The organism is Roseibium sp. LAB1 (genome assembly GCF_054658235.1).
The window spans coordinates 1439385-1497055 of sequence record NZ_BAAGIB010000001.1 but is presented as its reverse complement, the minus strand read 5'-3'; the positions used below and the strand labels follow the sequence as shown (position 1 = coordinate 1497055).

Genomic DNA, 57671 nt, shown 5'->3' with positions numbered 1-57671 from the left:
TGGTCGTCAGGCCCAGCTTTCTCTGAAGGGACAACAGTTCCCTGCGCATCTGGGTGCGCAGGCTGGCGTCGAGGTTTGACAGCGGTTCGTCGAGCAGGAGGACATCCGGCTCGATGACGACGGTGCGGGCAAGTGCAACACGCTGCTGCTGGCCGCCGGAAAGCTGCGAGGGCATACGGTCTGCAAGATGCAGGAGGCCGACGAGTTCCAGAGCGCCTTCCACCCGGGTTTCGATTTCCTTGCGCGGGACTTTGCGTTCCTCAAGGCCAAAGGCGACATTGGCGCGAACCGACATGTGGGGCCACAGGGCATAGGACTGGAACACCATGCCGACATTGCGTTTCCAGGGTGGCAGCTTGGCAATGTCGCGGCCACCGATGAGAATGCGGCCTCTTGGCGTCGGACCGAAGCCCGCGATGGCACGCAGCAAGGTGGACTTTCCGGAGCCCGACGGGCCGAGGAAGGCGTAGAATTCACCCGGTTCGATGGTCATGTTGACGCCGCGCAGGACTTCGGTGGTGCCGAAGGAGAGATGCAGGTCCTCGATCCGTATTTCGACTGCTTTTCTGGTCATTGGAAGTGTTTCCTCGAAATTGAACGCTCAGTGGGATGCGCGGACTTCAGCCTTGCGGGCCCGGTCCTTCTCGATGATGCGGTTCGACAGGTATGTCCCCAGGCCGACGATCACGACGGCGAGGATGCCGAGTGCTGCGCCGGCACCCCGGCCGGACGGACTTTGCATGTAGAGGTAGATCCCGTAGGAGAGGGGAGCATCGTCGCTGGTGGAGACCAGCATGATGGTTGCCGACAGTTCGACCGCCGCCGTTGCGAAGCTGGTGACGAATCCGGCGAGGATCCCCCCGGCCATCAGCGGAACGACGATCCTGCGGATGGAACGTCCCTTGGAAGCGCCAAGGTTTTCCGCGGCTTCTTCAAGCGACAGGCTGACCTGCTGAAGCGCGGCCATGCAGGCCCGCAGCGCATAGGGCAGACGGCGCACGGTCAGGGCAATCACGATGATAACCCACCAGGATGCCAAAGGCTTGCCGATGACCGGAACCTCGAAGCTGTGGAACAGGCGGAGGTAGCCGATGCCGAGCACGACGCCGGGAACCGCAAGCGCTGCGGTTGCCATGTAGTCGAGCATTTTGCGCCCCTTGATGCCGGTCCGCAGCACGATATAGGCGATTGCCGTTCCCAGGATGATGTCGAAGCCGGCGGCAAGGCCTGCGTAGATCAGGGTGTTGATCACATATTGCAGGGACTGCTCGAACACGGTTGCGAAGTTGGCCAGCGTGTAGCCGTCCGGCAGCGGGCTGAACGACCAGATCGTACCGAACGCAAGCAGTGTCAGACCGAAATGCGGCGACAGGACCAGAAGCAGGATGAAGACGACGACGCCATAGGCAACGATCTTCTCGCCGCGTGACAGGTCGCGCCGGGCAAGACCGCCACCGCCCTTTTGAACCGTGGCGTAGTCCTTGCCCCGCATGAACAGGAAAGATGCCCAGAGCGAAAAGACTGAGAACGCGACAAGGATGAAGGAGATGACATAGCCCATCGGATCACTGATGCCGACGGAGGAAATCCGCAGATACGCCTGGGGCGCCAGCATGTTGTTGACGTTGAGCAGCAACGGGGTGCCAAGGTCGTCAAAGACCTTGATGAACACCAGCGCGGCACCGGCAATGTAGCCGGGCATGGCGAGCGGGAAGACGATCCTCCGGAACAGGCGCAGGCCCGTGCAGCCGAGGTTCTGGGCCGATTCCTCCATCGCCTTGTCAATGTTGCGCAGTGACGCCGACAGGTTGATCAGGATGAACGGGAAATAGTGCAGGGACTGGACGAAGATGACGCCGTTCAGGCCTTCCATGAACGGTATCTTGAAGCCCAGATATTGCGACAGCAAAAGGTTGACCGTGCCGTTGCGGCCGAACAGGAGCTGCATCGCGATGGCGCCGACGAAGGGCGGCATGATCAGCGGGATGACGCCGATGCTCTGGATCAGCGCGCTTCCACCGAAGTTGAACCGGGTGGTGATATAGGCCAGCGGCAGGGCGATAATCGTTGCCACGACCACGGACATCGCCGAGACGTAGAAGGAGTTCACAAAGGAACTGCGGAACAGCGACGAGCGGAAGAAGTCGCCGAAATTCTGGAGCGTCAGGGCTCCGGTATGGGGATCCTGAAAGGCGACGTAGGTTACCTTCAAAACGGGAAGGATGAGAAACGCCAGCAGGAAGATGGCGATCGCGACGCCCGCAATTGCGGTGCCGGACAGCTCGGGGAATATGCGCCACTGCCTTGCAGGCGCAGTCGCTGCATTGCTCGTAGTCATCGGCTATGGACTCCGGGGAAGAGGCCGCACCTTCCCTGTTCCGGGAGGTGCGGCAAGTTCGACGTGATGTTGTTTTTGGTTTTCCGTCAGAGGTTGGCGGCTTGTTCCGCCAAAGCCTTTGCCTTTGCGTAGTTCTCGACCACGAAGGCATCCCACTGCTGCTCGATTTCCGCCTGGCGGCCCTCGACGACGTCGGTTTCCTTCTTGCGTTTCTGCTGGAAGACGGCGGCAAAGGAGGGATCGAGACTTTCTTCCTCGGTGATGGGCGTTGCGTCGATGAGGGCGCGTGCTTCGGCGATCAGTGCCTTGGCTTCCGCATTGTCCTTGTCGGCAAGCGCGATCTCGGCAAGCTGCACGGCCCTGACTGCTTCACGCAGTTCGGTCAGGCGGTAGGTGACCATAACGTCGAACAGGGAATTGACGACGTTGTAGCGCTTTTCCGAGCGGTCGGCGTCGAAGTTGACCGATGCCTTCACGTCGTCGCCTTCGAACGGGTTCGGAATGCCGTCCGGTGCGGTCGCATATGCGGCCGGGTTGACGGGCAGACGCATGATGGCCGGATCGAACAGGACCTGCTGTCCTTCCGGCGACAGGACGAATTCGATGAACGCCTTGGCGCCTTCCGGGTTCGGAGCGTTTTTCACGACACCGATGTTGGCAGGCACGACCGCGGTCACGGACGGATAGGCGAAGTCGACCGGGAAGCCGGAGGCACGCGACGAGAAGCCGAAGAAGTCGATGACAACGCCGAGGCCGAAATTGCCCGAGTTGACGCCATCCGGCACGCCGAAGCTGCGCTCGGTCACCGTGCTCATGTTACCGGAAATCCATTTCCAGTCGGACCAGCCCTTTTCCCAGCCGGCGCCCTGCAGAAGCGTTTCGACTGTCAGGTGGGTGGTGCCGGAACGGGACGGAGCGGACATGCCGACATGACCGAAGTATTCAGGCTTGGCCAGGTCTTCCCATTCCTTTGCCGGTGCCAGCTCATTGGCCTGCAGGTAGCGGGTGTTCCACATGATGCCGTAACCGGATGCGGCAAAACCGTAATAGAAGCCGTCGGGATCGTTGATCGGATAGGTGCCGATCGTTTCCGGAATGCCTTCGGCGTTGATGTCCACCTTGGCCAGCAGGTCGTTGCCCTTGAGCACTTCAAAGGCATCGGGAGCGGACGCCCACATCAGGTCGGACGTGTTGTTTCCGGCGGTTTCCTGAATGTATTTGACCGCGGCCGAGGTGCCCTTGCTCAGGATTTCCAGCTCGTAGTCCAGGTTGGATGCAGCGAATGCGGCTTCAAACGCGTCGGTCAGTTCCTTCGGAAAGGAAGTCACGACGACCACCTTGTCGGCAGCGTTTGCCACGCCGGCAGACACCAGCAGTCCCAGTGCCGTAAGGCCCAGTAATTTCCTCATTGGATTATGTCTCCTCCATTCTGACGCAAGGGGGTGATCCAGCCCCTTGTTCTATCAGCGAGGAAACGCTATCACTGGCGAAATTTTCGAGTCAAATTATTGAATTTATTGACATTTTTGTGTCAAAACTGACACGTCGAACGTGTCGATCATGACCCGTCCTCCTCGGCAAGGCCGCAGCTTTTCAGGCGCAGGTAGAGCCTCTTGCGCGGGATTCCGAGCAGTTCTGCGGCTTCCGCCTTGCGGCCGCCGGTCTGGAGCAGCGCGTTTTGCAGAAGCTCGGTCTCGAAGGCGGTCATCGCCGCGTCATAACCTGCAGCGGCTTCAACGGGCTGGCCGGTGCCGATCTGCAGGTCAGCCTCCAGACCGATGACGAGGCGGGCGGCGATGTTGCGGATTTCGCGAACATTGCCGGGCCAGTCGTAGGTAAGGAACTGCTTTTTCTGGCGCGCCGACAGTTTGGGGCGCGGCAGGCCGTGGTTTTCGGCGGCCAGCTCCAGAAAATGATCCATCAACTCGATGACGTCCTCGCCGCGGTCACGCACCGGTGGAAGGGCAAGGGTCGCTACATTCATGCGGTGATAGAGATCCCCCCGCAGGCGGCCGTCGTGGACAAGGGCAGCAGGGTTGGTCTTCACACCGGCGATGACGCGAATGTCGACCGGGATGGCATCGCTGCCTCCCAGTCTGGTGATCTTGCGTTCTTCCAGGACACGCAGAAAACGTGTCTGCAAGGCATTGGGCATGGAATCGAGTTCGTCCAGATAGAGCGTTCCCCCCTGTGCCCGTTCGATCCGGCCGGGGAAGGTGCCGTTTTCGGTCTCTAAACCGAACAGCTCGCGGTCGATGTCCATTTCCGTGACTGCACCGCAATTGATGGTGACCAGCGGCCCCGGTGCGCGTGGGGACAATTGATGCAGGCAGCGTGCGGTCAGGTCCTTGCCGGTGCCGGTTTCACCGTGCAGAAGCGCATCGACATTCAGCGGTCCGATGCGCGTGATCGTGGAGCGCAATTCGGCCATCACCTGCGAGCTGCCGATGAGCTGACCCTGTGGGTCCCGGATACGCTGAACCTTGCGCCGCAGTGCGAGGTTTTCAAGCTGAAGCCTGCGTTTTTCAAGCGCCCGGCGGGCCGTGTCGATCAGGTGTTGCGGTTCGGTGGATTTCTCGATGAAGTCATAGGCGTTGTGCTTCATCGCCTGGATCGCGGTCTTGACGTCACCGTGGGCTGTAATGACGATGAAGGGGACCTGGGGGGCGTTTTCCTGGATCAGGCGCAGAAACTCCATGCCGGTTCTGCCGGGCATGCGAATGTCGCTGATGACGATCCCGTTCCAGTTGGGCTGGATCTGTTCGGCAATCACATTCGCATTGGCATAACTGCGCACGCTGAAACCGGCGAGCTCGAGCGTTTCCTGCATCGCATCCAGCAGATCCGCATCATCGTCGACCAGAACGATTTCGCCCGTTTCAAACCGAGTGCTCAAGCTGCCCCACCTTGTTCTGTGCCGCGCATGGCAGCCTCAGCTGAACGGTTACGCCACCCTGGTCGTTTTCCGCAAGTTCAAGATGGCCGTTCATGTCCTGCATGATGTTGAAGGAGATCGTCAGTCCGAGGCCAAGGCCCTTGCCGACGTCCTTGGTGGTCACGAACGGGTCCGTCAACTGTGTTGCGGCCTGTCCCTGCAGGCCGACGCCATTGTCGATGATCAGGATGGTCGCGTCATTGCCGGCTACCTCTGCCTCGATGCGGATTTCCCCGCCACCAACCGCTTTCATGTCAATGGCATCGACAGCGTTGCCGATGACGTTGATCAGCACCTGTTCCAGCAACACGGGGTCCGCCCGGACTGCAAGCTTGCCGGCGGTGTCGGATACCGCGAGCGCGACGTTGCTTTCCTCCAACCGGCGCTCAAACAGCGAGGCCACCGGTTCCAGGGCCTGATCCAGCGTCAGGTCCTTGACGGCATAGTCCGACCGGCGGGCAATTCCGTTCAGGTGTTTGATGACACGCGACATCCGTTCGGCAAGGTTTTCGACCACATCGACCTTTGCCTCGACAGCCTCGCTTTTGCCCTTGGCAAGCAGCAGTCGAAGATTGTGCAAATGATGCTTCATGGCCGCGAGCGGCTGGTTCAGTTCGTGGCTGATGCCCGCAGACATCTGGCCGAGGGCCGCAAGCTTGCCGGCCTGAACAAGTTCGCGCTGGGTCTGCTTGAGCTGGTCGAACGCCCGTTTGCGCTCGACGATTTCGGTCTGCAGGTCTTCATGGGTTCTGTTCAGTTCGACCACCGAGGACCTGAAGATCTCCGTCGCGGCTCCCATGCGGGCGATCTCGTCGTTGCCGCGCGTGGGGATGGGCGTCGTCAGGTTGCCCTGGGCAATCTCGATCAGGGCGTCTGCCAGCCTATGCAGTCGGGCAACAATCTGGTTGCGCACGTAAAAAAGCAGGATCCCGGCACAGATAATGCCGCAGATAACCGTGGCGACGGCCAGAAGCAGGGAAGCAATGCGCAGTCGTTCAGCCGCCTGGTTGGCAAAGGTGAGGGCCGCAAGACGCCGTTCTCTGCCCAGTTCGACCAGGGCTGCCTGAAGATCGGCGACGGCGGCCTGCGCGGTGCTCAGGTCGGCAAGCGCTTGCTGCTGGAGCTCGATCCGGTCCCGCGATCCGGCGAAAACGCCCGTGTCGTCATAGGCGAAGGCCTGCAGCCTTTCCAGGGAGGACACCAGGGTTTCGGTGTCCGCTTTCTGCGGAACTTCCGCGAGCATTCCCTGAAGGTTTTCAAGCGCGTCGAAGTTCAGGTCTTCAAGCTGTGCAAGTTTTTCGGCGGTGTCGACGTAAAGCGCCTGCAGCAGAAAGGTGATTGCCGTGGCGGTGCTGGACCCGATTGTCTGCATCTGTTCGCGAAGCAGGGTCTCCTGCCGGATGATCGTGGCGGCGGCGACCCGGTCCGTGCGCGATTGCGAGCGGACCATTTCCGACGACAGGCTGTCGATGTTGAAGGACAGATCCTGGATGCGGGCGGCGACTTCGGTCTGGATATCGATCTGCAGCCAGCGCAGTTCCACCTGATAGTGTTCAAGAGCCCTGTTGATTGCCTGAAGATCCCGGGACACCTGCAGGAATGACTGGAGCTTGTCGCTCAGGGTCTCCTTCGCCTCGATAATCTTCGCAGTGTTCCGGGTATCGTCCAGGATGTTGGTTTTCAGAAGATCCGATATGCCCCGACTGGCGGCCTCCACGTCTTCGCGCATGCTTTCCTGGTCGCGTTCCTGGGTCTGGGCAACGATCTCGGTCGCTATGACTGCCAAGCGTGTCGCGTATTCGGAAAGTTCCGACGCAAGGGCGATTTCCGGAATGCTCTTTTCGGTAATCTCACCGAAATCGCTGCGGGCCTGTGTGAAGAAGACCACGCCGATGGCCAGAATGATCCAGGTGATCGCAGCGATCGTCAAGATGGAGAGCAGCAATCGGAACCATATCGTGCCGCGTCCGCGGTTCGCCGTGTCAGTCATTCACACCCAAACCGTTTCGCACGTTAGTTTCGAGCCGGGTCAGCATGGCATCGACATCCGCCAGTTGATCCTTCGCGGCAACACGCCAGGTCGCAAGGCTCCATTCCTCACCGGTTCCGGCAAGCGAATTCACGCCTTCCTCCTGTGCGTCCCGGTAGCGTTCCGAGCGGACGGCGTCTATCTCCGAGACGGGCAACTGGTTGAGCCGCTTCTTTATCTTGATCAACGAGGGAACGAGTTCGGGAGACGCCTGCCGGCTCAATGTCTCCAGACGGCGCAGCAGGTTTCTGCGCTGGACCAGATTTCTGGTGATGAAGATATCGAACAGATCGTTGATGGCCTGGTATCTGGTTTCTGCAAGCTCCGGGTCATAGGTGGACCAGCTGAATTTCAGGGCAGCCTGCACTTCTTTGGGAAACTGGTTCAGCGATTGTTCGCGAACCGATGTGTCAACCGGAATTCTGCGGATATCGGATCGCGTCAGCAGTTCCTGCGCAGGTTTGCTGAGCATGAAATCAACGAACAGCCCGGCCTCTTCCGGTGCCGAGCCGTGATTGAGAATGGAGATCCGGGCAGGGGCCATCATCACGGGTTGGCCATATTGGAAGCGGACACCGTCATCGGTTTCGGTCAGTGCCAGAAAGTCGATGGACAGGCCTACATCAAAGCGACCGCGCTTGAGCCCTTCGATTACGCTGAAGCTGCGGGCGGTAATGGTTTTGAGGTTCTGCGACAGGCCGAAGATATATTGCCAGCCACGGTCCCAGCCGCGATCCTGAAGGATGACTTCAAGCAACATGTGCGTGGACCCCGACCGGGCGGGGTGGGACATTGCCAATCTGTCCTGAAAACGCGGATCCAGCAAGTCGTTCCAGGTGACCGGTGGCCGGCCTTCAAACCCTTCCATCCAGCACCAGCCGACGCCGGAATAGGCGAAATCGACGAATGTCTGACCGCCGTCCTGCGAGCGGTCCCGGAGGCGTCCGAATTTCTCCAGCAGCGAAAAGGCCTCCGGCGAGGAGGACCAGAACAGGTCGAAGCGGCGAGGGTTGTCCATCAGGATTTCCTCGACGGAGGCAACCGTGTTCTTGTTCAGGACAGTGACGTTGATCGCCGGATATTTTTTCGAGAACTCGTCGACGAACGGCTTCGTGAAATAGTCGGGCAAGGACGTCAGGACGCGCAGATCCCGCGCGTTTGCCGCAGTCAACAGCACGAGTGTTGTCAGGCAGTACATCGCGACAACCGCCAGAAAGGCCGGTATTTTCTGAAACCTGATTGCGCCTGACATCCCGGATTGCCTCATTTGGGCGCACCTTATATCAGAATTTGAAAGGTCGACGGAAATATCCCGAAGCAATCGCCGGGAGCAACGAACACGCCCGGGCTCTTGTACAGGGTCTGGTCCGGCGAGATTGTTCTGCCCAGTTTTGCGGGAAAGCCTCCTGAAAATCACCTCGCCGCCTAGACGCAAGGTCGATCGCGACAGGCAGGGCTAACTGTCCATCTTGCAGGTCGCACTGAATGAATATCCGACGCCATAGACAGACTTGATGGGCGGTTCCACGCCAGTATGGTCCTGGATCTTGCGACGCAGCCGGCTGACGACGGCATCGAGATGCCGGTTGTCGAACTGTGTCTGACGATTGGAGAGGAGCCGGGAGAGATCGTCCCGGGCACAGGGGGCCCCGGAATTCGCGACCAGAGCCTCCAGAAAGATTCTTTCCGTAGCGGTCAGCTTGATGGCGTCACCATCCGGCGGTAGCAGTTTCCAGGACACGTTGTCCAGCACCCATTCCACCGCATTGCCGCCTTCTCCCGAGGCACCCGACAATCTTCGTATCAGGCTTTGAACGGCGGCCAGAATTTCCCTGAGGCTGGTGTGCTTGACGAGATAGATGTCCGCCCCGCTGTCGAACCCGCGCACACGGCTTTCGCTGTCTCCGTGGGCGGTCAGCATTATGATGCCGCAATTGATTTTCTCTCGCAGATCCTTTGCCAGGTCGAAACCGTTTCCGTCGGGCAGGGAGACGTCCAGTATGACGACATCAGGCTGTTCGGCATTGCCAAGCGCTTCCCACATCTCGGCCGCGCTACCCGCGCCGCTGACCTGGTAGCCGTTGAGACGCATATAGTCCAACAGGTCGGTGCGAAGAACGCTTTCATCCTCCACAATCAGGATCCTGTTCATGCGGGTTCCTCCTCCTGCATCGTTTTCGTTTTTGCGGGCTCAAGTCCAGGCAGTGGCAGATGAACGCTGGCGAGCGTGCCCCCACCTTGTCTTGCTCTCAGGTCCAGTCGCCCCTTGTGATGGCCGACCAGTTGCCCGCAGGAATGCAGCCCCAGCCCGCTGCCTCCGGTTCCACCGGTATTCGAGGCCCTGAAAAAGCGGTTGCCGATTTGCTCCAGGTCGCGGTCCGGAATACCGATGCCGCGGTCCCTCACATCAATGACGATATTGCCCGTTTGGGTACTGATCGCGAATTCGACCTCCGCGTCCTGAGGCGAGTATTTGAGTGCGTTGTCGACCAGATTGACGATCACCGTGCGCAGCATTTCGGTGTCACCCCGGTAATCCGGCAATGGCCTGATCGGGTGGAGCCTGAGACGTTCGCCGAGGCCGGCGTGGTCGAAATGCCGCTGGACCTCTTTGGCAAGCGCTGCGAAATCCACCTGTTCGATCTTGAGCATCCCTTCATCCTGCCGCTCGCTCGCCAGAAAGCGGTCGATAAGCATCGTCATGCGCGACACGGCCTCGTCGATGCCTTTCAGCCGTTGTGCAACCGCTTCTTGCGGCCGGTCCAGCATCAGCGTCAGCATGTCGCTTGCATAGCGGATGGCTGCCAGCGGAGTGCGGAACTCGTGGCTGACCATGCGCATCAACTGGCGCTGGTCCTGCCGGGCGGTCTTTTCCCCCTCCAGGCTGGCCGACAGCTCTCCTTCCAGCTGCCGCCGCAAGGTCACCTCCCGCGCAAGTGCCGCGTTGCGGTCGCGCAGATCCATCGACAGGCGCAGGCCCACCATGAAAATGAGACAGAAGAAGAAGCCGACAATGAAGATGTGCCCCTGAAAGAAGTACCAGGTGTTGATGTTGGCCATCACCGGGTTGGCGACAGTTGAGGGCTGAAGGTAGACAAGTGCGCTCTGGAACAGACTTGCGGCGGAATATTCGCCAAGCAGGAAGATCATGATCCAGCGCAGGAATCGGGGTTGTGACCGGTCCCGGTAGAGCGTTCGGATCATCAGTCCCATGATCACCACCGTAAAGGTGGTCGAGCCATGAATGCGCAGGCCAAGGTCCGTCGGGTCGTAGAGAACGGCGAAGATCCAGAAGGCAAGCTGAGCCACGAGACACAAGACACTGAAACCGACAAAGCGGGGCTGGCCGAGGAAGCGTGCCAGACCATCGGCCCACAGAACCAGGCCGATCTTGAGCACCATGTTGTCCGTCACGATGCGCACGAGCGACGGGTCCGGGCCCCGCTGCAGATAGAGAAACAGTCCAAGCGCAATGGCAATGAACCCGGCCGCAATGACCTTCAGTTCATAGAGCTGCCGCCAGACAAACCAGACGAGAAGCCAGGCCACGGCCATGAAGGCCGTTGACGAAAATTCCAGCAGCAACATCGTCTTGAGATCGAGCATGAGATTGTGATGACGGAAGCGACGCGCCGGTTCAAGTAACAGTTTCGAAGGCCTGTCCGCACCGCCTCGTTTTTAGGCCGGTGTCACCGAAAGGAAGCAAGTATCGTCAGAATCTGTCAGAATTGATTAGTATTGGTAGGTGGAATTCGGGCTCTGACCCTCTGTATTTACACCAATGTTGACCGTCGTGGGCAATAGGCGATTCAACAGCGGGAGTAATAGTACAAATGGCGTCCAGGACCCGAGCTTCCGGTGTTTCCAGCGCACCGGTTGAGCATGACATTCTGTCCGGACGGAAACGGACCGCCTCCCTGGCTGCATTTCTTCTGTTGACGACAGCCCTGGTGCCCACCACGACCTTTGCCGGTGACGCCCTGCCGCAAGGAGGAAGTTTCACGCATGGCAACGGAACCATTACGCAAGGTGGTTCCCGGGTGGACGTGAAGCAGACGAGCGACGCCGGTATCGTGAACTGGGGCAGCTTTTCCATCGGCTCCGGCAATCAGGTTCATTTCGACAACGGCGCTGGTGCCACGCTCAATCGGGTCACGGGCAATGTGCCGAGCCGTATCGATGGCAGTCTCAGCGCGACGGGCAGCGTGTTTCTCGTCAATCCCGCCGGAGTTGCCGTTGGCAGTGGCGGGCTTGTGTCGACAGGTGGTTCGTTTGTCGCTTCGACGCAGGACGTTACCGACAGCGATTTTCTGAATGGCGGCGGTCTGACCTTTTCCGGCACGAGCGGCGCCGAAGTCGTAAATGCGGGCACTATCCGGTCTGCGCAGGGTGACATTGCACTGATTGCGCGCCGCGTTGAAAACAGTGGCACGCTTGAAGCGCCCAACGGCACCGCAGCCCTTGCTGCCGGCTACGAAGTCCTGATGAAAGACGTCGCCGATGCAGACGGCCTGTTGTCGGTCAAGCTTGGCGGAGCCGATACCGAAGCACTCAATTCAGGAACCATCGCGGCGGCCAACGCGGAAATCCGCGCGAATGGCGGCAATGTCTTTGCGCTGGCCGGAAACACGGATGGTGTCGTCAAGGCAACCGGTGTCAGCACTTCCGGTGGCCGGATCTTCCTGACGGCGGGCAATACGGGCAAGGTCCAGGTCAGTGGCAAGCTCAAGTCGCGCGAACCGGCGGAGAACGTTCCGGTGCCGGGTGCAAAGCCGGCGACCGAGGGTGGCACCATCACGGTGACGGGCGGAGAAATCACGATCACCGGTACGCTCGACGCCTCGGCGGACGAAAGCGGCGTCAAGGGTGGTGAAATCGTGGTGTTTGCCGAGGACACGGCAAGTGTTTCCGGATCGTTGAGCGCAAGGGGTGGCGTGGGCGGTGAAGGCGGCTTTGTCGAAACGTCTGCCCGAAACACGATCGATTTTACCGGCATCACGGTCGATACCTCGGCTGAGGGTGGTCAGACCGGTCTCTGGCTGATCGATCCGGTTGACCTGACGGTTGATGCGGCAGCGGCTGCAACGATCTCTTCCAACCTCGCCAGCAACAACGTCAGCCTTCAGACCACCAACTCGTCTGCAAGCGGTCCGGGCAACCAGAGTGCGGGCGATGGCAACATCACCATCAATTCCGGCATCAGCTGGACGAGCACAAATACTCTGACGCTCAACGCCTATAACGACATCGCGATCAATGCGGCCATTGACGGTCAGAACGGTGGGCTGACCCTGCTGGCTTACGGTAACAGCAAGACAGATTACGTCGGCACGATCTCGACGGGTGCGAGCGGCGCCATAGATGTTGGCTCGTTCAACCTCTCCAGGGGTGTCTGGGACCAGGTAGGTGGCAGCCTGCCTTCGTTTTCGGCAGGGTCCATGGCTATCACCGGACCCTCCACCTTCATTCGGGCGAAGGGCGGGGATGGCACCTACCTCAACCCCTACCAGCTTTTCGACGTTTATGGCCTTCAAGGGATCACGACCAATGACAGGCGTGGTGGCGGGTCCGGCGATATCAGCCTTTACTATGAGCTTGCGAACGATATCGACGCGTCGACGACATCATCTTGGAATAACGGTGCTGGCTTTGACCCTGTTTCCTTTTCCGGAAGTCTGGATGGCAAGGGACATACGATAGACGGCCTCTATATCAACCGGCCTTCCGAAAGCAATGTCGCACTCATAAGCTATTGGCAAGACAACTATTTCACTTCCGGACGTGACCTGGAGATAAAGGACCTTACACTCACGAACGCGTCTGTTACCGGCGACAACCAGACGGCAATTCTGGTCGGCGACACAGGTGGTGGGAACTATCACGGTCACAACATGTCGAATGTGACTGTCAGTGGTACCGTTCAGTCAAACTCCTGGGGCGCAGGCGTCGTGGCCAGGTATTACGGCAACATCGACCAGTCGATCATGACCAATGTTCATGCCGATGTTTCCGTCACGACGACGGATGGAGGCAGTGCTACCGGCGGTCTCGTCGCGATCATGGGTGAAGGGCTGACAATCTCGAATTCCAGCTCGACAGGATCGATAACCGGAGGGCAGGTCGGTGGTCTTGTCGGCACCGCAGACGACAACGACAACAGGATCGAAAATTCCTATTCGACGGCGACAGTCACCTCGTCAGGGAGCTTTCGGGAGGCTGGTGGACTGGTTGGGTACGCAGAAGATCTTACGATCTCGAACTCGTATTTTGCCGGCCAGGTGCTCGGCACAAACGGCGCCGCGGCGGGAGGGCTCATCGGTACGGCCGACAGGAACACGGTCATTGAAAACTCCTTTGTTACGGGTCTTGTAGAGGCTGAAGGGTATGCAGCCGCATTGGTCGCTGAAGTCTCCGACTCAAGCGTTTCAATAACCGACACGACCTGGGATACTGAAACGACCGGACAAACCGAGGTGATTGGTTACTCGAATTCCTATACCCCCACCGTGACCAACACGAGTGGCCTGACCACTTCCCAGATGCAGGGATCGCTGACGCTGGGCAGCTTTACCCTGGACAGCAGCATCTGGGGCACTGGCAGCGGACTTTTCCCTTATTTCAAGTGGGAGTATGCCGCCACACCCGAGGCGGTCTCAGGCATCGTCTACAGTGATGCGGGCACGACGGCCCAATCCGGGGCAAATGTCAGCGCGCTTTCCGGCGGCAATCTTGTCGGCAGTGCTGTGAGCGGGGCAAACGGGTATTATTACATCCTGACTACGGCCGGATCGCTCAATTCCGCCGGGGCACTGTCCTATCTGGACGGTGAAAGCACCAAAGCGGCGACTTTCGCCGACACAGTAACGTCGACCGGCGTCTCCGGAGCCGATATCTGGGGCAATGCCTTCAACGTCAATACCGGTGCGGCAGCCACGACGGACGTGGTCACCGCTCTGGACACGACCATCGGCGCGTTCAGCGACACCGATCTCGACTTCCTGTTGAACACGTCGGCGGTTGTGCGAACCGACCAGAATGGCAACAGTCTCGACTTCAATTTGAATGCGACATCCAACTTCAATCTCGACAACAATCTTTACGCCGGTGGCAACCTGACTGTTGCAACGAATGGCACATTTTCGGTCGGCGACAGCAACGCCATCCTGTGGGCCCATGACGGTGACCTGACAGTGAACGGCGATGTCGCGTGGTCTAACAGCAACCAGCTTTCTCTCTACGCCGACGCCAGCAACGCCTCCATCAAGATCAACGGCTCCGTCACCGCGGCGAATGGCAAGCTGCGTGTGGACCGGACGAGCAGCGCAACGAATGTCACTTCAACGGCGACGGGTGATATCCATGTCGACGATTTCCAGTCCGATACCGCCTGGCTGCAGGTCGGCAGCAGTTTGCCGGACTTTTATGCTCGGGATTTCGATATCCAGGGCGGTCATTTTGTGCGTGCGCTTGGTGGTGATGGATCGCAGGCCAACCCGTACCAGATCTTCGATGTCTACAGTCTTCAGGGCATACAGTCGGGTTCCGGAACCACACCGGTAAACTATGTGCTGACCCGGGATATCGACGCTTCGGGAACAGCGGCATGGAACGGTGGTTCCGGCTTTGCGTCGACAAGCCTTCGCGGCAATTTCGACGGTGGCGGCTATACGATCGACGGCCTGACCTCGACAGGTAACTTCAACACGATCGGGTTGTTTGGCGTCGTTAGAGCCGATGGTCAGGATGTCTCCATTCATGATCTCAAACTGACGAACGTCAACATCGCGGGAGGGGTCGGTGTTGGCGGGCTGATCGGCAATGCCGTTGGTGGCAAGGTCTCGGTATCGGATGTTTCGGTTGGCGGCACGGTGACAGGTGCAGGTAATGTCGGCGGCGTTGCCGGACGAATGGCGTCGGAGTATTCCGTTACCGACACACATTCCTCGGCGGATGTCACCACCACGGCCTATGCTGCGGGTGGCCTTATCGGTGACGGCCAGACTTCTGATGCATCGCAGGTTACCCGTTCGTCCGCTTCCGGCAACGTCAGTGGCCGTTATGACATCGGTGGACTGATAGGCCGGGCGTCGAATGTTGACGTTTCCAGATCTCATGCCAGCGGAACTGTCACGCTCCTTGCCGATAACACGGGTGGTACCACCACACCATATGGCGCAGGCGGCCTCATCGGCTACATTGGTTCGGGTTCGGTCGATCTCTCCTATGCGACCGGAACGGTGCAGAGTTCCGACAGCATCGCGACGCGTCTCGGTGGGCTGGTTGCCCACTCCCTCGGAGCGCCAATCACAAGGTCCTTTGCGACTGGCGAGGTGATCCACACCGGCAGCATGGCCGGCGGACTCGTTGGCCTGACGGCCAGCAGCATTTCCGACAGCTACGCCACCGGGGACGTGTCTGGTGCCAATGAGATCGGCGGCCTTGTCGGGCGGATGCTTGACGGGTCGTCCGTTACCCGTTCCTACGCAACCGGTGCCGTCTCCGCGAGTTTGAATGGCGGCGGCCTGGTCGGCGCAATGGACGCAGGTACGATCACGCTCACCAACAGTGTCTGGGATACACAGACTGCCGGGCTGAACAATGCAGTCGGCAATCAGCTCGGCGGTTCGGTCACCAATGTTTCCGGGGTGACCAGCAGTGCCATGCAGCAGCTCGACACGTTCGTTTCAGCCGGTTTTGGAATTGACGACCAGGGCGGCACGGCGAACACCTGGCGCATTTACGAGGGGCAGACAACCCCGCTCCTGCGAGGCTTCCTGACCGCGATCACGGTGACGGGTGACGACAAGTCAAAAGTATATGACGGAACGGTCTATTCCGGCGGGTTCACCTACGTTCTGTCGTCTGCGGGGGCAAGCCTCCTCGGAAGTTTCGATGGCGGTGCCGCTGCCACAGCGACCGCGGCCGGAAGTTATGCCATTGGTAACAGCTTCTATTCGCATCAGTTCGGCTACGACATTGTCAGCGTCGATGGCACGTTGACGATCACAAGTCCCGCCGAAACGTCTGGTTCTTCCGGCAGCGGGCAGTCCTCCACCGATCCACGCCAACAGGTGCTGGAGCGTAACCGGCTCCGGACACCGGATGCCGACGAGGCACTGGAAGACAACCCGTCAGCCTGTGAGCCGGGCGTGGTCGGCGGCGAAGGTGCCGTTCACCCCTGCAACCGTTCGTTCGGAAGCTGGCTTAGCGCGGCGGCAGAGTAGTCCGGCATGACAAGACATACGATAACTGCGGTCCTGGTGGCCGGTCTTGCGCTCGTTTCCGAAGGTTCATTCGCCCAGCAGGCTCTTGAGAGAAACCTGCCTGCTGCCGAACCCGGAGAGCCGGTCTCGCTGGACGTCGCCCCCCAGGACTTCGGTGCCACCGACAGGTCACCACTCGGCGTTGACCTGGCCGGCGTTTATCTGATCGGTCAGTCCGACGATGTGGCTGACCGTGCCCCCCGGGGTATCGGCGGTCCGGCGGCGGCGTTCGATCAGGCCGCGCTGCGTGGGGCACTGTCCGAATATCTCGGCCAACCGCTTTCTCTTGCCTTGGCAGGGGACATTCAGGCCGCCGTCGCCCGCGTCTACAAGAACGCAGGCTATCCGTTCGTATCCGTCACCCTGCCGCCGCAGGAAATCACGGGCGGGGTGTTGCAGGTCAGGGTGATCGAATTCAGGTCGGGCAACGTGACGGTTCAGGGGCTCAACGAGCGCGATGCCGACGAGATCCGGGCGCACCTCAGGATCAACCCCGGAGCGCGCATCGACGCGCGGGCGCTGGAAGAGGATCTCGGCTGGTTGAACCGCTCCCCCTACAGGCGGGCGGGTGGGGTCTTTCGCCCGGGAGAGGATGCTGCGCTCAGCGACCTCGAAGTCACGATCGATGAAGGCAGGCCCTGGCAGGTGTTTGCGGGGTGGTCCAATTCCGGATCGCAGGACACAGGACGCGACCGGTATTTTCTCGGTGGCAATGTGCGACTGCCCTTTCCAGGCGGCTCCTGGTTTTCCTACCAGATGACAGCCAGTGACGACATCTGGAGCGATCCGGGAATTGTCATTCCGCGTGAGGGTGACTACCCGTCCTATGTGTCCCACGCAGGCAGGCTCACCTTTCCGGCATGGGCGCGGCAAAGTCTGGAAATCGCGCCTGCGCTGGTGGCGTCGCGCGAAACGTCGAACCGTTTTTTCGCGTTCGAAAACACCACCTATGAACTGCCGATTATTTACAGATCAGCGATTTCCAACCTTTTGCCGGGACACTACTGGGGCGATATCTACAGCGGCGTCGAGCTGAAGCGCCTGGAACGGACGACTTTCTTCAACGGAGTTGCAGTTGCCGGCGGAGCTGCGGATCTTTTCCAGATGGTGCTCGGCTGGAGTAACACGTTCGACGACCGCTTTGGCCGAACCGCGCTGGATCTCAGGGTCAAAGCCAATCCGGGAGGGGTCTTGCAGGGCAATGCCGCGACCACCTGGCAGACCTTTACCAACGGCCGCGTCCAGTCGGTCGACTATGCCTATCTGGCAGCGGACATCAGCCGGGCAACCTCCCTTCCTCACAGGTTCTTCTGGGTTAGCGCGCTTTCCGGCACGCTTGCCGGGCAGGTGCTGCCGGACACGGAGCGGATCTCGCTGGGCGGACGATATGCGGTGCGTGGATACAATTACGACGATGCCAGCGTCGACAGCGGCGTCATCTGGCGGAATGAATTGCGTCTGCCGTCGGTCTCGCCGCTTGCCGGCAATCTGCCTGAAAGCTGGCCGCAAGCACTGGCAAACGACAATCTGTCGGCCTATCTCTTCGCCGATATAGGTTTCGGGATCGATCATGCCACAAACGACAGTGCGACGCTGTCCGGTGTTGGTGCCGGGTTCGACTATGCTCTCGGAGACAATCTGACGGCAAACCTCATCGCGGGTGTTGCTTTGCGCGATGCGGGGGAAACGGAAGCCGGAGACCTGAACCTGCAGGCCTCGATCACGGCGCGCTTCTGAAGTGCCCTCATGAGGCCAGGGTGCTTGCCGGTTCGAATTGCGCTTTGGCAGCTTCCCCGGCGATCCATTTCAGGTAACGGCCGTAGGTCGTGGCTGAAATCTCGCTTGCCAGCGCTTCGAGATCGTCTCGCGTTATCCAGCCCTGGTAAAAGGCGACTTCTTCAGGACAGGCAATCTTGAGACGCTGGCGCGATTCGAGTGTCTGGATGAAGCAGGCTGCTTCCAGCAGCGATTCAGGCGTTCCCGCGTCCAGCCAGGCATAGCCTCTGCCCAGCATCTGGACGTTCAGATCGCCGCTTTCCAGATAGGCCCTGTTGACGTCCGTGATCTCGAGTTCACCGCGCGCGGACGGGGTGAGAGACCTTGCGATGTCGACAACCCTGGCGTCGTAGAAATAGAGACCGGTCACCGCCCAGTCAGACTGCGGCATCGCCGGTTTTTCGACGATGGAGCTCGCCTTGCCCATGGTGTCGAACCCGACAACGCCGTAGCGCTCGGGATCATGAACCTGATAGGCGAAGATGGTTGCACCGGTTTCGATCCGCCGCGCTGCCAGCATCTTTTCCGACAGGCCGGTGCCGTGAAAGATGTTGTCTCCCAGGATGAGCGCCGACGGCTGCCCACCCAGGAACTCTTCCGCGATCAGGAACGCCTGGGCGATACCTGCCGGGTGTTTCTGAACCGCGAAGGTCAGCTCGAGGCCCCAACGGCGACCGTTGCCGAGCACACGCTGGAAAGCGGCCAGATCGCGCGGCGTACAGATGATCAGGATTTCCCGAATGCCCGCTAGCATCAGCGTGGTCAAAGGGTAATAGATCATCGGTTTGTCGTAAACGGGCAGAAGCTGCTTCGAGCTTGCCAGGGTCATGGGAAACAGGCGGGACCCGGCGCCGCCGGCAAGAACAATGCCCTTCATGCCCGGTTCCATTCGCTAAATGGAGTGTGTTTTCCAGCGACCGGCCCAAGACCGGATTGAGGCTGCATCGGATGGCGCGCCAACCTTGTGAGCAGTGCCTGCAGGCGCAGGATGCAGCTCGACAATTCGTACCTTGAAACGACAGTCTGGCGGGCCGCCCGGCGCATGGCCTGCCGGTCCGAAGGAGTGTGCAACGCCGAGCAAACTTCGGAGGCGATTGTCTCCGTATCCCAGAAATCGACAAGCCTGCCGTTGACCCCGTCCCGGACCACTTCCTGAACCGGAGCGGTTTTCGAGGCGATGATCGGTGCCTCGCATGCCATGGCTTCCAGAAACGACCAGGACAGGACAAACGGGTAGGTCAGATAGACATGGGCCGCCGACACCTGAAACAGGTGCAGGAGGTCCTTGTGCGGAATCTGACCCAGAAAATGGATCCTGTCCGGCGGCAAGCCGGTTTCCTGAAGAAGCCGGCTGCGCCAGTTGTCTCCCTGAGACGGTGCCTGTCCGTAGCTGACACCGTCGCCGCCGGCCACGACGAACCTGGCGTCCGGATTTTCGCGGGCAACGAGGACGGCGGCGCGCATGAACTGCGGAAACCCGCGGTAGGGTTCCAGATCCCGCGCGGCAAAGGTGACCACCGGATCGCCCGCGCTCAGGTGCCTGCCGTCCGGCAGGCGAAAACCCGCCATTGCATCGGGACGGGCGCGGGTGGTGTCGATGCCTTCGTGCTGAACGAGGATCTTCGACCGGTATTCGGCAGGGTAGCGGCTTTTCTGCCAGGTGGTCGGGCTGATGCCGGCGTCGAGCTGGTCCAGAGTGGAGAGCTGAATGGCGTTGCGCAGCCTCATCGTCTGGCGCTGCTGCAGCGTTACCGTTTCGGAGGGTGCAAAGCCGGCGTCACCCCCCTGGGGCTGGAAGTAATATTCGCAAAATCCGACCGCCGGAACATCCGGCAGGGCGTCCTTGACGAACATCATGCCGCCCCAACCGATATGACCCATAACGATGTCGGGCTTGCGCCCGTTCAGATTCAGCTTGTGCAGGATGTCGGCAACCTTGCGGCCAGCCTCGATGTAAGGCACCGAGGAACGACCGGCTGAGTTGCCTGCGCTGCCAGCCTGCCGGGTGTGACCGGCATAGCGAAGCACACGCAGGCCCGGCACCGGCCGGTCCATGGTTTCGCAGATCAGCGTTGCGGTCCAGCCGTCGGCGATCAGACGCCGCGCAAGATGAACGAACTGCCCGGGACCATGCCGGTGCACGAACACGATATGCATGAGCCAAACCTTTGATCAGAAACGGGTGCCGTCCAGACGCAAGGGGGATTGTTGAAGGTCCGTTGCCCACAGAACCTCCAGCTTGCGCAACAGTGCGAATGTGTCCTCGAGAGCCTTCAGGTCCTTCTCGGAACGCACGATCTGGTCATGGTTAACCTCATCGGCAGCCTTGATGGCCCTGCACAGCATTTTCCCCTTTTCCGTCAGGCGGATGCGTGCAGAACGCCGGTCTCGTGCAGAAGCTGTCCGGTCGACATAGCCGGACTGAACCAGTTGTTTGAGGCTGTAAGACGCATTCGAGCCAAGGTAATGCCCGCGATCCATCAGGTCCCGCACGGAGAGGTCGTCGTCGCCGATGGTGAAGAGCAGCATGGCATGGGCGGGGGAAATGTCGTCCGCGCCAATGCGAATCAGATCGACTCGCAGGCGGTCCAGATAGCGCCGATACATCCGTTCGATAACTCTCACGAGTTCGAAATGGTTCGCCTGCGTGGCCTGGGGCGAGGTTCGGTCTCTTTCCCCGTATCCCGAATGACTGATGGTGTCCTCAACCAGAGGTTTAGTTTGCGTAACGTGCCCATTCATGTCCCTCGTTGCGTCTTCTAAGACTTTGTGCATTTGCCCCAAACTCCCACCTATATTCGAACTAAATTCGAAATAATTTCATCGCTATTCTGCTCCCTGTCTATGCACTCTGATGAGTTTATTAGTTTTGTTTTTTCATTTCTTCTCTATGCCAATCGATTGCCACAATTAAAGGCACTAGATACCCCAACTTAGTCTATATGCTTTCGTCATTCCTATGGAAAAGATGTGTCGTTTTCTGGGCAAACGCTCTTTTTTTCGCACTTGCGAACACACCTATCGGTTGAGGATTCGGAGAATCTTGAATGGTTGAAAAGACAAAGCCGGACGCAATCGATCCGTTCCGTCTCATCAGAGAGGCTCGTGTCACCTTTGCAACCGGTCTCGCCGCAGCTGCGCTTCTGAGCGGGTTTATCACCCTGCTGCAGATGATCGTGCCGCTGTTCATGCTGCAGGTTCATGACAGGGTTCTGAACAGCCAGAGCCTCGATACCCTGACGATGCTGCTGATCATCGCCTGTGGCGGACTGATGCTTTTTGCGATTCTGGAATTCATCCGCAGCCAGATCTTTCAGGTCATGGGCAGCGAACTGGTTCGGCGTCTCAATCTGACTGCGATCGAGGCCGGCGTGAAATCTTCGCTGGAAAAGGGAGGTGGCATGGCCTCTGAAGTGCTGCGGGACCTGAACGATCTGCGCACCTTCATCACCAGCAACGCCATCAGCGCTCCGCTTGAGGCCATGTGGGTGCCGCTGTTCCTGATTGTCCTGTTTGCCCTGCATCCGCTTTACGGACTTCTGGCGGTCGTTTCCGCGGTCACGCTGATCGGCCTCAACCTTCTGTCCGATATGCTGACGCGGTCCTTGCTGAAAGAGGCCAGCACCGCCAACCTTCAGAATGTCGCCACGATTGCCTCCACGCTTCGTCACGCGGAGACAATCGAGGCAATGGGATTGATGCCCGCGCTGACGCGTCGTTGGCGCAAGGGGCAACTGCACGCCACGGAGCTGATGGCCATGGGCAGCCGGCGTGGCAAGGCAATTCACGCGATGACGCGAAGCCTTCGGTTCGGCATGCAGATTGCGGTTCTGGCGCTTGGTGCCGACCTCGTCATCAAGGGCGAGGTGACTGCCGGCACGATGATTGCCGCCAGCATCCTGATGGGACGTCTGCTGACCCCTTTCGATAATCTGACCGAGAATTGGCGCCAGTGGGTGTTTGCATCGACTGCCTGGGGTCGGGTGCGCGAAGTCCTGGAAAACCATTCCTCGCTCCGTCAGACGGTGCCGACCCCGCCCAGCCAGGGATCGCTCAAGATCGACAAGCTGGTCTACGCGCCGCCCAATGCGCCGGTTCCGGTGATCAAGGGTATCTCGTTTACACTCGAACCCGGAGACGTTCTGGGTATTGTCGGTCCCTCGGCGGCCGGAAAATCAACCCTGGCCCGGCTGCTTGTAGGCGTTCTTCAGCCCACCACCGGCGGTGTCTTCCTGGACGGGCATAACGTCTATCTGTGGGAGCGGGCGTCCTTCGGGGCCATGGTCGGGTACCTGCCGCAATCGGTATCGCTTCTGGATGGAACGGTCCGGGACAACATCTCGCGCATGTATGACGCCGAACCGCAGATGGTGATCGACGCGGCGCGCGCCGCCGGTGTTCACGAGATGGTCGGCCGGATGCCGCTCGGATACGACACGCCGGTCGGCGACAACCGTTACACCCTGTCGGGCGGTCAGAAACAACGTGTTGCTCTTGCGCGCGCCTTGTTCGGGCGACCGCGTCTTCTGGTGCTTGATGAACCCAATGCCAACCTGGATACGGAAGGGGAAGTTGCCTTGCTGCGGGCCATTTCGCAGGCGAAGGCGGACGATGCCATCGTCATCGTCATCGCGCATCGTCCAGCGATCATGGAAGCAGCCGACAAGATCCTGGTGCTGGAAGATGGCCGGATCGGCCAGTTCGGCGACCGCACGGATGTCGTCAGCAGCATTTCAAGACGCCTGCCGGCTCCGGCCGCACGTCGCGCCTTGCCCAGCAGTGGAGAAGTGGCATGACGGATCATTCGCAGCGGGAACACCCGCCGACAGCCTCGCCCTCCGCAGCAGCGTCCGAAACCGGGCAGGCCTATTGGATGGCTGCGCTGAAAGGGGATGATGCGAGCCCGCCAAGCTTGCGCAAACCACTGCTTGCGGCTGTGCTGGCCGTGTCGATCGGCTTCGGCGGCTTCCTGCTCTGGGGCTTTACCGCCGATCTCGACAGTGCCGCCGTTGCTACCGGAAAGGTCATCGTTGACAGCAAACGCAAGACCATCAGCCACCTGGAAGGCGGCATCCTGCGCCGCTTGCTTGTTCAGGAGGGCGATTTTGTCGACGCCGGCCAGCCACTGGTGGAGCTGGACGACACACGGGCACGGGCCGAACTGGCGCAGCTCCACGGCAAACGCACCAGCCTTCTGGCCCGGCTTGCCCGTCTGAGGGCCGAGCGGGACCAGGCCGAGGAGATCGTTTTCCCGGACGAGCTAAAGAACAGCGATGCACCCCTGATTGCCGAAGTGGTCGCAGCCGAAAAGGGTGTCTTCGAAAAGCGCCGCCAGGTCTACCGCGGCAAGATCGCCTTTCAGCAGAAGGAGATCGAGCAATATGCCGCCCAGATCGAGGCCAATCAGGCCCAGATCGAGGCCACGAACCACCGGCGGACGCTGCTTGAGGAGCGCGTCGATGCGCTTAGCGGCCTGGAGAAGAAGGGGTTCACCTCGAAAGCCATGCTCAGCGAAGTTCAACTGGGGCTGAGCGAGATGATCGGGGACGGCGGTGAACTGGCGGCCCAGAAAGCGCGTGCGGAAAAGGCGCGGCAGGGAGCAGAGGTGGCACTGCTGCAGGCCGAGCAGGAATGGCAAAGCGACATTGCCGGAAAGATCCTCGAGGCTCAGCTCGAATTGAACGTTACCAACGAACAGATCATCTCGTCGAAGGATGTGCTCGATCGGCTGGTCGTTCATTCTCCCCAGGCCGGTATTGTCTCCAACATCGAAATGCGCACGCCCGGTGGCGTGGTCGAGCCCGGCAAGGCGATCATGGATATCGTGCCACGGGACGAAAAGATGCTTGTCGAGGTTCGAATGAACCTCAACGACATCGATACGGTCCATGTCGGTTCGGAGGCGCGCATCAGGCTGACAGCCTACGATCGGCAGAACACCAGTCCGCTGGACGGGGAGGTCACCTATGTCGCGGCTGACCAGACAGTCGATCCGCAGACGCAGGCTGCCTATTACATCGTGCGGGCGCAGGTCCGCTCCGGTGAGCTCGACGGCAAGCCTGCCTTGACCCTCTATCCGGGCATGCCGGCCGAAGTCCTGATCATCAGGCGCGCCCGCAAGGCGATGGAGTATCTGCTCGAGCCGATCACCGAGAGCCTCGACAGGGCCTTCAGGGAAGACTGACGCCTGATTTTTTGAACCTGGCAAAATTTTTTTGAGGCGGGCGGCGGTTACCGCCCGCTGTCGGATCGTGGGTAACCGGTCCTGTTACGAGCATGTCTGTACTCTTGGTGCGACGCAAAAAATACACCTTTAACGCGAATGATGCGTTGCAAAACTACCATATAGTTTGTCCCCGGGGCATTCCGGTTGAGTGCTGTTTCTGTACGCAGTGCGGGCGGTTTCAAGCGTCTGAAAAGATGCGAGAAATAGATTTCAATCTATAGGGGATCGCACGGTTTCATCGAGTTTGTTTCGAAATTCGAAATAAAATAGAAGTAAAGGAGGTTCATTTTAGAACTACTATTCAACAGAAAGTAGAATTAGTTTATGTCATTCAAAATATTGCCTTATTTTTTTCACTATTCGTCCCTTTGAAGAGATTAGTAATTGTGTATTGTACTTCTTGCGCTGCAAAAATACGGGGTTTGTGCAGTGCGGTGTGCCGCGGTTCGCGGGGCGTCATTTTAACGAGGCGAACTTCAGGAGTTAGCTACATGGCCACGATTGAAGGCAGTGCTTTCCAGGATTTCCTGCAAGGTACCAATGCCCAGGATTTTATATTCGGACTGGGCTCATCGGATGTTCTGCTCGGCAATGAAGGGGACGACTTCCTCTTCGGCGGCCGCGGCGGCGATCTGATCGTCGGCGGAGAGGGTGCCGACAAGATTTTCGGGCAGGGTGGCGAAGACGTCATTCTGGGCGGTGAAGGCAGCGATACCATCTTCGGCGGAGCAGGATCCGACTACATCGAAGGCGGCGCTGGCGGCGACATCATTTTCGGCGGCGAAGGCACCGATATCATTGACGGCGGTGCCGGCAACGATCTGATGTTTGGCGGCGGCGACCACGATGTCTTCGTGTTCACCGGCGGTGGCGGCAACGACATCGTCATGGACTTCCAGGTCGGTGACCTGGTGCAGATCTCCACGAACATCAACGAAACCGGTGTGTCCTCCGCCGCCGATGTCGCCGCACGGGCGACCCAGGTCGGCAACAACACCGTCATCGATCTCGGCAACGGCGATACCGTCACGCTCAACAACGTCGATGCCGACGATCTTCAGGACAATCCCGACGGCTACATCGTCGTTTCCTGATGATCCCGCATCCGGGCACACGGCCTTCCGCGTGCCCGGATACCGGCCTTCGACCTGGGGCCGTCCGAAACTCAGGTCTTCAACAGTGATGGACAAAGATGCTCGAGACCCTGGGCAAATACGCCGAGGCGGACTTTGAGTCGCCGCACTTCTTTCAGCTCACGCCGGAGGTTCTCCTGCTGGTCTGGGATCCAGCGCATCAGGTCAATGCCGCACCCAGGCTCGTGGAACAGAACGGACTGTCCTTCGGCTCCATCGCGAGTGTCAGGCTGACAAGGCTGGATGGCCGCTCGCGTGTTGTGTGGGCGCTTTCACTGAAGGATAAGGCCAGGCTGAACCTGAAGCTGAGTGCGGGCGCGATTGGCTCCGAGGCAACTCTTGCCGTTGATGCCACCCAGCCGGGCCCTGCTGCCGATGCCTTTGCCATTACCAACGGTCTCAGTCAGGCGGCCTGCGCAGTGTTCGTCACGACATTTCTGAGCGCCTGGTCGGGCATGTTCCGGCTGGGACGCTCCCGCAGCTTCGTCAATTTCGCCAGAGAGCTGCTGCGCTCTGTCAATGATGCGCCTCCTGTTGTGGAGGCCGTTGCCAGCATCGGGTCCGTCCGATTGCTGGAAACCCTCATCAACAGCGACAGCACCGATATCAAGACAGCGGTTCTGATCGGCGATGCAGGTGTAATTCGGCTGGACAGCGCGGTCTGCAACACGCCCTACAATGGCGGCAAGAGCAGGCTGTTCCTGGGAACCGTCGACATGCCGCAGCCGCCGGCAAACGGGTTTCTGGTGCTGTCGGGAAGCTGGGGACTGGCGATCCGGAAACTGGCAACGGACAACGTGAAACGCACGGTCGGTGCATGGTGGGCTGCCAATGTCCGCAAGCTGCCGGAGGTGCGCGACTATCTGGTGTCGGAAGTCGGGACGAAATCCGACGAGGCGCGGGCCGCCATCCGAGACCTGCAGGTAAACGACCCCTTGCCGGCGCGGCGGCATGGCACTTTGTCGGAAACCGGTTCCTTCTGCGCGGTGGAGACGGCTGTTGCCTGTGAGCCCGGTGTGCTGGTTGGCGGCTGGTTACGCGATCCCGGCCGGGTTTATCATGGGCTGGACATTCTCGCCGGTGACGCCGCGCCGATCCCGCTCGAGCTGCACACGTTCGACGGCGTCCTGCCGGAAACGCAGGGTGGATATGCGATCAAGCGCTTCGTCGCTTTTGCGCCGGTCGGCAGGGCGTTGCAGCACAATCTGCAGCCCCGGTTCGAAGCCCGGCTGGCATCGGGCGAACGTGAAGCGCTGGTGCCGCCACCACAGCCGGGCGACATTGCCGACATCAGGGCAAAGGCGCTGTCCGTCGTTACCCCGCGCCATGCGAGCGACGATGTTCTTTCCGGATGCCTGTCTCATGTCCTGTCCGATATCCAGTCGCGGTTCCGGCAGTCGGTCGGTGCGCCCTCCGAAGTCCTGTTCGGGAAGCCGCTCGCCGATCCGACGGTGTCCATCGTGATTCCGCTCTACAAGGTGTTCGAATTCATCAAGGCACAGCTCGCCGCCTTTTCCGCCGACAGCTGGCTGGCGGAGAACGCAGAGGTGATTTTCGTGCTCGATTCTCCCGAGCAGGTCACTCATGTCGAGGATCTGCTCGCAGGCTTCCATCTTCTCTATGGCCTTCCGCTGCGCCTTGTGGTCATGGAACGCAACGGTGGTTATGCGCTTGCCTGCAACGCTGGCGCGGAGGCGGCGCGCGGACGCTATCTGGCCATGATCAATTCAGATGTCGTGCCGGTGGAAGCCGGTTGGCTGGAGCAGCTTTGCGCCAGCCTGATGATGGACGAGCAGGTCGCCGCCGTCGGCGGCAAGCTGCTCTATGCCGACAACGCCATCCAGCATGCCGGTCTGAAATTCATTCAGGACGACAAGGGCCGCTGGTTCAACCATCACTACTTCAAGGGCTTCCCGCGGCAGTTTCCCGAAGCCAGCACCTCCCGTGAGGTGCCGGGGGTAACCGGTGCATGCCTGGTGCTGTCGAAAACCGATTTCGAAACTGTGGGCGGGTTCACGACCGACTTCATCGTCGGCGACTACGAAGACAGTGACCTGTGCCTCAAGCTGCGCAAGCTGAACCGCAAGATCTATTACCTTGGCGACGTTGAGCTTTATCACTTCGAGCGTGTTTCCATTCGCAAGAACGAAGACTACACGCGCGGTGTCGCCTCTCAATACAATCGCTGGCTCCACCAATCCCGTTGGCAGGACGACATCATTGCCCTGATGACGGCTGCGGAGCAGCGCGACAAGGGGCTGACTGCATGAATTCGCCGGTTCTCATCAAGGATGCGTCCAGACTGGTGACGTCCCCGCTCAGCAGCGAACGGCTTGCAGACCTTCAAGGCCATATCGGCCGCAACCGGTTCCTGCCGATCCCACCAAGCGAGGACAATTTTGTCGGCGATGGTGATTACCTGGCCATCGGAACGGAATTTCTGGGCCACTTTATCGAACTTGGCGGCCTTCAAGCACATGAGCGGGTGCTCGATGTCGGCTGCGGTATCGGCCGGATGGCTGTGCCGCTGACCCAATATCTGGATCCCGAAGCTGCCCGGTATGTGGGAATAGACCCGGCGTCTGCGGGCATTCAGTGGTGCACGCGCAACATCGGGTCGGTCTATCCCAACTTCCGGTTCATGCATCTCGATATCGCCAACGATCTCTACAATCCCGACGGCTACATCCGAGGCACGGAGATCGCCCTGCCATTTGCCAACGGCTCATTCGATTTCGCCATCATGACCTCGGTGGTCACGCATCTCCCGGCCGAGGAGATCCTGCCGTATTTTCGCGAAATCTCGAGGCTCATGGAGCTGGGCAGCAGGCTGTTCCTGTCGGCCTTCGTGGTCGCGCCGGACCGGGCGGCAGGGCTGACACCGCGGGTCGTGTTCCGCCGTGATGGCGAAGGGCCCGCCTGGTATGCCAACCCCCGGGCCCCGCTGGCAGCCGTCGCCTTCGACGATGGTTTCCTCGACAAGGCCCTGGAGGCTGCCGGGTTCAAAATTGCCCTGAAACGGTTCGGGCACTGGCGCGGCAGCAACGGGGCACCGCATTACCAGGACTTTTTCGTTGCCGTGAAAACCTCGCGGGGAGTGTCGTGATGCGGATCCTGGTCTTTGCGCACAATCATCCGGATCTTCATCCCGGCGGCACGGAGACCGTCGCGCTCGAATTGGCCCGAGCCTACCGCAAGGCCGGGCACGAGTCGCTGTTTGTCGGTGCAACCAACCACCTGCACCGAGACCCGCATCCGGGCACGAGCTTCCAGGCCATCAGCGACAGTGGTGACGAGCTGTTGATGTGGGCCGGTCATTTCGACCGGTTCAACATGAGCCAGATCGACCTGCAGGCCTTCGTGCCGGATATGCGCACGCTGCTGGAAAGTTTCCGGCCGGACGTGGTCCATATCCACCATCTGCTGCTGTTTGGCGTCGAGCTGCCGGTTCTTATTCGCCGTGTGCTGCCCGATGTCCGCATCGTGATGACGCTGCACGATTATTACGCGATCTGCGCCAATGACGGCGTCCTGATGAAAAGTCCGGACGAAGCCTGTGCGGCGCTCGGGCCGGGGGGCTTGTGCAAGTGCCTGCCCGAGGCGAAGCCGAACGACATGCGTCTGCGTGAGCGGTTCATCAAGACCCATCTGGAGGCCGTCGACGAGTTCGTTTCTCCAAGTGCGTTTCTGCGCGACGTTTATGTGCGCTGGGGATTGCCAGCGGAAAAAATCAGGATCATCCGGAACGGCCGGCCGGACGTGACGCCGGCTGCGAGCCGGGCGGCTGCAGATACGCCGAAGACCGTTTTCGGCTACTTCGGCAATCTGACGCCCTGGAAGGGCGTTGAGGTGCTGCTGCAGGCGGCTAAGCTGCTGGTGGACAAGGACATGGATTTCGAATTGCGGGTCCATGGCGGCGCTCCTTTCCAGAACCAGGACTTCGTCAAGCGCATCGACGCGCTGTTCGAAGAAACCGCGCCCAGGGTTCAGCGTCTGGGGCCTTACAAACCCGATGATGTTGCCGATCTCATGGAACCTGTCGACTGGGTGGTGGTGCCCTCGCTCTGGTGGGAAAACGCGCCGCTGGTCATTGCGGAGGCACAGCAGCATGGGCGGCCGGTGATCGCCAGCGGTGTCGGCGGCATGGCCGAAGCCGTCAGGGACGGTGTCGACGGCCAGCATGTGCGCAAGAACGATCCGGTTGGCCTCGCCATCGCCATGGCAACGGCAGCGGGAGATGCCGAACAGTACCGGACACTTGCGGGCAACATTCGCAGGCCGCCTTCCGTCGGTGCCGTTGCCGAACAATATCTGCGCCTTTTTGCCGACCGGCAATCCACGGCGCGTGAACCTGCAGCCTGAGGAAACCGGCATGAGTGTAACCCCTCTTGAACAGGTAAAACCCGGATCGGACGCCAAGCCGCCGCAAGTCGGTGCGGAGGCCGGGGAAAAGGTCGTTTCCGCGCGGTTGCAGGGACGTGTCGATGCATTCGAAAACGGCCGGTTGCTTGGCTGGGCGTGGGACGCCTCGAGCCCTAGCGACCGCATGACCATCCACGTCTTCCACGATGGTGAGCGGGTGCTCAGCAAGGTAGCTGAAACCCAGCGCATCGACTTGAAGCGCAACGGCATCGGTGACGGCAATTATGCGTTCGACATCGAATTGCCCCAGGCAGTTGCCGCAGCACCCGGTGGTCTGACGGTGGTGGCGGAAACGCCCAAGGGGGAGGCGCAGCTCAAGCTGCCGCGCCCGAGCGCCGAAGAAAGGGCAGCAGAAGCTGCCGTCGCGATGCCGTTGGCTGTCGTGATGGAGAAGGTCGACCGGCTGATCGTGGCGCAGCGCCAAAGTGCCGTCGGCCAGCGCGATGCGACCGCGGTGCTGCGAGAGACGGTACAGCGGATCGATGCACTGGCCTCGAATGAGGGCGAACTTGGCGAGGCCATGTCCATTCTCAAAAGCGGCCAGGGCGACCTGTCCCAGAAGGTCAAGGAGCTGGAAGTCTTCCTTCTGCGCTTCGATACGACGCTGAAAGGGTTCGATGACCGCCTGAAGGCCCTGGGCGAGAAGAGCCGCAACAATCTCAAGGTTCATATTCTGGTGCTGGCGATCCTTCTCGGGTTTGTCGGCGGCATGCTGTTCGCCGCCCTGGGCGGTCTGTGGAGGTAAGGATCGATGGAGCCTGTCGTCTCCCTTGAAGGCGCAAAGAAGTTGCCCGCAAGAGCGGAGCGGCAGGCATCCGCACTCAAGGGGCAGGGGAGCGACGAGGCTCGGGTTCCGCTCGACGGGCGTTCGGTCCTTTGTGTCAGTCTCGACCGTGAAACGCTGTTGATTGCCGGCGTGGGCGAAGCCTTCGCCGGCGGACTGCCGGCCATCCTCAATGAAGATCCGAAGATGGCCGTGCCATGCACGGTAGCCGTCCTGGCCGCAGGCAACCGGATTTCGGGAAAGAAACGTCCTTTCGTTGCGATCCTGTCTCTGGCGCCGGATTCACCTGGCCGTCCCGAGCGGGTAACGATCCGCAGCCAGGGGCATGCCTATCCCTATGCCTTCAAGCACCGGGCGGGGGATCTCAAGAGCTTCCTTCAGAGTGTCGGTGACCTGACGCCGCAATCGGTGCCCGACATCGTCGATGGTCTTGTCCAGGCCTTGCTGGGGTCAGGTGTCACGCCTCAGGCCATGCAGACGGCCGCAAGGATTGTCGATGCCGTTGCAGGGCGTGATGGTTTCATCGAGGTCCTGGGCGTTTTCGATGCCGGAGATATCTATCTGCAGGGCTGGGCCAAGGGAATGCCGGCAGGCGTCAACCGGGTGTTTGTTTTCGACGGGGCGCTGAAGCTCGGAGAACTGGCCGGAAGTCTGTTCGAGCGCCAGGATACCGGCGGCAAGGCGTATGGTTTTTCAGGCTTGCTCGAAGTCGAGGGTGGTCTCGATGCCAGGTTGCTTCGCAAGGTATTCTTTCGTGGCCGCGCCGGTTGGAGCGTGGTCGAGGTTCATGAACACAGGACCATGCCGCCGGCCCGGGCTCTTCCCTCCCACATACGGGCCCTGTTGCCGAAGCTCTCCCCCGCGGGTGACGGCAGGGCCCGGCTGGAGCTCGCGGGCCGGCGGTTCGACGGCAGGGAAACGGTTAGCGAGCTGGATGTGCCGGTCAGGGTCGGCATAGATTTCAGCGCTTCGCTGGATCGGGCCGGCGCTTTGTTGTCGGGCTGGTTGCTGGATCCGGAAGACCGTGTCGAAACGGTCTTCCTGCGCTCGGGGTGCAGGAGCTGCCGCCTCGATACAAGATGGACGACGCAGCAGCGGCCAGATGTAACAAGTGCGTTTGAAACCCTGTCACCGTTTCTGAACGGGCCGGATGCTCTTCAGCGGCACGGGTTCCTGGTGCACGTTCCTGCCGAGGAAATGGCCGGCTCTGACGGCGCCTATCTTGAAATCGTGCTGAAAGACAGCCGGTCCGCCTTCGCTCCGCTGACACTTGGCAGGGCCTCGACGCGCTCCGCTCTCCGGCGGCTTGTGTCCGGTCTCGACCCGGCAACCGCCTTCCGTCCCGATTTTCTGGAACGGCACCTCTTGCCGGTGCTGCAGGCCAACGATGCACCTGATCCGGTTGTCGTGGAAACGATCGATCTGGGGCCTGTGCCCGAACACGCCGCTTTTGCCCTTGTGATCGGGCTCGACGGGAATTTTGAAAAATCACGTGTCCTGTTGTCACTGTGCGCTCTCGATCCTGTTCTACGGGCGGCGCCGGTGGTGCTGGTTGCTTCGCATGAAGAAGCGCTCGAGCAGATCGAGGACTTCAGACAGCTTGCCGGTTTCTATGGTCTCGCCGTCCGCCTGGTGCTGGCGGACCACGTCGAGGACGCGCTCGATGCGCTTCAGGCGGGCGTCGAGGCCTCACCGGCAGAGACGGTTGTTTGCCTGTCTTCCGGTGTGTTGCCGCGCGAGGCGGGCTGGCTGGAGCCGCTGCTCGCGGCGTTTCAGGCGCAGGACGCTTCCTGTATTGCAGCACCCACCCTGCTCTACGAAGACGAAACCATCAGGTGGGGCGGTGCCTGGGTCGAACCGGAAGACGGCCGCTACCTGCTGAAGCAGCATTATCTAGGTTATCCGCGCCGGACCCTTCATGGCGCGGATGTCAGTCCGGTTGCCGCGGCTCCGTTCGATTGCTGTGTCCTGCCCAGATCGGCGCTGGCGGAAGCCGGCGGCTTTTCCAGGAAATATCTCGGCACAGACGAGAAGGGGCTCGATGCCGCCCTGCGGCTGAAGCTGTCGGGCATCGGTTCGCTCTGGGTGCCTCAGGTGGAGATGATCCACGCCGAGGACAGCGGCCCGGGAGAGCGTTCATGGAAGAAGCTGGTCTCCGAACTTGATCGCCGAAGCTTCGAGCGGATCTGGTCTCCGGTGCTGGCAGACCTTGCGGAGGATATCGCATGACGGCGCCTGCCGAGGACAGACCAAAGGCTGCGGGCGGGACGTTGCGGGTGCTCGTCATTTCTCACGGCCATCCGACACTGTCGCTGGGCGGTGCGGAAGTGGCATCCTACAATCTTCACCAGGGGCTGAAGTCCCTGCCGGGAACGCAGTCGTTCTTCCTGGCAAGGGTTGGAGACGGTTATCCGCGCCACGGCCAGTCAGCACTGATGGGCGTTGATGACGCCGACGACGAGCTGCTGTTTCACGCCGATGATTACGATCCGTTCCTGGTCTCCAACCGCAACACCGGAGACCTCCAAAGGGATCTGCGCCGGTTTGTGCGCACGTTGCGCCCGGACGTTGTGCATTTCCATCATTTCATCGGCTTCGGTCTCGAGACGCTCTACACGGTGCGTGACGCCTTGCCCGATGCCGTCATTCTGGTGACCTTTCACGAGTTCCTGTCCATCTGCCATCATCATGGACAGATGGTCAAAGCGGGTGGCCACAAGCTATGTGATGCGGCCTCGCCGATCGCCTGCAACAGCTGCTTTCCTGAGATATCGCCTGCGAGCTTCCTGCGCCGCCGGCAATTCATCAAATCCATGCTCGGCCTTGCCGATGGTTATATTTCGCCCAGCCGTTTTCTGGCCGACCGCTATGTCGCCTGGGGGCTGCCGGCGGACAAGATGACCGTTATCGAAAACGGTCTGAATGTGGGCGAGCAGGCGGCGTCTCGCCCCATGGCGGCGGGAGGGCGGCGGAACCGTTTTGCGTTCTTCGGCCAGATGACGCCCTACAAGGGTGTGGACGTGTTGCTGGATGCGGTCCAGCGAATTCCCGAAAGCGTCTGGGGGGACGATGCCACGCTGACGATCCACGGTGGCAACCTGGAGCGCCAGCCCGAAGCGTTTCGAAGCCGGATTTCAGAGCTTCTTGAAGTGGCCGGATCGCGCGTGCGCTTCGCCGGCAGCTATCAGAACAAGGACATGCCGTCGCTGATCAGGCAGACGGACTGGGTGATGATGCCGTCGGTGTGGTGGGAGAACTCACCTGTGATCATTCAGGAAGCGTTCTTCCATGGGCGTCCGGTTATCTGCAGCGGCATCGGTGGCATGGCCGAAAAGGTTCGCGACAAGGTCGATGGACTGCATGCCCGGCCGGCAAGCCCGGAAGACCTGGCGGACCGCATGGCCGAGGCCTTGCGCGATCCGGGTCTGTGGCAGCGTCTGCGGACGGGCATCAGACCACCCAAAACGCATCTCGAAAGTGCCGGCGAGCACGTGACCCTTTATCGCGAGGTTCTAGATGGCGGCCTCGCGTCTCGTCCCGGTGCCCTCAAGCAAAGCGCCTGAGAAGACAAAGGAATATGGAATGACACGCGTTCTGGTGATGATACCGTCCGGCGAAGTCTACGACCACAACAATGTCCGCTGGTACAGACACCAGGACATTCAGCGAAACCTGAACCACTATCACAATATCGGCGATGCCTTCGTCTTCGATTCCTCGCTGAAGCTGTTGAAGTACGACCGGCTCGAGACACTGACGATCCGCGAATTCGACCCGGCGGAAGTCGACCGGCTGCGGGATGAATTCGACTATGTCGTGTTGCGTGGGTCCAACTACATTCACGACGACATGGACTGGGAAATGGCCGAGCAGGTGCTGCACCGGCTAGGGCTTCCGGTTCTGGCTTTCGGGATCGGTGCCCAGGCTCCGGTGGACGGAAAGCTGGTGCTGTCGGATGCCACGAAGAACGTCCTGCGCCTCATCTCTGCCTCAACGACCTCGGTCGGCGTTCGCGGCGCCTATACCGCCGAGGTGCTGAAGGACATCGGCATTTCCAACACGCGGATCATCGGTTGTCCGACGGCCTTTCGCCACAACGATCCGGGCCTCAGGATCACCTTGCCCGGCATCGACCGGATCAGGAAGGTCGGCCTGACCGTGCGGCGTGAAGTGTCGCCTGCCTATGCCAGGGATATCCGGCAGTATCTCACCTTTCACCGGGATCTGATCAAGTCGGTTGCGGCCCGCTTCGACACCGTTCTGATGGCGCAGGGCGAGCTGGAGGAAAAGAAGCTGGTGCTCGGGACGCCCGAGCAGAAAGAGCGGGCAATTTCTTCGCTTCGGCAAAACGCCTGGGTTGGCGAGTGGTATCTGGACGACGAGATCGAGTGTCTCTATCGCAACTGCATGTTCTACTCGGATGTCGTTGCGGACTATGACGCCTGCGTCAAAGCCTGCGACCTGGTGCTCGGCTATCGCCTGCACGGCAATCTGATGGCTTTGGCCAACGGGGTTCCGGCGCTTTACTTCACCTATGACAGCCGCACGCGCGAATTTGCGGAAACGTTCCGGATCCCGAGTTTCGACGTCTTCAGCGAGAAGGTGTTTCGCCTGAGCGATTATTGGGACCAAGGCCTCTTCGATCAGTTCAACCGGGCCTACGAGGCCACCTATTACGCCATGAGCGACTTCCTGAGCGAGAACAACGTGCCGCATGTGATGCGGGAGCGGGCGGCGGCACAGCAGCGGCGGGTGGTGGCGCTCATGTGACTCTATAAAGTAATAATTTCGAAATTCAAAGTAATTTATATGTATATTTTGATAGAATTTCCGCTAGAAATGTATCTATATTTTATAAATCACAATAAGTAGATAAATATATTTACATAATTCTATGTTGCGCCGCATTATTGTCACAAACAAACATAAATGATGTGCATGTATATTAGTTGAGCAAGCGTATCTCCGGCAGGGGGCGCTTCACAGTTCAGATGGGGGCTTGCATGACAGTCGTGGCCACACAAGACACGTTTCCCGTTCACAACGCCGCACGCGAGATGCTGCTCTTGAAAGAGCTGACCTTGATCGTCGTTGGCGTTTCAAGGCAGGACATTCCCGGGCCATTGCTCGAGGCGGTCAAAACGGTCTGGTTCGAAGGTGTCGAGGACGGTTCCGCCTTGTTTTCCGATGAGAGCGCGGGCCGGTTCCAGGTGTCGGAAGCACCGCTCCTGCCGCTGGCGGTGATCGTGGATCCGGCTGCGACAGAAGCCAAGGACGAGCTTCTCAAATGGCTGCAACAAAGGGGCTTGGTGCAGTTGCCGCCTGTCATCGGCTGGGGCCGGGGCGGTGAAGTGGAGGCCGTGTCCTCGATGGTCGGCCTGGTCGCGGATCATGTGAAATCCGGTGCACGGCGTCTGGTTCTGTCCAGCAAGGAATTGAAGACACTTCGAAGCCTGAACGACGATTTGCAGAACCGGTTCGCGGCGCTCGAGGCTTTCCTCAACCGGCATGGGTTGCAGCCGCTGGACCTTCTGTTCAGCAACGAGCCTGCTGAAAACCCGCTCAACGCGAATGTGCTGGCCAGCGCATCCGTCGACGGCGTCAGCCAGATCCTGCCCGTGCCGAGTTCCGGCGTCAGCGGTGTGGCGGTGCATGTCGAACAGACCGGCGCGCGTCCCGATATCAAGCTGCGTGCCCAGCTGATGACGCTGGAAGACCAGAGGATCGTTGATACCTGGCATTTCTCCAGCGGCGATCTTTCCACGGGCTGGAACATCTTCGGTCTGTCGCGTTCGACAGCCGGTCTGCGCAGAACGCTGGAATTCCGCTTGAAGGTTGAAGAGACGGAGGACGAGGTGCCGCTTCTGTCCGTCGGTGGCCTGCAGCCGGTCGAGATGTTCCAGGTCCGCGATGCCGCCAACGACTTGCCGGTTCTCAAGAACAGCCTCGCGCTTCAGGTCTGGGGCGGCATTCCGGGCGTCTCCATGCCGCCGCATGCGAACTACATTCCGGCGCAGTCGCAGCAGGTAAACCAGGACGAAGGCTTCCGCGACATGCCGATCGCCCCGGGTATCCTGGAGCACGCCAGCCTTGCCAATTCCGATGAGGTGTCCTTCGATTTCGAGGCGATCATGCCGTTGCCGACTGAGCGGGCCATCGGCTGTCATCCGCCTGCAGAAGGCATGACGATCGGGCAACTGCCGGCGGCCTGTCCACCGCAGGTGATCCGCATGTCGGCCAAGGCATTCATCGACAACAGCCGGGCGTCCGACATCGATTTCGCCATCGTGGTTGCCAAGGATCTCGGTGCGGCCAGGGCGCTCTTCAAAGGGGAGCGGGAACAGACGGTTGGCGAGGCGTTTTCCGGCTGGAAAACCGTCAGCTTCGGCGAGACGGCTCACTTGAGCGCCTTTGCCGGCGAGCGGATCGGGGTCTGGCAGAATGTCTATTTCGCTACCCGGATGAGCGAAGCGGACGGCAATGATTTTGCCTGGGCGAAATTCGCCAACTTCCGCGCCGTCGTGAGTGGGTAGGCCGGCATGCTCCAGCACACTGGCTCAAGACCGGGCCTGCCGAATGTGCGCTACGCACAGTTCGGCGGATCCGGCACGCCCTCGGCCACGGTCGCCATCGTCATTCCGGTCTACAAGCACTCGGTCCTTCTGACCGAGGCCATAGACGCGGCACTGGCTCAACAGGCACCGTTCAACATAGCGGTTGTCATCGTTGATGACGGCTGTCCCTTTCCCGAGACGGGTCAGACAGGTCGGGCTTATGCGCTCGCCTATGACAATGTCTATTATCTCAGGAAAGCCAACGGAGGTCTCAGTTCGGCGCGCAATTACGGCATCGACTTCGCCCTGCGCAGCTTTGCCGATCTGGAAGCGATCTACTTTCTGGATGCCGACAACCGGATTACGCCCTCGGCGATCCGGACACTGCTTGATTTCATGCGGTCCAGCGATGGTGTGGATTGGGTCTATCCCAATATCGACAAGTTCGGGATCGAGTGGAACGGCAACTATACAGCGGACTATTCGCGCCTTCTGCACGTTACCTTCGACAATATCTGCGAGGCTGGCAGCCTGGTCTCCAGATCCCTCCTCGACGCCGGGGTTCGTTTCGACGAGAGCATGAAGTCCGGCTTCGAGGATTGGGATTTCTGGCTGCAAGCGATCTCGCATGGCTTCAAGGGGGCGAACTATCCCTTCTTCGGTTTCGAGTACCGCCAGCGCGCCGAGAGCATGCTGCGGGATTCCAACCGGACCCGTGACAGCATCCTTGGTTACATCAAGGACAAGCACAAGAAGCTGTTTTCCACCGAAACACTGCTTGGCTGGGAACACGAGGAAGCGCCCCGGTTCGTTGCCTTCGGAGCGGACACCTATCTGGTCGATCTCTTCACCGATCCTGCGGTTGCGCACAACAAGCGCAGCATCGAGGAGTTCGTGAAGACCTTCTGGGCGGCGCAGGCGGAACCTGAAACCTTTGGCGTGCCACCGTTCTGGCTGTGGATGTCGCCCGCACACAGGGAAGCGCTGAAAAGCTGTGGTCTGTTGCACAACGTATTGTGGCTCACCGAGCGCCTGTCGGCGTCCCACCACTTTGTCGCGCTCCGCTTTGAGAGTGACAAGGATCGGTTGGCGATCGAGGTGAACGAACTGGGCGAAGGCAAGGAACTTGCCAAGAAGCCGCTTGGATGGATGTGTTCGCTCGACATCATGAAGCAATGCGTCGAGGACAAGTCCGACGACTGGATCCGGACTTTGCGGGGCGCCAATCCGGCGCCGAAGATTGCCGAAGTTGTCGTGCGCGGACCGTTTTCAGCAGAAGACATTCAAGGCACGGCCCTGTCTGCCACCAACAGCCTTCTGGCCACGCTGGGGGCGTTGCGCGACTCCGGTTACCGGCACGGTCCCGGCAAGCGCTGGATCTGGCGTTCTGCCTATTTCCCGGACCGTAGCAAGTATTTCGAGCTGCTGCGCCATAGTGCGGGGGCGTCCCCGATCATGCCGCGTCTCGGCAAGGAAGGCTCGCCACTGAGGGTTGGTCTGCTGTTGCCGATCGCAACATTCGGCGGCGTCGAGAAGGTTGCCTACGCGGCTGCCCGGGTTCTGAAAAAGGCCGGCTGTGAAGTCCATCTTTATGTGTTCGGCAAGCCGGTCTACAACCATATTTCCGACAATGACGGGGTGTTCGACACCATCAACTTCCTGGCCGACGACTATCCTCTCTGGGGTGGTCCCAATATGTTCTCCGGACACGAGTTGCTGATGGGGCATGACGAAAACGCGCGGGCCGAAGAGGTTCTCGGGTTCCTGTCCGGTCTTGATGTGGTGATCAACAACCAGCTCGCACCGGCCAATGCCATCTTCGGCGAACTTCGCCGGCGCGGGGTCAAGGTCGTCAACTATGTGCATGTGCTGGACAGTTCGGAACTCGGCCGTCCGGCAGGCCATCCTTACCTGACGCTTGCCTATGAGCACATCTACGACAGCGTGCTGACCTGCTCGCGCGACATGGCGGAATGGCTGCACGGCATGGGCGTGCCGGTTGCCAAGTTGCTTCACATTCCCAATGCCGCGGGCTACCCGATGGTGCCGGAAGACGTCAAACGCCTGTCGGACACCCGCCTGCAGGACCGCGACGGCCGCCTGAGGGCCGTGTTCCTGGGCCGCCTGGACAGGCAGAAAGGCATCGAGCGGATCTTTGCCGCAGCACGTGCTCTGAAACGCAAGGGCGTCGATATCGACTGGCGCATCGTCGGATCGGACGTCATGGATGCCGGGGCGGGCGGTTCCTGGAAGGAGCGGTTCGCGGAGCTTGGTATCCGGGTCGATCCGCCCATCTATGACAGCCGCCGGCTCAGCCGCCTGCTGGCCTGGGCGGATGCCTTCGTGCTGCCGTCCCGCTGGGAAGGCGCGCCACTCACGATCATCGAGGCACAGCGTCTCGGCTGCGTTCCTGTCGCCACCGATGTGGGGGCCGTGGGCGAGCTGATCGAGAACAAGGTCGATGGTCTTTTGCTGCGCTCCTCTGACGATGGGGTGGTGACCCACGACCTGATCACTGCGTTGGAGACATTGGCAAAGTCGGAAAGGCTGCTTCGAAGCCTTTCGGCAAATGCGTCGCAGCGCAGTGCGGAACGCAGTTGGGACAAGAGCCTGCAGCCGTTCCTGCGGCAGTTGCACAACTGGTTCCCGGATCGGCTGCAAAGCATCCGCCGGACCAAGGCGCCGGTCGCGCAGATTTCCAGTTCATCCGAAACGCCCGGCCGGGGTGCAAGTGCTGACGGGGCATCGCTCTGGCAGCAACGGCGGCGTCAGACGTCCGCACAGTAATCGAAGGGCCCGAGCCCACATTTTGAAAGGTGCAGTTCACATGAAGAAGCTCTTCGTTCTCAACGGCGGTGCTGCCGTCAAGCCGGGCAACAAGTCGGCATTCCTGAAAATCGACGATCCCCTGTCGACCTTCGCGCGTGGCGGGATCAACACGGGCGACGTTCTCGTCTATGACGCCATGCTGAAGGCGCTGGCCTATGACCAGATCACCAATGTCCAGTTCGCCCACGCGGCCGACGAAAAGCTGTGGCCGACAGGCGACTACGACGCCACGGTCATTCGCGGGTCCAACTATCTCACCGAGACAGTCGACATCGGCAACGTCATTCCGCTTCTGAAAAAGCTCAAGGGGCCGATCGTACCGGTGGGCGTCGGTGCCCAGGCGGCCAAATACAAGAAGCTTGAAATTCCAAAGGGCAGCATCGAGGCGTGGAAGATCATCGCCGACAAGTGCGAGACGATCGGTGTGCGCGGGGTCTACAGCGCCGAAGTCTTCAACGACATCGGCATCAAGAATATCCGGATCATCGGTTGCCCGAGCTTCTACCGTAACCTGAGGCCTTCCATCGAGATCAAGCCGTTCGATCCGGCCAATGCCCGTGTCGGTCTGACGCTGAACAAGTATCTGTCCGCCGACTACGCCTCCAACGCGACCAAGACCAACCGCATGCAACGGGCGCTCATCGAGGCCGTCGCCAAGCGGTCGTCCAATCGTCTCTATTCTCAGGGCGAGCGCGAGGAAACGCTGGCGATCTTCGAGACCGGCGAAGCCAAGCAGAAGCACATCCGTTCGATCCTCGGGAAATACAATCTGGAGGGCGACAAGGATGTCGAGGCGTTGATGAGCGAGCGGATGCAGGCGTTTTTCGACGTTGACGAATGGGCAGCGGATGCGCGGGACAATGTCGACGTTCTGGTCGGCTTCCGCCTCCATGGCAACGTCATCGGCCTGCACCAGGGCATTCCCGCGGTCTTCTTCACCTACGATTCCCGTATTCGCGAATTGTCGACGCTGTTCGCGATCCCGTCGGTGGAGATCGAAGACTACATGCCGATCAATCTGGAAAAGATTTTCGAGAACGCCGACTTCTCCAAGGTCCAGCATGTCTACCGGCTGAATTATGCCGAGTATCACCGTTTCCTGACGGAGAACGGTCTCAACCATGTGCTCGCGAAGCCGGTGGCTTCTCCGCCTGAGCAAGCGCTGGTGAAGCCGAACCTGGTGAAGATCGACCAGTCGACCGAAGAAGTCACCGACTGGTTCCGGGGTGAGGTCGATTACATGACCAGCGAGATCGAGACCTTGCGCAGCCGTGCCTGGAACCTGGAGCTGAAGCTTCGCGAGAAGACGTCACCGGATGCCGGCGCGAAACTGGCGAGCTGATCGGTTCGCAAGCATCATGACACCAACCAGTCCAGTGCTGAGCCGCCGCCGGTTTCTGACCGGCGCGGCAGCCGGCGGCATTGCGGGCGCTGCGCTTTTTGCGTCGCCCCGCCGTTTGCTGGCCCTGACCTCGAACGATCTGCCTGCGCCCCTGCAGCAGATGGATGGCGACTGGCAGCTGACCTTTCAGGAAGACTTCGACGACCTCAGCCGGTTCCAGCAGACCTGGGATCGCATGCGGATCGGTGGGGACGGTCATCCGACCATGCGCTACCCGCGAAATGTCGTGATGCGGGATGGCGAACTCGACCTCAAGCTCGGCCATCAGGCCGATCCGGAACGGCCCTTCACGGGCGGATACGTGCGGACCCGGAGTTTCCGCCAGACCTATGGATATTTCGAATGCGAGATGCGCATTGCTCGCGAGGCCGGCGTCAACAATGCCTTCTGGCTGATATCCGACCGCGCAACGCAGGGCGACACGCATTTCGAACTGGATGTGGCGGAGGTCAAATATCCGAACATCGTCCAGGTGTCGGCGCGCCGCTGGAGCCCTGAAAAGAAGGTTCTTGCGGCCAGCTACAGGGCCCACATTCGCCTGGATGACACCTTCCACCGTTACGCCATGCTCTGGACGAAGCAGGGATTTCGGTTCTACGTCGACGACATGGAGGTCTTCGACGCTCCAAACGATTTTGCTCACACGCCGGCGCTGCTGCTGCTCAGCAATGCGGTTGCGCCCTTTGCCGGCAAGAACGACGGCGATGTTGCCGGAGCTGCAACCAGCATCCGCACCGTGAGGGTGTTTCAGAACACTTCAGCCTAGAACGGCATGCAGTCTGCCAATGAATTGAGCCGGCAAGAGCGTTTGCCGGCTCAAACTTGTAATGCTTCAGCCTGGGTCAGGCGACGGTTTCGTAGCCGCGCGGGTTCTTGCAGACCCAGTTCCAGGTGTCGCGGCACATGTCCTCAAGGCCGCGTTCGGCTTTCCAGTTCAGCAGCTTTTCAGCAAATTCCGTGTTAGCGAAACACTGTGCCACATCGCCTTCGCGGCGGGGGGCTATGGAATAGCGTATCTGTCTGTTGGAAGCCCGCTCGAACGCCTTGACCATCTCCAGCACGCTGTAGCCGTTGCCGGTGCCAAGGTTGACCGCGAAGCAATTCGACGGTGCGGCACCTGCCCCCAGCACCTCATGTGCCCTCAGATGGCCTTCGACCAGATCGATCACGTGGATATAGTCGCGAATGCCGGTTCCGTCCGGTGTGTCGTAGTCGTTGCCGAAGACGGAAAGCTCTTCCCGTCGGCCGTCGGCAACCTGTGTGATGAAGGGCATGAGATTGTTCGGGATGCCTTGCGGGTCTTCGCCCACCAATCCGCTTTCGTGAGCGCCGACCGGATTGAAATAGCGCAGGATGCCGAAGCGCCAGGAGGGATCGCTGGCAGCGACATCGCGCAGCATTTCCTCGATCATCAGCTTGGTGCGGCCGTAGGGATTGACGGCCGAGGTCGGATGATCCTCCGTGAGCGGCAGGAATTGCGGATCGCCATAGACGGTGGCCGAAGACGAGAAGATCATCTGCTTCACGCCGCAATTGGCCATGGCCGACAACAGGCGGTGGGTTCCCACGACGTTGTTGTCGTAATAGGCGAGGGGGATCTTGGTCGATTCACCGACCGCTTTCAGCCCGGCAAAATGCACGACCGCCGAACAGCGGTACTGCTTGAGGATCTCCTCCATCCGCGACTGATCCCGGATATCGGCAGTTTCCAGCGACACGGTCGCGCCGGTGATGGCCGCAACCCGCTCGAGGCTGACCTTGCTCGCGTTGGACAGATTGTCCACCACGACGATGTCGTGCCCAGCCTGAAGAAACGCCACGCAGCAATGCGAGCCGATATAACCGGCACCGCCGGTGATGAGTACAGTCATCCAAACCTCTTTTGGCTTCGACGGTGAATACGGAAAGGAAATTCAGCCCTGAATATCAAACAATTATTCTTATTTGACGTCATTCATTCATCAGGATTTGTTGGGCTGAAATAAGGCCTCAAGATCGAGGTAAAATAAGCATATTTTAGCGGTGTTTTGAAGTGTTTCCAGGCTGACTGTTCCGGACATGGTCTGTCGAACCGGCTCAGTGTTTCTGGGTCAATTGACCTCGCCGGCACCGTTGAGGGTCTGATGGCGATAGCCCGTCGGGGTGATGCCGGTAAACCGGCGGAAGGCGCGTGTGAAATGCTGCGGGCTCTCGTAACCGGCCAGCATGGCAACATCGATGACCTTGAGCGATGGATTCTCAAGGTTCTTGCGTGCCAGCTCGAAACGGGCCTCCTGAAGAAGCTGCGAATAGGAGTTTCCGCATAGCTTGAGACGTCGTTGCAAAGTTCGTGTGCTGACACCTGCCATCTCCGCGGCAAAAGCAACACCTGTGCGTCCCTCGGTTAGATATGGCTGAATCATCTTTCGAAGCAGGCTGACAAACTCCCAGCCTTCCATTTCCGATACGTGAAGATCTTTCGAAGTTGCCGGACCTTTCGCTTGAAGGGCTGGTTGGCGGGGTTCGGGAACTTGCGTTGAAAGAGCGAGAGACGATCGTTCCACGACAACAGAAGTATGCGGTTGGCCAACCCTGAACCATGTGTGGGGAAATGCGGTGTGTATGGCCTCGGTCACATGATGAGGGGATATGAAGCACATTTCACTCGGACACCACTTTGGCCCCGCCACGCTTCGCATCACTGAAATCACCGCCTGAAGGTTCAACCACTCCGCAAAGCACAGGTGAGGATGGCGCCCCAGACCTTTCATGTCGCAGATCACGCGGACGTCGTCTCCTTCAGGCCGGAGGGTCATCTCCAGGACACTGTCCTCGAACCGAGAGAGGGCAGCCAGGGATTCCAGGCGTGTGAGGCCGGTTTGCGCCGTCATGATGGCGGCTTGCTGGATGGGACGCAAAGACGACAGCGAGGAAGCCTGTGCGCCAATCAGGCCAAGCTCCATGGCTGGCAGATCATGGCCCGTTCTTGCGATCCATTCCAGGGCAATGGGAATACTGATGTAGAGATCCGGGGTCTCTTCAACGTGTTGCGGCAGTTTGGAATGGGCAAGCGCGCGGTCGACCGGAGCGCCAATGTCGCGCAGTGCGGAGATAAAATTGTTCAGATGAGCCGCCCGGGCGAGTGCAAGCTTGCTTTTCACACGAAATCCCCTTGGCCCACCCGCCTGAAAATTGGCGCGCAATGGTCGGAGTTCGTGTTTCCAACCGGTCAGAATGACTATGCCACGTCTTTCAACTCAGGGTAACATAAATGCCCAGCCGAAAGAACAGTTCCGACAAGGAGCTTGCCAAGGTCAGGTCGGCGATCGCCGGGCTTGCACTGGCAGGTACGATATCGCTTGAGGCCACCGCAGCCCGTCTCGAGACCAGCCCGCGAACGCTTCAACGAAGCCTGAAATGCCACGGCACCACCTTTTGGGCACTCGTAGATCAGAGCCGGTTCAGCATCGCCGCTGCTTTGTTGCACGAAACGGACCTGAGGGTTCAGGAGATCGCCGCAAGGCTCGGCTACAGTTCACCAAGCGCCTTTGCCCGCGCGTTCACCAGATGGTCAGGTCAGACGCCCAAGGCATGCCGATTAGCGCAAAGTAACGTGGAATCAGGGGAGTTGAAATGGCGCGTAATGGGCAGAAGTGACACATGACTTTACGTAAATTAAGGCAGTAAACGAGACCTGATAGAGGAGGGATGCGGGATGATCCGTCCGACCGCCGTGAGCTCTTTGGCGTTGTTTGTCGTCCCAAGTTCTGGACTGCCGCGGATCTTGTCGGCCTGATCCGAAAAAACGCCACATCCGGCAACGGATCGGCTCGCCAGCGCGCTTGTAGTGCAGCTCTCGTGAGCCGTGGACCCGCAAGACTTGACGCATCGATACAACACGCCGGTGGTTGACCGGTCATTCAGCTAAATATTTGGAAGAAAAGGAAGTTTATTATGCACAAGCTCTCCATGAGTTGTGGAATGGTTCTGGCCCTGTCTCTGGCCGGTGCTTCCCATGCCGAAGTGACAGAACAGGTCGTCCAGTCACTCGGCGCGCCCGACCGCATCGAAACGAACATCGGAACGCTGGAGTTTCGGGACGGTGCGCCAAGCGCGGACACAGCGCAGAAGGTCTTCGACACGCTGGATTTCACCCGTGCGCTCAACGTCTATAACAACAGCTTTCGCGGTGCTTCGGCGCTCGGTATCCAAAAGGGTTTCCAGAGCGTCGGCGCTGGTTACAACGACGCGGTGATCACCTCTGAACTGATGGATTCCGCGTCGCTGTTCCTCACCGGTAACGCCGACACGGTCTATTACCTTTCGGTCGTTGATCTTTCGAAGGGGCCGATGGTGATCGAACAGCCGTCTGACGGGGTTGGCACGATCAACGACATGTGGTTCTCCTGGATCATCGATGTTGGCGGCCCCGGGCCGGATCGCGGCCTGGGCGGCAAATACCTGATCGTCGGCCCGGGTTATGACGGCCCGCTGCCTGAAGGCGGTTACTTTGTTGCCCACTCCAAGACGAACCGCATTCTCTACGCCTCGCGCGCCTACCTGGTCGACAGCGACCCCAAGCCTGCGGTCGCGAACATCAAGGCAAACTTCAAGATCTATCCCTATGCGCCCGGAGGCTATGGCACCAGCATTGCCCAGGCGCTGACCGGAACGGTCCGCCTCGGTGCGAATGCCAAGATACCCGAGACTACCTTCGTTGAGGCCAGCCACCTGTCGTTCAACACCATTCCACCGAGCGATATCGGTTTCTACGAGTGGATCAACGAGAACGTCCAGGCCGAACCCGCGACCAGCTATAACGTGGAACTTGCCGGGCAGCTTGCCGCAATCGGCATCGTCAAGGGCAAGGAATTCGCGCCGGACGACCGGATGAAGAAGATCCTCACCAATGCGGCTGCGGTAGGGCAGGCTGCCGGCCGAGTGCTGAACTGGCGCCCCTACAGTGCACACCCGGACTGGGCGTACTATCCGGGTTCCATGTGGGGCAGCATGCTCTGGGAAGGTGGCGCCTTCTTCGAAACTCCGCCGCCGGCCTTTGAAGACGGCATGTTCAAGCCACTTGCAGCAACCGGTGCCCGCACGCTGGATTCACGTACGGCCTTTTACTACGGCTACACGCTCGACAGCCCCGGCATGATCATGAACATCCCCGGCGTCGGCTCGCAGTATCTGATGGGTTTCGTGGACAGCAAGGGAGAGCCCTATGATGGTGCGAAGACCTACAAGGTGACGCTGCCAAAGGATATTCCGGCCAAGGCGTTCTGGTCCTTTACCGTCTATGACAACCAGACCCGGTCGATGCTGCAGACACCGCAGAAATATCCGCGCGCGGGGTCGCAGAGCTATCCCTCTCCAGCGGCAACATCAGCCGAGGACGGTTCCACCACTGTCTGGTTCAGCCCCGAGCAGCCCAATGGTGTGGACCGCGGCAACTGGATCCAGACCAATCCGGAGAAGGGCTGGTTCACCATCCTGCGTCTCTACAGCCCGCTTCCATCCTTCTTCGACAAGACCTGGCGGCCGAGCGAGATGGAGGAAGTTCAATAGGAACGCCTGGAGTGACCGGGTAAGCCGGCGCCAGACTGTCCGGGCCATCCCGGAGGCGGCTTTGCAAGCGGGAGTGTAGCGCTGGGGAAGCCCGGTCGTCTCAAGCTGACTTGACCGCCTCTGGAATTTCGTCCTTGAGCCACTTTCGCGTATCGGAAGTGGCTCCATTGTCAATCTGTTGGGAGACTTCAGATGAAGCCGCAGGAACTTGCAGTAAACAGACGGACACTGGTAACGAGCCTGGCCGGAACCGCGGCAATTGCGGCGGCAGGCTCCTATTCGGCAGCACATGCCGCGGAAGACAATGCCGACTTCCTTTTTGTCCAGACTTCGAAAAGCATGGCATTCGATCCGGCAGCAATGACACTGACGCTCAAGGATATCAGCCCGACGACGCTGTTCTTTTCCGATCGACCGGAGCGGATCGCCGGCAACATGACCACCGCTGCATTCCTTCCGTTCTGGAGCGAAGGCACCGACAGCTTCCTCTCGGATCCGCCGAATGCCGATATTTCGGTTCTTGAAGGCGACGCGCTTCGTCAATCGGTGGTGGTCCTGATGGATCCTCGTCTCGAGGGGAATGATCTGGTCTATGCGGTGAAAACGATCGAGGGCGAGTTGCCTGCGACCGGGGAAAACGTCTCCGTCTTTATTGATGTCATCGGCATGCCGATGACGCCGATTTCCTATGCCGGCGCCCGGCGCCGCGTCTATCGCCGGGCATATATGTACCGGTGAATTGTCTGAAAAAGAGGCCGTGTTCACGAGGGACAATGCGGTGCGGGAGAACGACATGCTGAGTATTGCGCTGAAATCGGTTGCCTCGGGCGGCCTTCTGGTCTGCCTTGGACTTCCGGCGGCCGCTGCCGATATTGCCCAACCGGACGAACGCCCGGTGGAAGCGGAACCCTTCCACGGCTGGCGCTTTGAGGCGGGTCTTTATGGCTGGCTCCCGGATATCGACATGACGACGTCGGCGGGGGACAATGTCGAGCTTCCTCTGTCGGAGATCCTGCAGAACCTGAACTTTACCGCCATGGGACAGCTCACTGCCGAGAAGGGGCGTTTCGGTGGATTTGCCGATTTTATCTACCTCAATCTGCAAGGTTCGGAGACGTCCACGGCGAACATTATCAGACGGCCGGTGGAAACCGGGGTGGGCGTTGCGATCCAGGCTTTCATCAACACGTCAGGCGTGACTTACGCCGTGATTGACACTCCGCGGACAAAGATCAGAGCGCTCGGTGGCCTGAGATACACCTGGATCGACACCCAGTTGAGCTTCAATATCGGCCGCGTGGGCGGTGAGGTAAATGCCGGAGGTCATGTGTTTGACGGGATCGTCGGCTTCAAAGGTGAGACGAGCCTGACGGACCGATTTTACGTCTCCTATTACGGGGACATCGGCACCGGCCAGAGCGATCTGACCTGGCAGGCCTTCGGCGGACTTAACTACCGTTTCGACCGGTTCGATGTGGTTCTGGGATACCGCTACCTGGACTACAATTTCGACGATGACTCGAAGCTGAGTGACTTGACGATAAACGGCCCGCTGATCGGCATGAAAATGAGATTCTAGACCGGCCGATTTCGTGAGCGTGTCGGACGGCTGTTCGCTCGTTCGACGTCTGAACTGCCGGAATTGCCTGCCTGATTTGCCGAGGCTTGTTTGCCCTCTCCACACCCTGTGCCTTCAGCCCGCAAGCCCAGACGGCCCCAACAACGTCCTTAAGGCTGGGTGGCAGTTTATCGGCATCGGTGCGTCAACAGTCTGGCGCCGGACGCGCATCTGTCTCGAATAAAAGCAATCTTGGAAATTACAACTTAAGATTTAAACCCTATAAGCCTGTCGATTGCCGTCAGAAGTCCCGGCCGAGGGATGTCTGTCTGGCAATGCGCATGCGTAGGTTTGATTGCGCCTACGCAAAACAGGAATTGTTTTGGGATTTTTCGGGGGCTGCCGTGCAGAAAGATGTTGGATTGGTTCGATTTGCGTTTGTTTTCACAGGGTTGTTGATCGCAATAGCGATCATCAGTGCCATTTTGGAAACTTTTACCGGAATTTCCCTGAACGGTTCGGTGAACCAGATTGCCTCTGTTATGGGAGCTGCATCGGACGCAGGACGGCAGTTTTACAGGAAATATGAAGTCATCCCCGACAAGAGTTTCTCCTGGTGGGCCTCTTTTCAGATGACACTGGTTGAAATCGCTATTTCCATGGTTTTTGCAGGGGTGTTCTTCTGGTTCCTGCTTTCACAAGATGAACTTCCGAATGGCCTCGGATCAATAATGGTCTTTGTCGTGCCGCTGATGATCTTCGTGTTTGCGATTTCCTGGGTTTCGAAACGTTTCATGTTTAGAAGCGCTGCACGGCATGCCGAGAAAATACATCTGAAAAATCAAGCGAAGAGCAGCACGGTTTTCGAGTGACGTTGGAACCTGTCCCAGGAAAACCAGCACGGCAGCGCCGCTATTTGAGCATAGCGCCAGCAGCGGTGCCGGTGGAGCCTGATCGGTCGGACGCTCGAGGTCGCCAAACAGGTGAGCCGATGGCAGCTTCGCGTTACGAAGCTGCGAATGTGACCTTCACGCCGCGCTGGCGGAAATAGGCCTGCAGCAGCTTTCGGCCGGACCGGTTGTTTTGTACGAGCCTGTCCGGATCAAGGACAGCTTCTTTCAGACCCTCACGTTTCAACGCGGCCTTCAGGGCTGCGATGTGCAGATCAATGTCTTCATTATCCGCCTGAAGGGATTCATATACGCGGTCTGTTGCATCCGCTACGGTCAGTTCGCTCAATGGTGCATTCCCGATGTTGTTTGATTGGCGCTTATTCGATCCCTCGGAATAACACAAGGTCAATAGCGTGTGCTGACTGGATGTCTTTGCATGCAACGTGTGCCGTGCGCACCGTTTGCAGCCTGTGCCGGCGCAGCATCGAGCAATGGCAGGGAACTCAACAACCCGGCAAGACCGGTCACAACTGCCCTTCGACAGGGAGCGTTCCGATGATGCCGGTGGTGAAGCGCTGACCCAATGTCGATCCCGGATCCGAAGTGAAGGTGACGATCTCGCCGTCCTGCTCGCTCTTCCACAGGATCCTGCCATTGTCGTTCAGTTCGAGCCGGTAGCTGTTTTGCAAAGAAACGCCTTCGTTCAGAAAGGCTGTCAGCCGGCGCGCCAGTTCGGTGCTTTCCACGTAGAGTCCGATTTCCGTATTGAGGTTGGCAGACCGTGGATCCAGATTGAAACTGCCGACGAACAGCGACGTGCCGTCAAACACCGCGGCCTTGGTGTGCAGCCCTGCCTTCGACTCCGTCGAAAAGAGCGTTTGTTGAACTTTCGCGGAATCGGCCCTGACTTCGTGCAGCTCGACACCTGCTGCCAAAAGTTCCACGCGGTATTTCGAATAGCCGGCGTGAACGGCGATTACGTCGTTTGAACTGAGCGAGTTGGTGAGAACACGAACTTTCACGCCGCGGGCAGAGAGCTCCTTCAGCTTGTCCGCGCCTGCTTGGGTGGGAACGAAATAGGCGTTCTCCATCAGCAGTTCACGCTTCAGCCCGTCCACCTTGCCGACGAGAGCCTTGAGGATCTTGCCACCGTTCTTTCCGGCGACAAAATCGGCCGGATCGTCCCAGACGACATAGGTCGGTGCCCAGACGAGTTGCCGCGTGAGAGTTGACATCGACTGGCGGACGGCAACCACTTTCTGGCGGAAAGGATAGGGGTATCCTTCGGTATCGATCGTCTCTTCCAGCTTTCTGCGGGCATTTTCCAGGTCGGTTTTTCCAAAGGCCCGGTCGACGCTGGCCCCGACCGGCACTGACCAGTCCCTGTTCCAGAAATAGTCGAAGACGCTCGAGGCATCCCGCACCACGGGGCCGACCGCCGCGATGTCCAGGTCGCGATAGTTCGAGTCCTCGGACACGTCGAAATAGTGGTCGCCGATATTGCGCCCGCCGAGCAGGGCAACCGCATTGTCGGCAATCATCAGCTTGTTGTGCATCCGGTGGTTCAGGCGGTCGAAATCACCTATCAGGTTCAGGACTTGCGAAGACCGGTTCACGAAGGGATTGAACAACCGGATCTCGATGTTCGGATGGGCATCCAGACTTGCGAGGATTGCATCGCGTCCGTTGACGTTGATATCATCGATGAGAAGGCGCACGCGTACACCGCGATCCGCACTCCGCAACAGGGCCTGCGCGAGGATGCGTCCGCTCTGGTCCGCATCCCAGATGTAGTATTGCAGATCAAGGCTGTGCTCCGCGAGTTCCGTCATGGCCACCCTGATGGCGAACGCGTTGCGCCCGGTCGTGACAAGCGAGACACCGGATTTGCCCGGATGACTTTTTTCAGCTGTCCGGAAAAGGCGGCCCAGATAGGTGCTTCGATAAGCTGTAAAAGCAGTCGTTTCTACGCGCGGAAAATCTCTGTTCAGCGTCGAACAGGCCGCCAATAGCAGCATTGCAAGACCTAGAAGACAGGTCCAGGTTCGCATCGTTCTCCCCATGACAGGCGCCCGTTGCCAAAAAGCCCAAACCAAAGACTGGGCCGTCGTACACTCTAACTCTACCCTGAATTGTTACTTCATGCGTGCCCAGCGGTCCATTGTGCGCTTTGACAGGTGCTCTCCGGTACCAGTCCGCGGTTGCAGGTCTGCCCGGTTATGCGAACTTGCCTGGTCGCATCGATTTTCAGGTGATCGGCATCCGTTACGAGCAAGCCATCGGAAATGAGTTTCATCTTGTCGTAGAAACCGCCGGCGGCGTAATGCCACTTTGTTTCGACCACCAGGTTGCCAACTGACCGGGCCTCAAAGTCACCGCCTTCGCCGTATTGGCTCGGGGGCGGACTGCCTTCGAGGTTGTCGGTTGCCAGGTCTGTCAGGCCGAGACTGTCAAGGATGCTCCACTGGTTGGTGGAATGGAAGTCGTCCCCGGTGCTTGTCGCAGTGGAAGACATCAGCGCCGTTGCGGTTCCGGCGAGACGACATCGGTGTTGGTGCGCTGCGTCTGACCGACAGTCTGCGCATCAACGTGATTGGACGCGAAGACCGGCTCAAGCGGCATTGACTGGGCCGGGGCAGGTCGTGGAGGAGGGACTCGGCCCCGGACACGCGACATTGCTTCCCGGTCGAAGCGTTTCCGGTGCAAGCCCAACGTGGATTGCCGCAGGCGGCGAAGTGCCGCCTGCTCCCAAGTCAGCTCGGCAGATATTCCTCGCTCCAGGACTCACTTAGTGCGCCTGAGGCCAGCATTTTTTCGACCGCACGATCGGCATAGCCGAGCTCGGCCAGAATGGTGCGGGTGGACGCGCCGAATTTTTCGGAGGGAGACACCGAGTAGACCTTCCCGCGAGTTGTCCGCACGGCGTATGGGTCAAGCTGGATGACCTCATGACCCGAAGGGTGATCAGCATAAACCGAGAAGGAATAGCTGCCATTGTCTGTTCCCGGTGTATCATCCGCTTCCCGGGAGTGTCTCGCTCTGAGCGCATCGATGTTTTCACAGATCGCCACGCCGATATCCGCGTCCCGCAGTCGTGAGAGCCATTCCGAGGCGGGTTGGCTCTGGAACGCGGCAGCGAGATAGGCGGCGCGCTCATCGGGGTCAATATCGGGAAGCTCTTCAAGTCCTTCGACATTGCGAAAGCGCTGAAGGTCATTCTCATAAGCGCTCAGAAGTATGTGCCGTCCGGAGGCGGTGCTGTAAAAGCGGCTGAGATCGTCCCAGCCGATGGCTTCGGGTCCGGAAGGTTCGTCAAACAACCCGCGTCCCTTGTAGTCAAAGGCAAAGGGCAGCTGCAGCAGCCCGCTGTTGGCGGACAGCGAGGTGCGTCCCCGTCCAATCCGGCCATGGCGGTGTTTCTGATAAAGTGCCGCTGCCACCGCCAGCGCGCCACCAAATCCGCACATGACGTCAATCGTGCCCACATGCGCGTGTTCCTCGGGCCTGTCCATGGCTCCCCCGAAGCGCAGCATGATGCCTGTCGCGGCCTGCACGAGGTCGTCATAGCCGATATAGTCGGTTCGAACTCCGCGGCGTACGCCCGAGAAGCAGTCGAGCTTGCAGAAGATCGCATCCGGGTTCAGCTTGCGCAGGCTCTCGGTATCGAGGCCCATGCGCTTGATCTGGCTGTCAGGTGCGTTCCAGACGATGATATCGACCGATTTCACGAGATCTTCAAACACCTGCCGTCCGTAACGCGATTTCAGATCGGCAAGCATCGAGCGTTTGCCGCGCATCTGGGAAAGGCCATAGATCACCGTGTTCCAGCTGTCGTATAGCGGCTGAGCGGGGTCGAGTTTGATGACCTCTGCGCCAAAGCGGGCGAGATAGCAGGCTGAATGCGGTCCCGCGATCACATTGCAGAGGTCCAGCACGCGCACACCAGTCAGCCATGCCTCTTGATCGTTCTCCTCGGACGGCTCTGGAATGTCGGTTCGAAGCTTCCGCAGGATCTTCAGCGCTTCGTCGAACTCCACCCAGCGGCGCGGTTCGGGCGTCAGTGCTTCCTCGCCGCTTTCCTCCATCCAGACGATTGGGCCGGGTTGGGTCATTTCACCGTATTCCGGATCCCAGACGTCGATCATCAGGCCGGAGTGCTCTGCGTATTCGTCGTTGATCCATTCCTGAAGCCACAACTGCGGCCCACCCGGGATGCCGGCACGGCCGAAAAGCTTGACCCATTCGCGCGCGGTGCGCGTCATGAAGACCTCCTTCATGCGCGCGGCGATGTGGTCGGCCCAGTCCTTGGGCATGGGATAGACACCCAGCGAAACCGGCGAGGACCATTCGGCCCAGGGTTTGTAGGTGTCGTCCTCTGAGGTCAGCCCGTCTTCGACCAGCTTCTCGTAAATGCCCAGCACTTCAAGGCAGCGCTTCGCATGATGTTTATGGCTGGGGCAGACCACGTAGAACATGCGTCCGTCCTTGCACATGTAGCTGCGGAAGAACGGATCCAGAAGTTCCTGCAGATCCTCGTAGGGAACGTTCATCTGCAGACCTTCGATCCGGCGTCGCTCGATCTCTTTTTCGCGCTGCGTAAGGTAGCGTTCGGGCATGTCGGCCACCTTGATGGAGTTGTAACACAGCCCCTCCATCACCGCGGCGGCCAAAGGCACTTCTATCTGATCGCCACGCCCAGTCACTTGCCGCGATTGCAGTGCCAGCACCGCAGCGGAGGCTGCAATCTGTGCAGCATAGGCCGAGGCCAGCGGCAGCGGAGAAAAGGACGGGTTTACACCCATCAGGACGCGGTTCAGCCCCATATCCGTAAACACACCGGAGCTTGCCGCAACAACAGTTTCAAACGCGCGCTGTTCGCGACGTTCAAGATCGTTCGAGGCAAAGCCAGGGATCGACAAGGTGATGAGTTCGGGACGCTCCTTGCGCATCTCCGCAAAATCGAGTCCCAGCGCTGCGAGCTTCCCCGGCCGGAAGTTCTCGATCACGATATCGGCTTCGGAACACAGTGCCCGGGCTTTTTCCAGCCCGTCTTCCGTTTTCAAATCAAGGTTCACAATGACCTTGTTCCGGTTCAGTGCTGCATTGGCCGGACTGTCCCACATGGGACCTGCAAGCGGGTCAATCTTGACCACCGTGGCGCCCAGATCACCGAGCAGCATTCCCACTGCAGGTCCAGCGATATATTGGCCGAAATCGACGATCTTTACGCCGGTCAGCGGAAGCTGGGAAAAGGTCTTGCGCATTGTTCCTCCGCAATTCTTGCCTTTATAAGGCTCGTTTTGTCACTGTCCTGCGAGTATCCATTGGGCGGCTTTTTCGGCGATCATGAGCGTGGGCGAATTGGTGTTGCCGCTGGTGATTTCCGGCATGACAGAGGCATCGACCACGCGCAATCCCGCAATCCCCTTGACCCGCAGATGCGGGTCGAGCGGGGCTGCGGCATCGTCCTCGCGGCCCATGCGGACAGTGCCGACCGGATGGAAGATCGTGTTGGCGATGTCCCCTGCAAGCTTAGCCAGTTCTTCGTCGGTTTGATACTCGACACCGGGCTTGAATTCCTCGGGTGCATAAGCTTCCATCGCCGGCTGCATCATGATCGTGCGAACCTGCCGCAGGCTTTCGGCGGCGACCTTGCGGTCTTCGTCCGTGTCGAGATAATTGGGCGTAATCCTCGGCGCATCGCGGAAGCTGTTCGAGCTGATCTTCACATGACCACGGCTGGTCGGGTTCAGGTTGCAGACCGAGACCGTGATTGCCGGGAATGCGTGCAGAGGTTCCCCGAATGAATCCAGGCTGAGTGGCTGGACATGGTATTCGAGGTTCGCGTGGGGGCGCTGCGGATCCGACCGGGTGAAGGCGCCCAGCTGGCTGGGTGCCATGCTCATCGGGCCGGACCGTTTGAACGCATACTCCATGCCGATTTTCGCCTTGCCCAAAAGGGTCGAAGCCAGGGTGTTGAGCGTCTTCGTACCTTTGACCTTGAACACGGCACGGATCTGAAGATGGTCCTGAAGGTTCTCGCCTACCTGAGGCGCATCCATGACCACTTCGATACCGTGTTCGCGCAATAGCGCAGCGGACCCCACGCCGGATAGCTGCAGGATCTGCGGCGAGTTAACGGCTCCTGCCGACAGCACGACTTCCTTCGTGGCGGAAAGTCTGCGGGACTGGCCGGCCCGGTTCACGATAGCGCCCGCACAACGCAGGCCACCGTCGGCATCACGCTCGAACGTCAGTCGCTCGACTTGCGCTTCGGTCCAGATGGTCAGGTTGGGGCGGTTTTTGGCCGGGCGCAGGAAGGCTTTCGATGTGTTCCAGCGCCAACCCGCGCGCTGATTGACATCGAAATAGCCAACCCCCGCATTGTCGCCTGAATTGAAGTCCTCGGTCTTCTCGACGCCGATTTGAGTTGCCGCGTCGGCGAAACTGTCCAGTACATCCCAACGCAGACGCTGCTTTTCCACCCGCCATTCGCCGCCATGCCCGTGAAAGTCGGAAAATCGGCTGTTGTCACCGGTGCGCAGGTCGCCGTCATCGAGCCTGTAGTGATCTTCGTGCTTCTTGAAATCCGGAAGCGCGTTTTCCCACGCCCAGGCATCCTCGCCGGTGATCCGGGCCCAATTGTCATAGTCGCGGGCCTGACCGCGCATGTAGATCATGCCATTGATCGAGGAACAGCCGCCCAGCGTCTTGCCGCGTGGATACCGCAAGGCGCGTCCGTTCAAACCCCTGTCAGGTTCGGTGTTATAGAGCCAATCGGCGCGCGGATTGCCGATGCAGTAGAGGTAACCCACCGGGATGTGGATCCACGGGTAATTGTCGCGCTTGCCGGCTTCGAGCAGGAGAACATTGTTGGACGGATCGGCGCTCAACCGGTTGGCCAACAGGCAGCCGGCGGTACCAGCCCCCACGACGATATAATCGAACGTCATGTCGATCGACATGGTTCCCTCCCTGAACTGCACTGTTTTGGGCTTTAACGGGGCATCTCGCACAAATCCAATGACAATTGGCACCAAGTGATATTAGAGATTTTTATATGAAGCTCTTTTCAAACATCAGCGGACTGCTGGCCTTCACCACCGTTGCCCGCGAGGGCAGTGTCTCGCGCGCCGCCGAGCTTTTGAACCTGACCCAACCCGCCGTCAGTCATCAGCTCAAACGGCTGGCGGAGGAAACAGGGACCACGCTTTTCAGACGCACATCCAGGGGACTGGAATTGAGCAATAGCGGTGCGGAACTCTTGGCCAAGGCGGAGCAGGTGCTCGAGGCCCTGGCAGAGTTTCGTCGCAGTGCGCAGCAGGGCAAAGGCAGTGTCAGTGGCACGTTACGCATTGGAACCATCGTGGATCCCGAATTCATCCGGCTTGGTCCTCTGCTGCGGCGGTTGCGTGCCGATTATCCCGGCATAACAACTGAGCTTACCCATGGGGTCAGCGGTGAGGTTCTGGCGAGGCTGATGCGAGGCCATATCGATGCGGGGTTTTATCTGAGCACTCCGGACGGGCCGGTGCTTCAGCAGAATGAGGAAAGGCTCCACACCGTGCGGCTTGCCGACTTCGCTTATCGTGTCATCGCCCCTCCGGGATGGCAGGCCCAGGTCGAGACCGCGGGCTGGGAAGTCTTGGCAGAGCTGCCCTGGATTGGCACGCCGCCCACATCGGCGCACTACCGATTGCTGGCCGAGATATTCACCAGACATAATTGCCGTCAGAACATCGTTGCCTTGGTTGATCAGGAGGCATCGATGCTGGAAATGGTGCGGGCAGGCGTTGGCCTCAGCCTCTGCCGCGAGTCCATTGCCTTGCACCAGCGCCAGGCCTTCGGTATTGCGGTGGGGAATGCGGTATCCGTTCCCGCCTGCCTGGGCTTTGCAACAATGAACCGGCATTTGGGTCGGGACACGATTGCGGCGCTTCTGGACTCTCTTCAGGAAATTTGGATTGGCAAGTGAGCCGCAA

Annotated in this window: 40 protein-coding genes (1 of these 40 only partly in view); 22 read left to right on the top strand and 18 right to left on the bottom strand. The window is 59.7% G+C overall.

Annotated elements, in window-relative coordinates:
* The 8 genes from ACYQ54_RS07035 to ACYQ54_RS07000 all read right to left on the bottom strand — a co-directional run.
* On the bottom strand, positions 1–574 hold the 5' portion of the coding sequence (locus tag ACYQ54_RS07035; RefSeq protein WP_460080612.1) for an ABC transporter ATP-binding protein. 485 nt of this gene lie to the left of the window's left edge; 574 of the gene's 1059 nt are visible here — the first part of the coding sequence; its start codon is at positions 572–574; the stop codon falls past the left edge of the window.
* A 27-nt stretch (positions 575–601) separates the two neighbouring features.
* Positions 602–2338, bottom strand: a complete 1737-nt coding sequence (locus ACYQ54_RS07030) for an ABC transporter permease (protein WP_460080611.1) — start codon at positions 2336–2338, stop codon at positions 602–604.
* Positions 2339–2424: 86 nt separating this feature from the next.
* Positions 2425–3747, bottom strand: a complete 1323-nt coding sequence (locus tag ACYQ54_RS07025; RefSeq protein WP_460080608.1) for an ABC transporter substrate-binding protein — start codon at positions 3745–3747, stop codon at positions 2425–2427.
* Between the two features lie 149 nt (positions 3748–3896).
* Positions 3897–5234, bottom strand: coding sequence for a sigma-54-dependent transcriptional regulator (locus tag ACYQ54_RS07020; protein WP_460080606.1), 1338 nt, complete (start codon positions 5232–5234; stop codon positions 3897–3899).
* Positions 5218–7263 carry an ATP-binding protein gene (locus ACYQ54_RS07015; protein ID WP_460080604.1) on the bottom strand — a complete coding sequence of 682 codons (2046 nt, stop codon included), beginning with the start codon at positions 7261–7263 and terminating at the stop codon, positions 5218–5220. Before ACYQ54_RS07015 ends, ACYQ54_RS07020 begins: the two co-directional genes overlap by 17 nt.
* Entirely contained in the window at positions 7256–8554 is a 1299-nt protein-coding gene (locus ACYQ54_RS07010; protein ID WP_460080601.1) for an ABC transporter substrate-binding protein, read from the bottom strand. The genes ACYQ54_RS07015 and ACYQ54_RS07010 overlap by 8 nt, the downstream gene beginning before the upstream one ends.
* Positions 8555–8758: 204 nt before the next feature.
* Positions 8759–9454 carry a response regulator transcription factor gene (locus ACYQ54_RS07005; RefSeq protein WP_460080600.1) on the bottom strand — a complete coding sequence of 232 codons (696 nt, stop codon included), beginning with the start codon at positions 9452–9454 and terminating at the stop codon, positions 8759–8761.
* The gene (locus tag ACYQ54_RS07000; protein ID WP_460080599.1) at positions 9451–10908 is read right to left on the bottom strand and encodes a sensor histidine kinase; all 1458 of its coding nucleotides are present in this window, start codon (positions 10906–10908) and stop codon (positions 9451–9453) included. Before ACYQ54_RS07000 ends, ACYQ54_RS07005 begins: the two co-directional genes overlap by 4 nt.
* 227 nt (positions 10909–11135) lie before the next feature.
* On the opposite strand from ACYQ54_RS07000, the gene ACYQ54_RS06995 reads away from it, so the two are divergent.
* Complete coding sequence (locus tag ACYQ54_RS06995; RefSeq protein WP_460080597.1) at positions 11136–16526, top strand: beta strand repeat-containing protein; 5391 nt, start codon at positions 11136–11138, stop codon at positions 16524–16526.
* 6 nt (positions 16527–16532) lie between these two features.
* Complete coding sequence (locus tag ACYQ54_RS06990; protein WP_460080595.1) at positions 16533–18302, top strand: ShlB/FhaC/HecB family hemolysin secretion/activation protein; 1770 nt, start codon at positions 16533–16535, stop codon at positions 18300–18302.
* 7 nt (positions 18303–18309) lie between these two features.
* On the opposite strand, the gene rfbA is transcribed toward ACYQ54_RS06990, so the two are convergent.
* From rfbA to ACYQ54_RS06975, 3 genes are read right to left on the bottom strand one after another with little or no spacing between them, the layout of a single operon-like run.
* Positions 18310–19218 carry a glucose-1-phosphate thymidylyltransferase RfbA gene (gene rfbA, locus ACYQ54_RS06985; RefSeq protein ID WP_460080592.1) on the bottom strand — a complete coding sequence of 303 codons (909 nt, stop codon included), beginning with the start codon at positions 19216–19218 and terminating at the stop codon, positions 18310–18312.
* Positions 19215–20498, bottom strand: coding sequence for a glycosyltransferase (locus tag ACYQ54_RS06980; RefSeq protein ID WP_460080591.1), 1284 nt, complete (start codon positions 20496–20498; stop codon positions 19215–19217). Before ACYQ54_RS06980 ends, rfbA begins: the two co-directional genes overlap by 4 nt.
* A 15-nt stretch (positions 20499–20513) precedes the next feature.
* The gene (locus tag ACYQ54_RS06975) at positions 20514–21116 is read right to left on the bottom strand and encodes a MarR family winged helix-turn-helix transcriptional regulator (RefSeq protein WP_460080589.1); all 603 of its coding nucleotides are present in this window, start codon (positions 21114–21116) and stop codon (positions 20514–20516) included.
* A 272-nt stretch (positions 21117–21388) separates the two neighbouring features.
* On the opposite strand from ACYQ54_RS06975, the gene ACYQ54_RS06970 reads away from it, so the two are divergent.
* From ACYQ54_RS06970 to ACYQ54_RS06905, 14 genes are all read left to right on the top strand, one after another.
* Positions 21389–23137: a type I secretion system permease/ATPase gene (locus ACYQ54_RS06970; RefSeq protein ID WP_460080588.1), complete on the top strand. Its 1749-nt coding sequence runs from the start codon at positions 21389–21391 to the stop codon at positions 23135–23137.
* Complete coding sequence (locus tag ACYQ54_RS06965) at positions 23134–24525, top strand: HlyD family type I secretion periplasmic adaptor subunit (RefSeq protein ID WP_460080587.1); 1392 nt, start codon at positions 23134–23136, stop codon at positions 24523–24525. The genes ACYQ54_RS06970 and ACYQ54_RS06965 overlap by 4 nt, the downstream gene beginning before the upstream one ends.
* A 533-nt stretch (positions 24526–25058) precedes the next feature.
* Positions 25059–25661 carry a calcium-binding protein gene (locus ACYQ54_RS06960; protein ID WP_460080586.1) on the top strand — a complete coding sequence of 201 codons (603 nt, stop codon included), beginning with the start codon at positions 25059–25061 and terminating at the stop codon, positions 25659–25661.
* A gap of 98 nt (positions 25662–25759) precedes the next feature.
* Positions 25760–27970, top strand: a complete 2211-nt coding sequence (locus ACYQ54_RS06955) for a glycosyltransferase family 2 protein (protein ID WP_460080584.1) — start codon at positions 25760–25762, stop codon at positions 27968–27970.
* Positions 27967–28806 carry a class I SAM-dependent methyltransferase gene (locus ACYQ54_RS06950; RefSeq protein WP_460080582.1) on the top strand — a complete coding sequence of 280 codons (840 nt, stop codon included), beginning with the start codon at positions 27967–27969 and terminating at the stop codon, positions 28804–28806. The genes ACYQ54_RS06955 and ACYQ54_RS06950 overlap by 4 nt, the downstream gene beginning before the upstream one ends.
* Positions 28806–30062, top strand: a complete 1257-nt coding sequence (locus ACYQ54_RS06945; protein WP_460080581.1) for a glycosyltransferase family 4 protein — start codon at positions 28806–28808, stop codon at positions 30060–30062. Before ACYQ54_RS06950 ends, ACYQ54_RS06945 begins: the two co-directional genes overlap by 1 nt.
* 10 nt (positions 30063–30072) lie before the next feature.
* The gene (locus ACYQ54_RS06940; RefSeq protein WP_460080579.1) at positions 30073–30867 is read left to right on the top strand and encodes a hypothetical protein; all 795 of its coding nucleotides are present in this window, start codon (positions 30073–30075) and stop codon (positions 30865–30867) included.
* A 6-nt stretch (positions 30868–30873) separates the two neighbouring features.
* Entirely contained in the window at positions 30874–33135 is a 2262-nt protein-coding gene (locus ACYQ54_RS06935) for a hypothetical protein (RefSeq protein WP_460080576.1), read from the top strand.
* Positions 33132–34469, top strand: coding sequence for a glycosyltransferase family 4 protein (locus tag ACYQ54_RS06930; protein ID WP_460080574.1), 1338 nt, complete (start codon positions 33132–33134; stop codon positions 34467–34469). The genes ACYQ54_RS06935 and ACYQ54_RS06930 overlap by 4 nt, the downstream gene beginning before the upstream one ends.
* Positions 34470–34488: 19 nt before the next feature.
* A complete protein-coding gene (locus ACYQ54_RS06925; RefSeq protein WP_460080571.1) occupies positions 34489–35676 on the top strand; it encodes a polysaccharide pyruvyl transferase family protein in 1188 nt (395 codons plus the stop codon).
* Between the two features lie 233 nt (positions 35677–35909).
* Complete coding sequence (locus ACYQ54_RS06920; protein ID WP_460080570.1) at positions 35910–37439, top strand: DUF6212 domain-containing protein; 1530 nt, start codon at positions 35910–35912, stop codon at positions 37437–37439.
* Positions 37440–37445: 6 nt separating this feature from the next.
* Positions 37446–40247: a glycosyltransferase gene (locus ACYQ54_RS06915; RefSeq protein WP_460080569.1), complete on the top strand. Its 2802-nt coding sequence runs from the start codon at positions 37446–37448 to the stop codon at positions 40245–40247.
* A gap of 40 nt (positions 40248–40287) precedes the next feature.
* The gene (locus ACYQ54_RS06910; RefSeq protein ID WP_460080567.1) at positions 40288–41631 is read left to right on the top strand and encodes a polysaccharide pyruvyl transferase family protein; all 1344 of its coding nucleotides are present in this window, start codon (positions 40288–40290) and stop codon (positions 41629–41631) included.
* Positions 41632–41647: 16 nt separating this feature from the next.
* On the top strand, positions 41648–42457 hold the full coding sequence (locus ACYQ54_RS06905; protein ID WP_460080565.1) for a glycoside hydrolase family 16 protein: 810 nt from the start codon (positions 41648–41650) through the stop codon (positions 42455–42457).
* A gap of 76 nt (positions 42458–42533) precedes the next feature.
* Here ACYQ54_RS06905 and galE read toward each other — a convergent pair whose 3' ends face one another.
* Positions 42534–43562 carry a UDP-glucose 4-epimerase GalE gene (galE, locus tag ACYQ54_RS06900; RefSeq protein WP_460080562.1) on the bottom strand — a complete coding sequence of 343 codons (1029 nt, stop codon included), beginning with the start codon at positions 43560–43562 and terminating at the stop codon, positions 42534–42536.
* Positions 43563–43781: 219 nt separating this feature from the next.
* Entirely contained in the window at positions 43782–44831 is a 1050-nt protein-coding gene (locus ACYQ54_RS06895; RefSeq protein ID WP_460080561.1) for an AraC family transcriptional regulator, read from the bottom strand.
* Positions 44832–44941: 110 nt separating this feature from the next.
* Between ACYQ54_RS06895 and ACYQ54_RS06890 the strand changes: the two genes are divergently transcribed.
* The 5 genes from ACYQ54_RS06890 to ACYQ54_RS06870 all read left to right on the top strand — a co-directional run bounded on the left by ACYQ54_RS06890 (position 44942) and on the right by ACYQ54_RS06870 (position 49668).
* Positions 44942–45334, top strand: coding sequence for a helix-turn-helix domain-containing protein (locus tag ACYQ54_RS06890; protein WP_460080559.1), 393 nt, complete (start codon positions 44942–44944; stop codon positions 45332–45334).
* A gap of 290 nt (positions 45335–45624) precedes the next feature.
* The gene (locus ACYQ54_RS06885) at positions 45625–47238 is read left to right on the top strand and encodes a DUF1254 domain-containing protein (RefSeq protein ID WP_460080557.1); all 1614 of its coding nucleotides are present in this window, start codon (positions 45625–45627) and stop codon (positions 47236–47238) included.
* 192 nt (positions 47239–47430) lie between these two features.
* The gene (locus ACYQ54_RS06880) at positions 47431–47976 is read left to right on the top strand and encodes a hypothetical protein (RefSeq protein ID WP_460080554.1); all 546 of its coding nucleotides are present in this window, start codon (positions 47431–47433) and stop codon (positions 47974–47976) included.
* Between the two features lie 55 nt (positions 47977–48031).
* Positions 48032–48817: a hypothetical protein gene (locus ACYQ54_RS06875; protein ID WP_460080553.1), complete on the top strand. Its 786-nt coding sequence runs from the start codon at positions 48032–48034 to the stop codon at positions 48815–48817.
* A 320-nt stretch (positions 48818–49137) separates the two neighbouring features.
* On the top strand, positions 49138–49668 hold the full coding sequence (locus tag ACYQ54_RS06870; protein WP_460080550.1) for an ABZJ_00895 family protein: 531 nt from the start codon (positions 49138–49140) through the stop codon (positions 49666–49668).
* 133 nt (positions 49669–49801) lie between these two features.
* On the opposite strand, the gene ACYQ54_RS06865 is transcribed toward ACYQ54_RS06870, so the two are convergent.
* From ACYQ54_RS06865 to ACYQ54_RS06845, 5 genes are all read right to left on the bottom strand, one after another.
* Positions 49802–50035 (bottom strand): hypothetical protein, encoded by a 234-nt coding sequence (locus tag ACYQ54_RS06865; protein ID WP_460080548.1) that lies wholly within the window; start codon positions 50033–50035, stop codon positions 49802–49804.
* Positions 50036–50213: 178 nt separating this feature from the next.
* On the bottom strand, positions 50214–51740 hold the full coding sequence (locus ACYQ54_RS06860) for a phospholipase D family protein (protein ID WP_460080547.1): 1527 nt from the start codon (positions 51738–51740) through the stop codon (positions 50214–50216).
* A gap of 89 nt (positions 51741–51829) precedes the next feature.
* Entirely contained in the window at positions 51830–52204 is a 375-nt protein-coding gene (locus ACYQ54_RS06855; protein WP_460080545.1) for a hypothetical protein, read from the bottom strand.
* Positions 52205–52442: 238 nt separating this feature from the next.
* Positions 52443–54953 (bottom strand): CoA transferase, encoded by a 2511-nt coding sequence (locus ACYQ54_RS06850; protein ID WP_460080544.1) that lies wholly within the window; start codon positions 54951–54953, stop codon positions 52443–52445.
* 39 nt (positions 54954–54992) lie between these two features.
* Entirely contained in the window at positions 54993–56654 is a 1662-nt protein-coding gene (locus ACYQ54_RS06845; protein WP_460080543.1) for a GMC family oxidoreductase, read from the bottom strand.
* Positions 56655–56719: 65 nt separating this feature from the next.
* Here ACYQ54_RS06845 and ACYQ54_RS06840 point away from each other — a divergent pair, with 65 nt between their 5' ends.
* Positions 56720–57664, top strand: a complete 945-nt coding sequence (locus ACYQ54_RS06840) for a LysR family transcriptional regulator (RefSeq protein ID WP_460080542.1) — start codon at positions 56720–56722, stop codon at positions 57662–57664.
* Positions 57665–57671 lie beyond the last annotated feature (7 nt).

Excerpts from the sequence above, each read along its gene's own strand:
- ACYQ54_RS07030 (WP_460080611.1), bottom strand. The coding sequence starts at position 2,338 with ATGACTACGAGCAATGCAGCGACTGCGCCTGCAAGGCAGTGGCGCATA.
- ACYQ54_RS07025 (WP_460080608.1), bottom strand. The coding sequence starts at position 3,747 with ATGAGGAAATTACTGGGCCTTACGGCACTGGGACTGCTGGTGTCTGCC.
- ACYQ54_RS07015 (WP_460080604.1), bottom strand. The coding sequence starts at position 7,263 with ATGACTGACACGGCGAACCGCGGACGCGGCACGATATGGTTCCGATTG.
- ACYQ54_RS07010 (WP_460080601.1), bottom strand. The coding sequence starts at position 8,554 with ATGTCAGGCGCAATCAGGTTTCAGAAAATACCGGCCTTTCTGGCGGTT.
- ACYQ54_RS07005 (WP_460080600.1), bottom strand. The coding sequence starts at position 9,454 with ATGAACAGGATCCTGATTGTGGAGGATGAAAGCGTTCTTCGCACCGAC.
- ACYQ54_RS07000 (WP_460080599.1), bottom strand. The coding sequence starts at position 10,908 with ATGCTCGATCTCAAGACGATGTTGCTGCTGGAATTTTCGTCAACGGCC.
- ACYQ54_RS06995 (WP_460080597.1), top strand. The coding sequence starts at position 11,136 with ATGGCGTCCAGGACCCGAGCTTCCGGTGTTTCCAGCGCACCGGTTGAG.
- ACYQ54_RS06990 (WP_460080595.1), top strand. The coding sequence starts at position 16,533 with ATGACAAGACATACGATAACTGCGGTCCTGGTGGCCGGTCTTGCGCTC.
- rfbA (WP_460080592.1), bottom strand. The coding sequence starts at position 19,218 with ATGAAGGGCATTGTTCTTGCCGGCGGCGCCGGGTCCCGCCTGTTTCCC.
- ACYQ54_RS06980 (WP_460080591.1), bottom strand. The coding sequence starts at position 20,498 with ATGCATATCGTGTTCGTGCACCGGCATGGTCCCGGGCAGTTCGTTCAT.
- ACYQ54_RS06975 (WP_460080589.1), bottom strand. The coding sequence starts at position 21,116 with ATGCACAAAGTCTTAGAAGACGCAACGAGGGACATGAATGGGCACGTT.
- ACYQ54_RS06970 (WP_460080588.1), top strand. The coding sequence starts at position 21,389 with ATGGTTGAAAAGACAAAGCCGGACGCAATCGATCCGTTCCGTCTCATC.
- ACYQ54_RS06965 (WP_460080587.1), top strand. The coding sequence starts at position 23,134 with ATGACGGATCATTCGCAGCGGGAACACCCGCCGACAGCCTCGCCCTCC.
- ACYQ54_RS06960 (WP_460080586.1), top strand. The coding sequence starts at position 25,059 with ATGGCCACGATTGAAGGCAGTGCTTTCCAGGATTTCCTGCAAGGTACC.
- ACYQ54_RS06955 (WP_460080584.1), top strand. The coding sequence starts at position 25,760 with ATGCTCGAGACCCTGGGCAAATACGCCGAGGCGGACTTTGAGTCGCCG.
- ACYQ54_RS06950 (WP_460080582.1), top strand. The coding sequence starts at position 27,967 with ATGAATTCGCCGGTTCTCATCAAGGATGCGTCCAGACTGGTGACGTCC.
- ACYQ54_RS06945 (WP_460080581.1), top strand. The coding sequence starts at position 28,806 with ATGCGGATCCTGGTCTTTGCGCACAATCATCCGGATCTTCATCCCGGC.
- ACYQ54_RS06940 (WP_460080579.1), top strand. The coding sequence starts at position 30,073 with ATGAGTGTAACCCCTCTTGAACAGGTAAAACCCGGATCGGACGCCAAG.
- ACYQ54_RS06935 (WP_460080576.1), top strand. The coding sequence starts at position 30,874 with ATGGAGCCTGTCGTCTCCCTTGAAGGCGCAAAGAAGTTGCCCGCAAGA.
- ACYQ54_RS06930 (WP_460080574.1), top strand. The coding sequence starts at position 33,132 with ATGACGGCGCCTGCCGAGGACAGACCAAAGGCTGCGGGCGGGACGTTG.
- ACYQ54_RS06925 (WP_460080571.1), top strand. The coding sequence starts at position 34,489 with ATGACACGCGTTCTGGTGATGATACCGTCCGGCGAAGTCTACGACCAC.
- ACYQ54_RS06920 (WP_460080570.1), top strand. The coding sequence starts at position 35,910 with ATGACAGTCGTGGCCACACAAGACACGTTTCCCGTTCACAACGCCGCA.
- ACYQ54_RS06915 (WP_460080569.1), top strand. The coding sequence starts at position 37,446 with ATGCTCCAGCACACTGGCTCAAGACCGGGCCTGCCGAATGTGCGCTAC.
- ACYQ54_RS06910 (WP_460080567.1), top strand. The coding sequence starts at position 40,288 with ATGAAGAAGCTCTTCGTTCTCAACGGCGGTGCTGCCGTCAAGCCGGGC.
- ACYQ54_RS06905 (WP_460080565.1), top strand. The coding sequence starts at position 41,648 with ATGACACCAACCAGTCCAGTGCTGAGCCGCCGCCGGTTTCTGACCGGC.
- galE (WP_460080562.1), bottom strand. The coding sequence starts at position 43,562 with ATGACTGTACTCATCACCGGCGGTGCCGGTTATATCGGCTCGCATTGC.
- ACYQ54_RS06890 (WP_460080559.1), top strand. The coding sequence starts at position 44,942 with ATGCCCAGCCGAAAGAACAGTTCCGACAAGGAGCTTGCCAAGGTCAGG.
- ACYQ54_RS06885 (WP_460080557.1), top strand. The coding sequence starts at position 45,625 with ATGCACAAGCTCTCCATGAGTTGTGGAATGGTTCTGGCCCTGTCTCTG.
- ACYQ54_RS06880 (WP_460080554.1), top strand. The coding sequence starts at position 47,431 with ATGAAGCCGCAGGAACTTGCAGTAAACAGACGGACACTGGTAACGAGC.
- ACYQ54_RS06875 (WP_460080553.1), top strand. The coding sequence starts at position 48,032 with ATGCTGAGTATTGCGCTGAAATCGGTTGCCTCGGGCGGCCTTCTGGTC.
- ACYQ54_RS06870 (WP_460080550.1), top strand. The coding sequence starts at position 49,138 with ATGCGTAGGTTTGATTGCGCCTACGCAAAACAGGAATTGTTTTGGGAT.
- ACYQ54_RS06860 (WP_460080547.1), bottom strand. The coding sequence starts at position 51,740 with ATGCGAACCTGGACCTGTCTTCTAGGTCTTGCAATGCTGCTATTGGCG.
- ACYQ54_RS06855 (WP_460080545.1), bottom strand. The coding sequence starts at position 52,204 with ATGTCTTCCACTGCGACAAGCACCGGGGACGACTTCCATTCCACCAAC.
- ACYQ54_RS06850 (WP_460080544.1), bottom strand. The coding sequence starts at position 54,953 with ATGCGCAAGACCTTTTCCCAGCTTCCGCTGACCGGCGTAAAGATCGTC.
- ACYQ54_RS06845 (WP_460080543.1), bottom strand. The coding sequence starts at position 56,654 with ATGTCGATCGACATGACGTTCGATTATATCGTCGTGGGGGCTGGTACC.